At 71.6% G+C, this 56761-nt stretch carries 56 protein-coding genes (2 of these 56 only partly in view); 22 read left to right on the top strand and 34 right to left on the bottom strand.

Going from position 1 to position 56761, the window contains the following annotated elements:
* Both OHA21_RS47890 and OHA21_RS47885 read left to right on the top strand, forming a co-directional pair.
* Positions 1-1024: the 3' portion of a fumarate reductase/succinate dehydrogenase flavoprotein subunit gene (locus tag OHA21_RS47890; protein WP_328467047.1), read on the top strand. It extends 917 nt beyond the left edge of the window; the window shows 1024 of its 1941 coding nt (coding positions 918-1941); the start codon falls outside the window, past its left edge; its stop codon occupies positions 1022-1024.
* Complete coding sequence (locus OHA21_RS47885) at positions 1024-1767, top strand: succinate dehydrogenase/fumarate reductase iron-sulfur subunit (RefSeq protein ID WP_328467045.1); 744 nt, start codon at positions 1024-1026, stop codon at positions 1765-1767. The genes OHA21_RS47890 and OHA21_RS47885 overlap by 1 nt, the downstream gene beginning before the upstream one ends.
* 52 nt (positions 1768-1819) lie before the next feature.
* Here OHA21_RS47885 and OHA21_RS47880 read toward each other — a convergent pair whose 3' ends face one another.
* On the bottom strand, positions 1820-2221 hold the full coding sequence (locus OHA21_RS47880) for a nuclear transport factor 2 family protein (RefSeq protein ID WP_328467043.1): 402 nt from the start codon (positions 2219-2221) through the stop codon (positions 1820-1822).
* A gap of 66 nt (positions 2222-2287) precedes the next feature.
* Between OHA21_RS47880 and OHA21_RS47875 the strand changes: the two genes are divergently transcribed.
* Complete coding sequence (locus OHA21_RS47875) at positions 2288-2851, top strand: TetR/AcrR family transcriptional regulator (protein WP_328467041.1); 564 nt, start codon at positions 2288-2290, stop codon at positions 2849-2851.
* Positions 2852-2931: 80 nt separating this feature from the next.
* Here OHA21_RS47875 and OHA21_RS47870 read toward each other — a convergent pair whose 3' ends face one another.
* The 5 genes from OHA21_RS47870 to metF form a co-directional block, all read right to left on the bottom strand.
* The gene (locus tag OHA21_RS47870; protein ID WP_328467039.1) at positions 2932-4149 is read right to left on the bottom strand and encodes an MFS transporter; all 1218 of its coding nucleotides are present in this window, start codon (positions 4147-4149) and stop codon (positions 2932-2934) included.
* A 122-nt stretch (positions 4150-4271) separates the two neighbouring features.
* A complete protein-coding gene (locus tag OHA21_RS47865; RefSeq protein WP_328467037.1) occupies positions 4272-4769 on the bottom strand; it encodes a hypothetical protein in 498 nt (165 codons plus the stop codon).
* Between the two features lie 88 nt (positions 4770-4857).
* Complete coding sequence (locus OHA21_RS47860) at positions 4858-5295, bottom strand: HNH endonuclease (protein ID WP_328467035.1); 438 nt, start codon at positions 5293-5295, stop codon at positions 4858-4860.
* A 252-nt stretch (positions 5296-5547) separates the two neighbouring features.
* Positions 5548-6213, bottom strand: a complete 666-nt coding sequence (locus OHA21_RS47855; protein ID WP_328467033.1) for a CDP-alcohol phosphatidyltransferase family protein — start codon at positions 6211-6213, stop codon at positions 5548-5550.
* A 7-nt stretch (positions 6214-6220) separates the two neighbouring features.
* On the bottom strand, positions 6221-7144 hold the full coding sequence (gene metF / locus OHA21_RS47850) for a methylenetetrahydrofolate reductase [NAD(P)H] (protein ID WP_328467031.1): 924 nt from the start codon (positions 7142-7144) through the stop codon (positions 6221-6223).
* Between the two features lie 91 nt (positions 7145-7235).
* Between metF and OHA21_RS47845 the strand changes: the two genes are divergently transcribed.
* The gene (locus OHA21_RS47845) at positions 7236-8291 is read left to right on the top strand and encodes a polyprenyl synthetase family protein (protein ID WP_328478976.1); all 1056 of its coding nucleotides are present in this window, start codon (positions 7236-7238) and stop codon (positions 8289-8291) included.
* A 9-nt stretch (positions 8292-8300) separates the two neighbouring features.
* On the opposite strand, the gene OHA21_RS47840 is transcribed toward OHA21_RS47845, so the two are convergent.
* Positions 8301-8651 carry an Rv2175c family DNA-binding protein gene (locus OHA21_RS47840; protein WP_328467029.1) on the bottom strand — a complete coding sequence of 117 codons (351 nt, stop codon included), beginning with the start codon at positions 8649-8651 and terminating at the stop codon, positions 8301-8303.
* Between the two features lie 9 nt (positions 8652-8660).
* Between OHA21_RS47840 and OHA21_RS47835 the strand changes: the two genes are divergently transcribed.
* From OHA21_RS47835 to OHA21_RS47825, 3 genes are all read left to right on the top strand, one after another.
* Positions 8661-9446 (top strand): hypothetical protein, encoded by a 786-nt coding sequence (locus OHA21_RS47835; protein WP_328467027.1) that lies wholly within the window; start codon positions 8661-8663, stop codon positions 9444-9446.
* A 131-nt stretch (positions 9447-9577) separates the two neighbouring features.
* On the top strand, positions 9578-11560 hold the full coding sequence (gene pknB / locus OHA21_RS47830; protein WP_328467025.1) for a Stk1 family PASTA domain-containing Ser/Thr kinase: 1983 nt from the start codon (positions 9578-9580) through the stop codon (positions 11558-11560).
* On the top strand, positions 11551-12414 hold the full coding sequence (locus OHA21_RS47825; RefSeq protein WP_328467023.1) for a deoxyribonuclease IV: 864 nt from the start codon (positions 11551-11553) through the stop codon (positions 12412-12414). The genes pknB and OHA21_RS47825 overlap by 10 nt, the downstream gene beginning before the upstream one ends.
* On the opposite strand, the gene OHA21_RS47820 is transcribed toward OHA21_RS47825, so the two are convergent.
* Positions 12388-13263 carry a LysR family transcriptional regulator gene (locus OHA21_RS47820; protein WP_328467021.1) on the bottom strand — a complete coding sequence of 292 codons (876 nt, stop codon included), beginning with the start codon at positions 13261-13263 and terminating at the stop codon, positions 12388-12390. The two genes, OHA21_RS47825 and OHA21_RS47820, sit on opposite strands and share 27 nt — an antisense overlap.
* Positions 13264-13335: 72 nt before the next feature.
* On the opposite strand from OHA21_RS47820, the gene OHA21_RS47815 reads away from it, so the two are divergent.
* Positions 13336-14016 carry a CTP synthase C-terminal region-related (seleno)protein gene (locus OHA21_RS47815; protein WP_328467019.1) on the top strand — a complete coding sequence of 227 codons (681 nt, stop codon included), beginning with the start codon at positions 13336-13338 and terminating at the stop codon, positions 14014-14016.
* Here the strand turns inward: OHA21_RS47815 and OHA21_RS47810 are convergent.
* The 5 genes from OHA21_RS47810 to OHA21_RS47790 form a co-directional block, all read right to left on the bottom strand.
* On the bottom strand, positions 14004-15248 hold the full coding sequence (locus OHA21_RS47810; RefSeq protein WP_328467017.1) for an IPT/TIG domain-containing protein: 1245 nt from the start codon (positions 15246-15248) through the stop codon (positions 14004-14006). The two genes, OHA21_RS47815 and OHA21_RS47810, sit on opposite strands and share 13 nt — an antisense overlap.
* 8 nt (positions 15249-15256) lie before the next feature.
* Positions 15257-16771: an IPT/TIG domain-containing protein gene (locus OHA21_RS47805; RefSeq protein ID WP_328467015.1), complete on the bottom strand. Its 1515-nt coding sequence runs from the start codon at positions 16769-16771 to the stop codon at positions 15257-15259.
* A 43-nt stretch (positions 16772-16814) separates the two neighbouring features.
* A complete protein-coding gene (locus tag OHA21_RS47800) occupies positions 16815-17834 on the bottom strand; it encodes a threonine aldolase family protein (protein ID WP_328467013.1) in 1020 nt (339 codons plus the stop codon).
* Positions 17827-19233 carry a class II 3-deoxy-7-phosphoheptulonate synthase gene (locus tag OHA21_RS47795; protein WP_328467011.1) on the bottom strand — a complete coding sequence of 469 codons (1407 nt, stop codon included), beginning with the start codon at positions 19231-19233 and terminating at the stop codon, positions 17827-17829. The genes OHA21_RS47800 and OHA21_RS47795 overlap by 8 nt, the downstream gene beginning before the upstream one ends.
* A gap of 65 nt (positions 19234-19298) precedes the next feature.
* Positions 19299-20768, bottom strand: a complete 1470-nt coding sequence (locus OHA21_RS47790; protein WP_328467009.1) for a glycosyl hydrolase family 18 protein — start codon at positions 20766-20768, stop codon at positions 19299-19301.
* Positions 20769-20939: 171 nt separating this feature from the next.
* On the opposite strand from OHA21_RS47790, the gene OHA21_RS47785 reads away from it, so the two are divergent.
* Both OHA21_RS47785 and OHA21_RS47780 read left to right on the top strand, forming a co-directional pair.
* Positions 20940-21410: a glutathione peroxidase gene (locus OHA21_RS47785; RefSeq protein WP_328467007.1), complete on the top strand. Its 471-nt coding sequence runs from the start codon at positions 20940-20942 to the stop codon at positions 21408-21410.
* Positions 21410-22087, top strand: coding sequence for a DUF429 domain-containing protein (locus OHA21_RS47780; RefSeq protein ID WP_328467005.1), 678 nt, complete (start codon positions 21410-21412; stop codon positions 22085-22087). The genes OHA21_RS47785 and OHA21_RS47780 overlap by 1 nt, the downstream gene beginning before the upstream one ends.
* Positions 22088-22429: 342 nt before the next feature.
* On the opposite strand, the gene proC is transcribed toward OHA21_RS47780, so the two are convergent.
* The 4 genes from proC to OHA21_RS47760 all read right to left on the bottom strand — a co-directional run bounded on the left by proC (position 22430) and on the right by OHA21_RS47760 (position 26516).
* Positions 22430-23242: a pyrroline-5-carboxylate reductase gene (gene proC, locus OHA21_RS47775; protein ID WP_328467003.1), complete on the bottom strand. Its 813-nt coding sequence runs from the start codon at positions 23240-23242 to the stop codon at positions 22430-22432.
* A 64-nt stretch (positions 23243-23306) separates the two neighbouring features.
* A complete protein-coding gene (locus OHA21_RS47770) occupies positions 23307-24335 on the bottom strand; it encodes a 6-phosphofructokinase (protein ID WP_328467001.1) in 1029 nt (342 codons plus the stop codon).
* Positions 24336-24479: 144 nt separating this feature from the next.
* The gene (locus OHA21_RS47765; protein WP_328466999.1) at positions 24480-24977 is read right to left on the bottom strand and encodes a pyridoxamine 5'-phosphate oxidase family protein; all 498 of its coding nucleotides are present in this window, start codon (positions 24975-24977) and stop codon (positions 24480-24482) included.
* Between the two features lie 63 nt (positions 24978-25040).
* Positions 25041-26516 carry a DHA2 family efflux MFS transporter permease subunit gene (locus tag OHA21_RS47760; protein ID WP_328466997.1) on the bottom strand — a complete coding sequence of 492 codons (1476 nt, stop codon included), beginning with the start codon at positions 26514-26516 and terminating at the stop codon, positions 25041-25043.
* 93 nt (positions 26517-26609) lie between these two features.
* On the opposite strand from OHA21_RS47760, the gene OHA21_RS47755 reads away from it, so the two are divergent.
* Positions 26610-27269, top strand: a complete 660-nt coding sequence (locus OHA21_RS47755) for a TetR/AcrR family transcriptional regulator (RefSeq protein WP_328466995.1) — start codon at positions 26610-26612, stop codon at positions 27267-27269.
* Here OHA21_RS47755 and OHA21_RS47750 read toward each other — a convergent pair.
* Both OHA21_RS47750 and OHA21_RS47745 read right to left on the bottom strand, forming a co-directional pair.
* Positions 27250-27744: a polyadenylate-specific 3'-exoribonuclease AS gene (locus OHA21_RS47750; protein ID WP_328466993.1), complete on the bottom strand. Its 495-nt coding sequence runs from the start codon at positions 27742-27744 to the stop codon at positions 27250-27252. The genes OHA21_RS47755 and OHA21_RS47750 overlap by 20 nt on opposite strands.
* Positions 27745-27810: 66 nt before the next feature.
* A complete protein-coding gene (locus OHA21_RS47745; RefSeq protein WP_328466991.1) occupies positions 27811-28665 on the bottom strand; it encodes a phosphotransferase enzyme family protein in 855 nt (284 codons plus the stop codon).
* 246 nt (positions 28666-28911) lie between these two features.
* Between OHA21_RS47745 and OHA21_RS47740 the strand changes: the two genes are divergently transcribed.
* Positions 28912-29589 carry a Crp/Fnr family transcriptional regulator gene (locus OHA21_RS47740; RefSeq protein ID WP_230859207.1) on the top strand — a complete coding sequence of 226 codons (678 nt, stop codon included), beginning with the start codon at positions 28912-28914 and terminating at the stop codon, positions 29587-29589.
* Between the two features lie 195 nt (positions 29590-29784).
* On the opposite strand, the gene OHA21_RS47735 is transcribed toward OHA21_RS47740, so the two are convergent.
* Positions 29785-30501 (bottom strand): lysophospholipid acyltransferase family protein, encoded by a 717-nt coding sequence (locus tag OHA21_RS47735; RefSeq protein ID WP_328466988.1) that lies wholly within the window; start codon positions 30499-30501, stop codon positions 29785-29787.
* 129 nt (positions 30502-30630) lie between these two features.
* Between OHA21_RS47735 and OHA21_RS47730 the strand changes: the two genes are divergently transcribed.
* Together OHA21_RS47730 and OHA21_RS47725 are read left to right on the top strand one after the other, a co-directional pair.
* A complete protein-coding gene (locus tag OHA21_RS47730; protein WP_328466986.1) occupies positions 30631-31437 on the top strand; it encodes a DUF308 domain-containing protein in 807 nt (268 codons plus the stop codon).
* Between the two features lie 34 nt (positions 31438-31471).
* Complete coding sequence (locus OHA21_RS47725; RefSeq protein WP_328466984.1) at positions 31472-32884, top strand: alpha,alpha-trehalose-phosphate synthase (UDP-forming); 1413 nt, start codon at positions 31472-31474, stop codon at positions 32882-32884.
* On the opposite strand, the gene OHA21_RS47720 is transcribed toward OHA21_RS47725, so the two are convergent.
* Genes OHA21_RS47720 through OHA21_RS47695 form a run of 6 tightly spaced genes read right to left on the bottom strand, consistent with a single transcriptional unit; the run spans position 32881 to position 38371 of the window.
* Complete coding sequence (locus OHA21_RS47720) at positions 32881-33612, bottom strand: alpha/beta hydrolase (protein WP_328466982.1); 732 nt, start codon at positions 33610-33612, stop codon at positions 32881-32883. The genes OHA21_RS47725 and OHA21_RS47720 overlap by 4 nt on opposite strands.
* A gap of 1 nt (position 33613) precedes the next feature.
* Positions 33614-34939: a flavin-containing monooxygenase gene (locus OHA21_RS47715; RefSeq protein ID WP_328466980.1), complete on the bottom strand. Its 1326-nt coding sequence runs from the start codon at positions 34937-34939 to the stop codon at positions 33614-33616.
* 19 nt (positions 34940-34958) lie between these two features.
* Positions 34959-35642 (bottom strand): endonuclease/exonuclease/phosphatase family protein, encoded by a 684-nt coding sequence (locus OHA21_RS47710; protein ID WP_328466978.1) that lies wholly within the window; start codon positions 35640-35642, stop codon positions 34959-34961.
* 14 nt (positions 35643-35656) lie between these two features.
* Positions 35657-36610: an ROK family glucokinase gene (locus OHA21_RS47705; protein ID WP_328466976.1), complete on the bottom strand. Its 954-nt coding sequence runs from the start codon at positions 36608-36610 to the stop codon at positions 35657-35659.
* Between the two features lie 25 nt (positions 36611-36635).
* Positions 36636-37892: a hypothetical protein gene (locus tag OHA21_RS52880; RefSeq protein ID WP_442875031.1), complete on the bottom strand. Its 1257-nt coding sequence runs from the start codon at positions 37890-37892 to the stop codon at positions 36636-36638.
* Between the two features lie 26 nt (positions 37893-37918).
* On the bottom strand, positions 37919-38371 hold the full coding sequence (locus OHA21_RS47695) for an SRPBCC family protein (RefSeq protein WP_328466974.1): 453 nt from the start codon (positions 38369-38371) through the stop codon (positions 37919-37921).
* Positions 38372-38465: 94 nt separating this feature from the next.
* Here OHA21_RS47695 and OHA21_RS47690 point away from each other — a divergent pair, with 94 nt between their 5' ends.
* Positions 38466-40160, top strand: coding sequence for a GAF domain-containing sensor histidine kinase (locus OHA21_RS47690; protein ID WP_442875030.1), 1695 nt, complete (start codon positions 38466-38468; stop codon positions 40158-40160).
* Positions 40161-40167: 7 nt separating this feature from the next.
* Complete coding sequence (locus OHA21_RS47685; RefSeq protein WP_196415199.1) at positions 40168-40836, top strand: response regulator transcription factor; 669 nt, start codon at positions 40168-40170, stop codon at positions 40834-40836.
* Here OHA21_RS47685 and OHA21_RS47680 read toward each other — a convergent pair.
* Both OHA21_RS47680 and OHA21_RS47675 read right to left on the bottom strand, forming a co-directional pair.
* Positions 40833-41258, bottom strand: coding sequence for a DUF4395 domain-containing protein (locus tag OHA21_RS47680; protein ID WP_328466972.1), 426 nt, complete (start codon positions 41256-41258; stop codon positions 40833-40835). The two genes, OHA21_RS47685 and OHA21_RS47680, sit on opposite strands and share 4 nt — an antisense overlap.
* Positions 41251-41751, bottom strand: coding sequence for a MarR family winged helix-turn-helix transcriptional regulator (locus OHA21_RS47675; RefSeq protein ID WP_328466970.1), 501 nt, complete (start codon positions 41749-41751; stop codon positions 41251-41253). The genes OHA21_RS47680 and OHA21_RS47675 overlap by 8 nt, the downstream gene beginning before the upstream one ends.
* Positions 41752-41819: 68 nt before the next feature.
* Here OHA21_RS47675 and OHA21_RS47670 point away from each other — a divergent pair, with 68 nt between their 5' ends.
* The gene (locus OHA21_RS47670; protein WP_328466968.1) at positions 41820-43040 is read left to right on the top strand and encodes an MFS transporter; all 1221 of its coding nucleotides are present in this window, start codon (positions 41820-41822) and stop codon (positions 43038-43040) included.
* A 150-nt stretch (positions 43041-43190) separates the two neighbouring features.
* On the opposite strand, the gene OHA21_RS47665 is transcribed toward OHA21_RS47670, so the two are convergent.
* From OHA21_RS47665 to OHA21_RS47640, 6 genes are all read right to left on the bottom strand, one after another.
* Positions 43191-43736, bottom strand: a complete 546-nt coding sequence (locus tag OHA21_RS47665; RefSeq protein ID WP_328466966.1) for a TlpA family protein disulfide reductase — start codon at positions 43734-43736, stop codon at positions 43191-43193.
* A gap of 21 nt (positions 43737-43757) precedes the next feature.
* The gene (locus OHA21_RS47660; RefSeq protein ID WP_328466964.1) at positions 43758-45950 is read right to left on the bottom strand and encodes an ABC transporter ATP-binding protein; all 2193 of its coding nucleotides are present in this window, start codon (positions 45948-45950) and stop codon (positions 43758-43760) included.
* Between the two features lie 221 nt (positions 45951-46171).
* The gene (locus OHA21_RS47655) at positions 46172-47299 is read right to left on the bottom strand and encodes a glycosyltransferase family 4 protein (protein WP_328466962.1); all 1128 of its coding nucleotides are present in this window, start codon (positions 47297-47299) and stop codon (positions 46172-46174) included.
* Complete coding sequence (locus OHA21_RS47650; protein WP_328466960.1) at positions 47299-48552, bottom strand: M48 family metallopeptidase; 1254 nt, start codon at positions 48550-48552, stop codon at positions 47299-47301. The genes OHA21_RS47655 and OHA21_RS47650 overlap by 1 nt, the downstream gene beginning before the upstream one ends.
* A gap of 43 nt (positions 48553-48595) precedes the next feature.
* Entirely contained in the window at positions 48596-48817 is a 222-nt protein-coding gene (locus OHA21_RS47645) for a hypothetical protein (protein WP_328466958.1), read from the bottom strand.
* A gap of 78 nt (positions 48818-48895) precedes the next feature.
* The gene (locus tag OHA21_RS47640) at positions 48896-50158 is read right to left on the bottom strand and encodes an NYN domain-containing protein (RefSeq protein ID WP_328478972.1); all 1263 of its coding nucleotides are present in this window, start codon (positions 50156-50158) and stop codon (positions 48896-48898) included.
* 214 nt (positions 50159-50372) lie between these two features.
* On the opposite strand from OHA21_RS47640, the gene OHA21_RS47635 reads away from it, so the two are divergent.
* The 5 genes from OHA21_RS47635 to OHA21_RS47615 all read left to right on the top strand — a co-directional run.
* Positions 50373-52172, top strand: a complete 1800-nt coding sequence (locus OHA21_RS47635; RefSeq protein WP_328466956.1) for a DEDD exonuclease domain-containing protein — start codon at positions 50373-50375, stop codon at positions 52170-52172.
* A 149-nt stretch (positions 52173-52321) separates the two neighbouring features.
* The gene (locus tag OHA21_RS47630) at positions 52322-54106 is read left to right on the top strand and encodes a RelA/SpoT family protein (protein WP_328466954.1); all 1785 of its coding nucleotides are present in this window, start codon (positions 52322-52324) and stop codon (positions 54104-54106) included.
* 83 nt (positions 54107-54189) lie between these two features.
* Complete coding sequence (locus OHA21_RS47625; protein ID WP_328466952.1) at positions 54190-54759, top strand: NUDIX domain-containing protein; 570 nt, start codon at positions 54190-54192, stop codon at positions 54757-54759.
* Positions 54756-55598 carry a sugar phosphate nucleotidyltransferase gene (locus OHA21_RS47620; protein WP_328466950.1) on the top strand — a complete coding sequence of 281 codons (843 nt, stop codon included), beginning with the start codon at positions 54756-54758 and terminating at the stop codon, positions 55596-55598. The genes OHA21_RS47625 and OHA21_RS47620 overlap by 4 nt, the downstream gene beginning before the upstream one ends.
* 1084 nt (positions 55599-56682) lie before the next feature.
* On the top strand, positions 56683-56761 hold the 5' portion of the coding sequence (locus OHA21_RS47615; protein WP_328466948.1) for an Lrp/AsnC family transcriptional regulator. The gene runs 209 nt beyond the window's last position; 79 of the gene's 288 nt are visible here — the first part of the coding sequence; the start codon lies at positions 56683-56685; its stop codon lies off the right edge, out of view.

Raw genomic sequence — 56761 nt, 5'->3', positions numbered from 1 at the left:
GCGCGCTGCGGATTGCCAGAAGCCGGCCGGTGAGATCGCGGAGGAGGACCGCGACTACTACCTGGAGCGGATCTACCCGTCGTTCGGCAACCTGGTGCCCCGTGACATCGCGTCCCGGGCCGCCAAGAACGTCTGCGACGAGGGCCGCGGTGTCGGCCCGGGTGGTCTCGGCGTCTACCTGGACTTCGCTGACGCGATCAAGCGGCTGGGCCGCAAGGCGGTCGAGGCGAAGTACGGCAACCTCTTCGAGATGTACGAGCGGATCACCGGCGAGGACCCGTACGAGACGCCGATGCGCATCTACCCCGCCGTGCACTACACGATGGGCGGCCTCTGGGTCGACTACGACCTGCAGTCGACGATCCCCGGCCTGTTCGTGATCGGCGAGGCGAACTTCTCCGACCACGGCGCCAACCGCCTCGGCGCGTCCGCGCTGATGCAGGGCCTGGCCGACGGCTACTTCGTGCTGCCGAACACGATCAACAACTACCTCGCCGCCGGGCCGTTCCCTGACATTTCTGGCAAACCAGAGGTTGCGGAAGCCCGGGCCGCCGTCGAAGGCCGCATCAAGAAGCTGCTGGAGATCAACGGCGACCGGACCGTCGACTCCTTCCACCGTGAACTCGGCCAGATCATGTGGGAGTACTGCGGCATGGAGCGCACCGAGGAGGGCCTGACCAAGGCGGTCGGCCTGATCCGCGCGCTCAAGGAGGAGTTCTGGACCCGGGTGAAGGTGCCCGGCAAGGGCGAGGAGCTCAACCAGAACCTGGAGAAGGCCGGCCGGGTCGCCGACTTCCTCGAGCTCGGTGAGCTGATGTGCATCGACGCCCTGCACCGGCGCGAGTCCTGCGGCGGGCACTTCCGCGCCGAGTCGCAGACCCCCGACGGTGAGGCGCTGCGCCACGACGACGAGTTCAGCTACGCCGCGGCGTGGGAGTACTTCGGCGCCGACGGCAAGCCGACCCTGCACAAGGAAGACCTGAACTTCGAGTACGTCCACCCGAGCACGCGGAGTTACAAGTAATGGACATCAAGGTACGGGTGTGGCGTCAGTCCGGTCCTTCGGACAACGGGCGGATGGTCACCTACGACGTCAAGGACATCTCCCCCGACGCCTCGTTCCTCGAGATGATCGACGTTCTGAACGAGACGCTGATCCTCAACGGCGACGACCCGATCGCCTTCGACCACGACTGCCGTGAGGGCATCTGCGGCGCGTGCAGCATGGTGATCAACGGGGTGGCGCACGGCCCGGAGAAGGCCACCACCACCTGCCAGCTGCACATGCGGCACTTCAAGGACGGCGACGTGATCGACGTCGAGCCGTGGCGTGCCGCCGCCTTCCCGGTGATCAAGGACCTGGTGGTCGACCGGACCGCCTTCGACAAGATCATTCAGGCGGGTGGCTACATCAGCGCGCCCACCGGCACCGCGCCCGACGCGCACGCCACGCCGGTGCCCAAGAAGGACGCGGACGCCGCGTTCGAGGCGGCCACCTGCATCGGCTGCGGCGCCTGCGTCGCGGCCTGCCCGAACGGCTCGTCGATGCTGTTCACCGCCGCGAAGATCACCCACCTCGGCCTGATGCCGCAGGGCCAGCCGGAACGCGACACCCGGGTGATCGACATGCTGCAGGCGCAGGACGACGCCGGCTTCGGCGGCTGCACCAACATGGGCGAATGCGCCGAGGTCTGCCCGAAGGGCATCCCGCTCAGCCTGATCGGTCGCCTCAACAGCGACTACCGCAAGGCGATCAGCAAGCGCTGAGCAACGGACCCCCGGTGTCCGGCACAACGGCGTGCCGGACACCCGGTTCCGGTCAGGCGGCCAGCGCCTGGGCTATCGCCAGGGTGTGCTGATACTCCCGCCAGTGGGCCAGCCGGCCGTCCCGGGTCCGCAGCACCGCGATGAACGGCGCCGCAGCGGTCGTCCCGGTCCGGTTGTGGGTGCCGACCAGCTCGTACTCCACGATGATGACCTCCGGGTCGGCGGTCTCGTGGATCGTCACGTTGCGGCAGTCGTCGAACCGCACCGGGAACGCCGCCCGGCCCGCCTCGGTGTACTCCAGCACCCGCTGCCGCCCCTCGGTCCTCGCCGGCCGGCCGGGCGCCGCGAACGGCGTCTCGATCACCACGTCCTCGGTGAGCAGCTCGGCGTCGAAGGTGCTCCGCCCGGCCAGCCAGTGACTGCGCATCCGGTCGAAGATCTCTCTCGGTGTCACGCGTGCCTCCTTGATAAAGTGAGTCCGCACTCGACTTATGCCGACGATAGTGAGTGGAGACTCGACTTGCCAGAGGGTCCGCCCCTGCGCGACTTGCCCGAGGGTCCGCCCCTGCGCGCCGACGCCGCCCGCAACCGCGCACGCATCCTGGACGCCGCCGAGACGGTCTTCGCCGAGCAGGGCCCGAGCGGCTCCACCGAGGAGGTGGCCCGCCGCGCCGGCGTGGCCATCGGCACCGTCTTCCGGCACTTCCCCACCAAGAACGACCTGCTGGCCGCCATCATGAAACGCCTGCTGGCCCGCCTGGTGACCGAGGCCGGCGAGCAGGACCTGTTCGCATTCTTCACGCACATGGTGGCGCAGGCCGCCGCCAAGAAGACCGTCGTGGACCTGCTGGCCGGGGCGGGCGTGGACATCCGCCTTCCGGAGGCCGTCGGCCACCTGGAAACCGCCGTGGGAGACCTGCTGACCCGGGCGCAGGCCGCCGGTGAGGTCGCCGAGGACGTTCAGCTACCCGAGGTGATGGCCCTGCTGGTGAGCCTCTGCCAGGGCGCCCTCCACGGCGGCTGGGACGCCACCTTGCAGGCCCGCGCCCTGGCCGTGGTCTTCACCGGCCTGCGCCCTCACTAGTGGCCTCCCGCTAGTGGCCTCCCGCTAGCGGCCCCTCGCTGCCGACCGCCCGCTACCGGTCTCTCGCTACCGGGACCGGGTCAGCCCTGTTCCCGGCCTCCCGCGACCGGGACCGGGTCAGCCCTGTTCCCGGCCTCCCGCGACCGGGACCGGGTCAGCGCGAAGACGGCGACGGCCGCGACGGTGAGCACGCCCAGCAGCAAGGGCAGGCGGTTGTCCAGCAGGACCAGGGCGGAACCGAGCGGGATGGCCACCGCGATCGGGCCGAACATCACCATGCTGCCGCTCGCGGCGACCCGGCCCAGCAGATGCTCGGGCGTGCCGAGCTGAATCGCGGTGAGAGCCGCGACCAGCGTCCACGGCAGCCCGAGCCCGGCCAGTAGGCTGCCCGCGATCATCGCCGCCTGCCAGGGCAGGCACCAGGCCGCGCAGGCCAGGGCGAACAGCACCGCGCCGAGCGCCGCCACCCGGATCGGGCCGAACCGGGACAGCAGCCGGCCGGCCAGGATGCCGCCGGCGATCGAGCCGGCGCCCTGCACGCTGGAGAGAATCCCGAGGTACGTGGCGGGCAGGTGCAACCCGTCGACCACGCGGGACAGCACGGCCGCGTTGGTGACCCCGGAGACAGCGATCGCCACGGCGGCGACCAGAACCGGAACGCGCATCGGCCCCTGCCACAGGCCGAGAATTCCGGCCCGGACGGACTGCCACCCGAGATCGGCGCGCCCGGTGGGGGCCGGGGAGTTGCGGGCCGGCAGGTGGACCAGGGCGTACAGCAGGGCGGTGAGCAGCGGCAGCGCGGCGCACAACAGGACCACCGGGACCGGGCCGCGCCAGGCGTAGAGTGCCGCACCGGCCAGTGGCGCCAGCAGTTTCATGCCCTCCTGGGCGCTGGAGCGCCAGCCGTTCACCGTGCCCAGCGCATGCTGCGGGAGGGCGGCCGGGAGCAGCGCGGTCTCACCGGCGTCGAGCAGGACGTAGCCGATGCCGCGGACGAGCAGCACGAGGTAGATCAACGCGATCTGGTCGGCTGTCCGGACAGTGAGCAGGCTGCACAGCGCGGCGCCGACCGCGAGGTCCGCGACGATCAGCAGCGGGCGGCGCGGGAAGCGGTCGACGAGCGCGCCGAGCCAGGGCGCGGCCAGGCTGGGCGCGTAGAGGCCGAGGGCGGCCAGCGCCGCCAGGGCGGCGGAACCGGTCAGATCGAGGATCCAGATCCCGGCGGCGAGGGTCATCGCGGTGCCACCGAAGCCGGAGAAGAGCGAGATCAGTACGAACAGCGCGGCGTTCCGTCGCATCCGGCGCTCCCGGGGTTGAGTCGTGAGGACTCAAATCCTGGCGGGTTGAGCGGGCAGCTGTCAATCCGGCGTTGCGACGGCTGGGCGCTGCCGATCCGGGGTTGCGATTGCCAAGGCCGCTGTCAATTCGGGGTTGCGACCGCCAGGGCCTCGGTCAGTCGTAGGACGGCGGCCCGCAGCGTTGCCGGGAGAGCCGGAGCCGAAGGGCCGGAGAGGTCCGTCAGCACGGCCGCGGTCAGGTCGAACAGGGCGCCGGCCGGGGCGTCGGGGGCGGCCGCGAGCGTTTCGCGCACCAGCGCGGCCCGGGCGAACCGGCGGTCCCAGCGACGGTCGGCACCGATCCTGCGGTGCAGCTCGACGGCGGCTTCGCGCAGGTGGGGGACGCTTTGCCCGTACCCCGAATCGAGCTGGACCCGAAGCGGCCGCAACTCGCGCTCGGCGGCCCGGGCCAGGCGCAGCCGGCGTTGTTCCGCGGCCTGGCGGCTGGCCAGGCCCAGCGCGGCAGCGATCTCCGGCCAGGTGGCGCCGTCGCGTCGCGCTTGATCGATGAGCTCCAGCTCCTCGGCGTCCAGCCGTGCACGCCGCGCGGGGATCTTCGTCAGGTCACTGAGATCCGGCACGTCGACAGGCTAGCAGGTGTCAACACATCGTTGACATCTGAGGAGGCGACGGCCGGCGGATCCCCGTGTGCATCCGCCGGCCGTCTGATCAGGAGAAGACCGCCCACACCGGCGCGGACGGTGTCACGCGCAGCGGCATGCGGGCCTCGGCGGGCGTCCGGTCGCCCTTGCGGTTGTTGCACCGGCCGCACGCGGCGACGGTGTTGGTCCACTCGTTGCGGCCGCCGCGCGAACGGGGCAGCACGTGGTCGATGGTGGACGCGGCGTCCCCGCAGTAGGCGCACGCGCGGCCGTCACGGGCCAGCACACCGGCCCGCGACCAGGCCGGACCACGGCCCCGCCGCCAGCGGGTCACCACGTAGCTGACCAGCCGCACCACGGTCGGCACCGGGTAGACCCCGATGGTGGCGTCCGGCCGCGCCTCGTGCACCACGGCCACTTGCCTGAACAGCATCCGGATCGCGTGCCGGAGGCTGACCCGGTGCAGCGGTCCGCAGTCGGCGTTCAGCACCAGAACCGCGCTCATTCTTCGTCACCTCCGCACGCATAGAAAGGGAGAATCCGCAGGTCAGATGGCCTGCCTGCTGACAAAGAAAATAGGCGCGGCATCGACGCCCGACAACCGAATAAAGATCGCCGCAAGCCCGGCGGGCGCGGGGTCAGCGCAGCGCGCGGCGCACGGCGGGCGCGGGGCCGGCGCAGCGCACGGCGGGCGCGGGGCCGGCGCAGCGCACGGCGGGCGGGGCCGGCGCAGCGCGCGGCGCACGGCGGGCGCGGGTCAGCGCAGCGCGTGGCGGACGGCGAGGGAGAGCTGGAGCAGGCCGGCGGTCTGCAGCACCGCCCAGACCAGGACGGCCACGACCAGGACCGGGACGGTCCAGTCGGGGAGCACCACGCCGGCCAGCGCCGCCACCAGCAGGCCGCTGACCGTGACGGCCACGCGGGTGGGCCGCTCGCCCACCGTCACCACGCCGATCTCGGGCATCCCGGCCGCGGCGGCGCGCGCCCGCACGTACTCATGCAGCCAGCTCACCGCGCCGACCGCGACCACCAGCCAGCCTGGCACCCCGGCCGACCAGAAGGCCGCCAGCCAGGCCAGCTCGCCCAACCGGTCGGCGACCGAGTCGTAGACGAAGCCTGTCCGGCTGACCCGCCCGCTCACCACCGCGACCGCGCCGTCCAGGCCGTCCGCGGCCGCGGCCAGCAGCGCCAGGGCGGCACCCAGCGCGAGGCCAGGCAATCCACCGAGCGCCGCAAGCGGCACGGCCAGGCAGAGAAGGAGGCCGGTCAGCGTCACCACGATCGGCGTCACGCCGCGACGGCTCAGCCAGGACCCGATTTCGTACGCCCCACGCACCCACCCCCGGACCAGCGGCGAGGCCCGGCGCGGGTCGAATCCGCCGTGCAGCCCGGACCAGGCGGTGGCGTACTCGTCCCAGGTCAACGCCGGCTCAGGCGGCCGCGGCGACCTGGGCCGGGGCCAGCTGCTGCCAGACCTCGCGGGTCGCGGTGGAGCGGTTCAGGGTGATGAAGTGGATGCCCGGCACACCCTCCTCGAGCAGCCGCGCGCACATCCTGCTGCACGTCTCGATGCCGAGCTCGCGGACTGCGGCCTCGTCGCCGGCGACCTGCTCGAAGCGCCGCAGCAGGGCCGGCGGGAACGGCGCGCCGGAGAGCTGCTCGGACCGCTCGATCGTCGCCATCCGGGTGACCGGCATCACGCCGGGCACGATCGGGGTGTCGCAGCCGGCCGCCGCCACCCGGTCGCGCAACCGCAGGTAGTCGTCGGCGTCGAAGAACATCTGGGTGATCGCGTAGTCGGCGCCGGCCCGGCACTTGCGAACGAAGTTGCGGGTGTCCTCGGCCACGTCCGCGGATCGCGGGTGCTTGTACGGGAAGGCAGCCACCCCGACGCTGAAGTCGCCGGCCTCGCGGACGAGCCGGACCAGGTCCTCGGCGTAGTCCACGCCCTCCGGGTGCCGCACCCACTCGCCCATCGGGTCGCCGGGCGGGTCGCCGCGCAGGGCCAGCACGTTGCGGATCCCGGCGCCGGCCAGCCGGCCGATCACGTTGCGCAGCTCGGCGACCGAGTGGTTCACCGCTGTCAGGTGCGCCATCGGCAGCAGGGTGGTCTCGGTCGCCACCCGCTCGGTGACAGCCACCGTGGTGTCCCGGGTGGTACCGCCGGCGCCGTAGGTGATCGAAACGAAGCTGGGCCGCAGCGACTCCAGCTCGCGGATCGCCTGCCAGAGGAGGCGCTCGCCCTCCGCCGTCTTGGGCGGGAAGAACTCGAACGAGAACGTCGGGGCCGCCCCGCGGATCAGCTCACCGACGGATGGCGTGCCGGGCAGGCGGGAGGGAAGACCGAGAGACACACCGGCACTGTACCGGGCAGGCACGGCGTGCGATCTGATCGTGCCACCTCGCGGGACACCAGATAGCGTCGTGCCCGTGACGACTTCTCCCCTGGACCGGGCCGGCCTGCGACCGCGTGTCGACAAGGCGCTCGCCGAGTTCCTCGCCACCCAGCGGTCCCGGCTGCTGGAGATCGATCCGGCGCTCGACGAGGTCGCCGACACGGTGGCGGCGTTCGTCCTCGGCGGCGGGAAGCGGCTGCGGCCCGCGTTCGCCTACTGGGGATTCCGGGGCGCCGGCGGCGTCGACTCGGACGAGGTGGTGGCGGCCGTCGCGGCGCTGGAGTTCGTGCAGGCCAGCGCCCTGATCCACGACGATCTGATGGACCGGTCGGACACCCGGCGCGGGGAGCCCTCGGTGCACCGCAGGTTCGAGGCGCGGCACGTGGCGGCCGGCTGGCGGGGCGGTCCGGCCGGGTTCGGCGACTCGGCGGCGGTGCTGCTCGGCGACCTGTCCCTGGTCTGGTCGGACGAGTTGCTGCACAGCTGCGGGTTGCCGCTGGCCGATCTGGCCCGGGCCCGGACGGTCTTCGACCAGATGCGCACCGAGGTGACCGTCGGGCAGTACCTGGACGTGCTCACCCAGGCGACCGCGGACACGTCGCTGGAGCGGGCCGGCAAGGTGGCCCGCTACAAGTCCGCGAAGTACACCGTCGAACGCCCGCTGCTGCTCGGCGCGGCCCTGGCCGGCGGCGGTCCCGACGTGTTCGCCGCGTACGCCGCCTTCGGCCTCCCGCTCGGCGAGGCTTTCCAGCTCCGCGACGACGTGCTGGGCGTCTTCGGGGATCCGGCGCAGACCGGCAAACCGGCCGGTGATGACTTGCGCGAGGGCAAGCGCACCTACCTGGTCGCGGCCGCGTTCGCCGCGCTGGACGGGGCCGCCCGGGCCGAACTGGACACGGCTCTGGGCGACCAGGCTCTCGACGACGCCGGGGTCGAACGGCTCCGGGCGATCATCCGGGACTCCGGGGCGCTGGCCGCCACCGAGAAGCGGATCGACATCCTCAACGGCGAGGCCCTCGAGGCGCTGCGGCAGGCCCCGATCGAGGACGAGGCCCGCAGCGTGCTGTCCGCCCTGGCCGAGGCCGCCACCCGCCGCTCGGTCTGACGAAGACGGCTAGAAGCCGAGCGCCTGGGCGCGGCGCTTCACCTCGCGTGCCTGCGGGCCGCCGAGGCCGGTCGCCGCGTTGCCGCCGAGCGCCTCATCCGGTTCGTACAGCCACCGGAGCGCCTCTTCGTCGTTGTACCCGGCGTCATGCAGCAAGTTCAGGACGCCGGGCAGGTGCTTGAGCACGGTCGCGTTGGCGACGAGTTCGGCCGGTACGAGCCGGACGCCGTCACGCCGGACGGCGAGCAGCGCACCTTCCCGGATCATCTGATGCACCTTGCTGATCGACAGACCGAGCTTCTCGGCGACGTCCGGCAGGTTGATCCATCCGGCCGGGCCGGCGGTTACGGGTTCGCTCACTCGTACAGCGTGCCAGACCAGATCGGAGAGCAGTTGATGAGCCTGTGGCGCAGGATCCGCGACGAGTCCGCCGGTGCGTGGCGGTCGTTGGGCTACGACCTGGGCCGGCGGCCGGTGGAGCCGGCCGGCGGTCCGGACGTCACGTCGACCGGGATGAGCACGTTCCCGGGGTCCTTGGTGGACATCCCGGTTTCGCAGCCGGAGATCGACGCCCGGCCCCCGCGGCGATTTGTCGCGGTTACGACGTTCTGCCTGCTTGCCGCGCTCGGCGCCGGCGGCTCGTACCTCGCCGCGACCAGCGTGTTCGCCGAGCAGCCGTCCGCCACGGCAGACTCTCCGGCCGCCGCCCCGGCGCCCGGGTCCGGCGCTGACGAGGACGAGGCCGGCATGGGGAGCGGGCCGGTGACTGCCCGCCGGGCACAAACCGTCCCGCCCGTCGAGCCGGCAGCCGGTACAGCCGCGGGAGTGGCCGGCGATCAGGCGGTAGCCGGCGCCACGGCCCCTCGGGCCGCCGCGGCCACCCAGCCGGGCCGCACCGCGCCGAAGCCCGCCACCGGCCCGGCCGGTCCGGCGGACTGCGACTGCGTCACCCCGCCGGTGCCGACTCCGACGGCGCCGTCCGTCACTCCCTCGGCCGGCGTCTCGCCGTCACCCTCGGAGACCGCGGTCGATCCGTCCGCCGACCCCGGCACTTCGGGCGAACCGCACCCGTCCGCGGATCCCAGCGAGTCGACGACACCCGCCCCGGACAGCAGCACGAGTGACCGGCGCCACCACCGCAGGCACCGGCATTAGCGTGGAAGATCCGTTTTGCGAAGTGGGCTGCGCGTGAATCAGTGCAGGTCACAGCCGTTGAGGTACCCGTTTGGACTCAGCTGTGACATCCTGGCGTACCCCCACCAGAAAGACACATACACTTCACGCCGATGGACACCACAGTCGCCGATACGTTGATCGGCACAACGATTGACGGGCGCTACCGGATCACCGGTCGCGTCGCCCGTGGTGGCATGGCGACCGTCTACCGGGCCACCGACGAGCGGCTCGAGCGCACCGTCGCTCTGAAGATCATTCACCCCTCGCAGGCCACGAACGTTCACTTCGTCGACCGGTTCACCGACGAAGCGAAGACGATCGCCCGGCTCACCCACCCCAACGTCGTGGCCGTCTACGACCAGGGCCGCCACCAGGGTCTCCCCTACCTGGTGATGGAGTTCGTGCAGGGTAAGACGCTGCGCGACCTGCTGAGCCAGCGGCACAAGCTGAGCCCGGTCGAGGCGCTCGCGATCCTCGAGCAGATGCTCGCCGCGATCGCCGCCGCACACCGCGCCGGCCTGGTCCACCGCGACGTCAAGCCGGAGAACGTGCTGGTCGCCGAGGCGCCCAGCGGTGGCACCGCCGACCTGGTCGACGCGGTGGTCAAGGTGGCCGACTTCGGTCTGGCCCGGGCCATTGAGGCGAGCACCGTCGACGAGTCCGGCCAGCTGATGGCGACTGTGGCGTACGTCGCTCCCGAACTCGTGCAGACCGGCCAGGCCGACGCCCGGACCGACGTCTACTCGGCCGGCATCGTGCTCTTCGAGATGCTCACCGGCCGGGTGCCGTACGACGGGGCCGAGCCGGTCGAGGTGGCCTGGCAGCACGTCGACAACGACGTGCCCGCGCCCTCGACCGTCACCCCCGGCCTGCCCTCGGTCCTGGACCGGCTGGTCGCCCGGGCCACCCGCCGTGACCCCGGCGCCCGGCCCACCGACGCCGGCGCGCTGCTCAGCGAGGTGCAGGCGGTCCGCGACGGACTCGGCACGGCGAACGTGCCGACCGCGCTGCTGCAGCAGGTCCCGTCCCGGGCCGCGGACGCCACCAGCCTGGTGCCGACCGTGCCGTCCGCCGACGCGACCGCGCTGGTGCCCCCGGTCCCGGCCAACACCTATCAGGCCTCCCACCGGCCCTCCTGGGCCCGGCTGCCCGAGCAGGGCGGCGGCCGCACCACCCCGCACCGCCGGGCGGCGGCGGCCGGCCCGGTCGGCGGGTTCTTCGACGACCGGCGCCGGGTCGTGCTGGTGTCCCTGATCGCCCTGATGGCCGTGGTCATCCTGGGCAGCACCTGGTGGGTGACGCTGGGCCGGTACACCGAGGCGCCCACGCTGGTGAACATGACCAACGCGCAGGCCGCCGCGCATGCGGACGCCAACGGCTTCAAGATCTTGGCGGGTGACGGGGTCTACAGCGACACCGTCCCCAAGGATTCCGTGGTGACCCAGAACCCGGGCCCGCAAGAGAAGATCGTCAAGGGCGACACGATCACCGTGAACCTGTCGCTCGGCCCGGAGGTCCATCCGGTGCCGGACGTGGTCGGTATCGAGCTGGCGAACGCCAAGGCCGAGCTGGAGGGTCTCCGGTTCAAGGTCAAGGAGGGCAAGAGCCAGTTCAGCGACACCGCCCCCGAGGGCGTGGTCATCGCCACCCAGCCGAAGGCCGGCGAGCAGCTCAAGCCCGGCGAGACGGTCACCGTCGTGCTGAGCAAGGGCCGCGCGCCGATCACCGTGCCCAACCTGGTCGGCAAGAACATCAACGAGGCCCGTGGCGAGCTGGGGCGGCTCGGGCTGAACGTGCTGGAGCGCCCGAAGGACAGTGACAAGCCGGCCGACGAGATCCTCGCCCAGTCGATCAAGCCGGGCACCGGCGTGGCCAAGAACACCGAGATCACTCTCGACGTGAGCAAGGGCCCGCCGCTGGTCACCGTCCCGGACCTGACCAACCAGCCGTGCCAGCAGGCCGGGGCCACGCTGCAGGGGATGAACCTGCGGGCCCGGCTGGACATCAACCCGAACGGGTTCGTCCGGGCGCAGAGCGTGGCACCCAACAGCCAGGTCCCGCCGCAGACCGAGGTCGCCCTGACGTGCCTCTAGACCGCCGGATCGGGTCACACACGAAGACGTCGGGTGGGCTGGCCAAGGCCGCCCTCCCGTACGTCGACGCGGCCGGCTCGGAAACTTTGCAGGTGTACGTCTCCAACTCGCGCGGCTGGGCGCTGCCGGCCGGCGACCCGAAGCAGGACGTCCTGTTCCGCGACGGGATCGGCGAGCGCGAGCTGCCGGCGTACATTCACGCGTCGCTGCTGGTGAACCTCGGCTCCCCCACCGAGCTGACCGTCGAACGCTCGGTGGCCACGCTGGCCCACGCCCTGGACCGGGGAAAGGCGATCGGCGCGACAGCCGTCGTCTACCACGCCGGCAGCTCGGTCGACGAGGCGCACGCCGACAAGGCGATGCACCAGCTGCGCGAGTCGCTGCTGCCGCTGCTCGACCGGGCCGCCGCGGAGGGACTGCCGCGACTGCTCGTCGAGCCGAGCGCGGGCGGTGGGCGCAGTCTGGCCTCGAAGGTGCAGGACCTGGAGGCGTACCTGGACGCGGCCGAAGGTCACCCGTGGATGGGGGTCTGCTTCGACACCTGCCACGCCTGGGCGGCCGGGCACGACCTGGCCACCCCCGGCGGCATGACCGCGACGCTGGACGCTCTGGTCGCCGCGGCCGGACCGGGCCGGCTCCAGCTGATCCACGCCAACGACTCGAAGGACGACTGCGGCTCCACCCGCGACCGGCACGAGACGATCGGCAAGGGCCGGATCGGCACGGCGCCGTTCGCCGAGCTGTTCGCCCACCCGGCCACCGCCGGCGTCCCGATCATCGTGGAGACCCCGACCGTGGAACACGAGGGCCACGCCGCCGACATCGCGCTACTGAAGAGCCTGCGCTCCCAGTAACCCGGCGAGACGGGCGGCCGGCTCCTCGCTGCCCGGGGCCCGGAGCAACTCCACCCGGTGGACCAGCCGGGGCGCGGCGATCGGGACCCCGGCCAGGCCGGGACGGTTCGCGACGACGGGTGCCGGGAGCACGATCAGGCCGTGGCCGGCGGCGACCAGGCCGGTGAGCACCGTGACGTCGGCGCCGTCGTAGTGCAGCCCGGCCCGCAGGCCGTCGACCGGCAGCCGGGCGAACGGGGCCAGCACGGGCGCGTCGATCCAGTACGCGTCGGCCAGGTCGCCCAGATCCACCGAGGCCCGACGGGCGAGCGGATGCCCCTCCGGGACCGCCACCACGGCCGGGCTCCCGGCCACCCCGACGGCGTCGTGGGCGCCGGGTTCGGGCAGCCGCAGCGGATCGCTGGGGGCGGCGAAACCGTCGACCAGGCCGAGATCGATCTCACCGGTGGCGGCGGCAGCGACGATCCGGTCCCGGTCGGCGACGAGGATCCGGGTGTGCAGGCGGGCCGACTCGGCGCGCAGGCGGGCCAGCGCGGCGGGCACCGGGGCGCTCCAGGCCAGCGGGGTGAGACCGAGGACCAGCCGGCCCGGCGGGGCGATCGAGCGGGTCACGTCGGCTCGGGCCGCTTCCAGGCGTACCAGAATCAGGTTGGCATGTCGCTGCAGGCGCTCGCCGGCCGTGGTGAGCGCAACCGGCCGCCTGGTCAGCAGAGGCGTGCCGAGGTCCGCCTCGAGGGCGGCGATCTGCTGGGAGACGGCCGACTGGGTGTAGCGCAGGCGCTGCGCGGCGGCCGAGAAGGAGCCGGTCTCGGCGACCGCGACGAAGGTACGCAGCAGATGCGGATCCACATCAGCGATGCTAATACCGATGTCAGTATCGATCGTTGGACGTTATGCCAGGGCCCGGTCGAGGATGGTGGCATGATTTCGATTGCCCTGGTCGGCGACCGATCGCCGGCCGTCCGCGCGCACGCCCGCATCCCCGCGCTCCTGGATGTGCTGCGGGACAGCGAAGATCTCGACGTCTACTGGATCCCCACGCCGGACGCCGAGGACACGGAGGCGCTGCGGGGTTTCGCCGGCATCTGGCTGGTGCCGGGTAGCCCGTACCGAAGCCTCGACGGCGCCATCAACGCAGCGCGGCTGGCGCGCACCTCGGGGGTGCCGTTCCTCGGCACCTGCGGCGGCTTCCAGCACGCCATGCTGGAGTTCGCGCGCAACGTCTGCGGGTTCGGCGACGCCAGGCACGCCGAGTACGGCCCGGCCGGCGACGACGAGCTGATCGTCGAGCTGGCCTGCTCGCTTGCCGGGCACGAGGCCGCCATCGACCTCACACCCGGCTCACTCGTCGAACGCCTGCTCGGCGCCTCTCGCACGGTCGAGCGCTACCACTGCAGTTACGGCCTGTCCGCCGCCCACCTGGACCTGCTCGGGGCGCACGGCCTGCGCTTCACCGGCCACGACGACGCCGGGGAGGTGCGGGTGGCCGAGCTTCCCGGCCACCCGTTCTACCTGGCCACGCTGTTCCAGCCGGAACTCACCGGAGAGGAGCCCCACCCGGTGATCCGAGGCTTCGTCCGGGCCGCCGCTCAGTTGGTGTAGCTGAACATCGCCGCCGCGGTGAAGCGGCTCGGCGTCCCGGCCGCGGACGTGAAGCTCACCCAGACCGGGCCCACCCCGGACACCGGCGGAGCGGTGCAGACGAACGTCACCGCAGTGCCGGTGCCCTGCCGGACGCAGGTGGCCGGGTCGTCGCCGAACTTGAAGTCGGTCGCCCCGGCGATGTTCGCGCCGGCCACCTTGACGACGACCTTGGCGCCGCCGAGAGTGGTGTCGCTCTTCACCGAGAGGCTGGACACGACCGGGGCCAGCGCGATCTCGGCGGGTTCGCCGACGATCCCGTCGTGGACCAGGGTGAGCTCGGCCGACTCGGCCGCGATCGCCGGCAGGGTGACCTTCACGTGGGTGTCGTCCACGTAGGTGGCGGCCAGAGTCTTCACGCCCAGCCGGGCGCTGACCCGCTCCGCGGCGAACTCGGTGGCGTTGTCGCCCAACGGGGCGCCGGTGACGGTGAGCACGACCGGGCCACCGCTCGCCTTGACCACCGGTTCGCCGGAGACGTCGATCCCCAGCGCGGCCCGATAGGTGACCCGTGCCCCGTTCGCGGCGGCGCTCTCGCCACCCGCCGTGGTCACGGTCACGGCTGCGACACCGTTGTCCCCGGCCGGCGCCACCGCGGTGATCCTGGTGGCCGAGACGACCTCGAACGACGTGGCCTCGGCATCGCCGAACTTGACCGCGGCCGAGTCATCCGGGTCCACCCCGAGGAAGCCCTGCCCGGTGATCGTCACGGTCTCGCCGCCGGCTGCATTGATCTTGGCCGGGGTGACTGTGATGACGGTCGGGCTGTATCCCACCTTCGCGGTCGACTCCGGGCCGGCCACTCCGTTGACCAGCAGTTGCATCGTCACCGCGGTGGCCTTCGGCGTCACCGGAGCGGTGACCCGGAGGTGGGTCGCGTCGACCCAGGCGACCTTGGCCAGCAGGCCGCCGATCTTCGCGGTGACCTTCAGGGCCGTGAACTCCTTCGCGGTGGCGCCGACTGTGCCGCCGGAGACGGTCACCGGGATGACCGTGCCACCACTCGTCCTGGCCGCGATGCCGTCCTCGAACTCCGCGACCAGCGCAGCAGCCTCCTCGGTGAGCACCGAGACGGACCCGGCCTGTCCCGGCGCGGCGAGCGCGCCGGACTGTGCGGAGATGCCGGTCGCCGCGATGACGACCGTGGCCGCGGCAAGGCCGGCCATCGTGCGGGTCTTCTTCGTTTGCGCCATGGCTTCTCTCAGTCGATGTCGGTGTAGCTGAACGCGGCGGCAGAGGTGAATCGGCTTTCCACGCCGTTGCCCGAGGTGAACTGCACCCAGACCGGGCCGGCCTCGGACGCCGGCGGAACTGTGCAGACGAAGACCAGCGACTTGCCGGCGCCGCTCGCCGCACAGGTGGCGTCGTTCTCACCGAACTTGAAGTCCGTCGACTCGGCCGTGTCCGTGCCGGCCACCTTGACGGTGACCCGGGCGCCGCCGGCAACCGAGCCGCTCACCGCCGAGAGGGCGGTGACGACCGGGACCACGGGCAGGGTGGCGGCGTCGCCGGCCACCGTGCCGTTCACCACGGTCAAGGCGGCCGACTCGGTGGTCAGTGCGGGGAGGGTGACCTTGACGTGGGTCGAATCCACCCAGACCGCCGGCAACTTGGTGGCGCCGAGCCGCACGCTGATCCCCGAGGCGGCGAACTCCTTGGCGCTCTCGCCGATCGTGCCGCCGGTGACGGTCAGCAGGTGCTGGCCTCCGGTGGCCCGGAGGAACTGTTCGTCGGAGTCGTCGATCGCGAGCTCGCCCTGGTACGTGATCCGCGGCGCGCCGTCCGCCGGGCTGGCGGCGTCCGGGGTCGTCACGATTACCGCGGCGGGCCCGGCCGAGCCGGCGGGAACACCGGCGTTGATCTGGTTCCCGGAGACCACGTCGATGTAGGTCGCGGGGACACCACCGAAGGTCACCGAGTCCAGGTCCTCCGGGTCGACGCTGAGGAAGCCCGCTCCAGTGATCTTGAGATCCTCGCCGCCCTCCACGGGCACCCAGGCGGGAGAGACCCCGGAGACCACCGGGTAGTAGTCGATCGTCGAGGTGGACTTCGGTCCGGCGTACCCGTCCTGAACGAGTTCGAGGGTGGTGGAGCCAGTCTTGGCGCTCGCCGGGATCGTGACCTTCAGGTGCTCGTCGTCCACGTAGGTGACCTTGGCGACCACCCCGCCGACCTTGGCTCCGATCTTCAGAGCGGTGAACGCCGCCGACGTGGCGCCCAGGCTTCCGCCGGTGACCGCGACGGTGAGCAGCTCACCGCCGGAGGCCTTCGCGTCGACGCTCACGAACTCGGCGGCCAGCCCCATCCGGTATCCGAACTTGGCCTTGCCGGTGGTGGAACCCGTGGGGTTGGTCACCGTGACCGAAACCGCGCCGACCGCGCCGGGCGGGCTGACCGCCACCAGTTTGGTGTCCGACAGGACCGCGACTCGGGCAGCCGGAACGCCACCGAACGTGACCGCGTCCTCGTCGTCGAGGTCGAGGCTCTTGAAGTTCGATCCCAGCACGACGACAGGCGTGCCGCCGTCGATGCTTCCCACCGACGGCGAGATGCTCGTGACGATCGGGACCGATGACACGGCGGACAGGATGGTCCGCCCCGCCTGCGCCGCGGAGAAGGCGACGCCCGGCTGTACGACAGTGACCGCGACGGTGCCGGCAACGACGGCAGCGGCGGTGAGTGCGGTGGCCCTGCGGGCTCGAGATGTGTTCGCCATAGCGGCAACGCATATCGGCTGTTCCGGGCCGGGGTTGCAGGGATCAGGCGAGCAATTCGGAGAGGACTGCTATCGCGTGATCGACTGCGGCGTCGGTCAGGTCGAGGTGGGTGACCAGGCGGGCTGTGCGCGGCAGCATCGCGGCGATCAGCACGTCGCGTTTGGCGGCCTCGGCGGCCAGGGTCGGGGCGTCCAGCGCCGACTTCGACAGGTCCAGCGGCACCAGGTTGGTGCGGACCTGGTCGGGGTCGACCACGCCGTACGGTGCGAGGGCCGCCGCGATCCGGTACGCCCGGTCGTGGTCCTCGGTCAGCCGGTGCAGGTGGTGGTCGAGGGCGTACCGGCCGGCGGCGGCGAGGATGCCGGCCTGCCGCATGCCGCCGCCCATCCGCTTGCGGAGGAGCCGGGCCCGGGCGATCTTCTCGCGGCTGCCGATCACCAGCGAGCCGACCGGCGCGCCGAGGCCCTTGGAGAGGCAGACCGACAGGGTGTCGAAGAGCGCGCCGTACTCGGCCAGCGGCACCCCGTCGGCGACGTGAGCGTGCCAGATGCGGGCGCCGTCGCAGTGCAGGGCGACCGCGTGGGCGTCGGCGACCGCGCGCAGGTCACGCAGCACCGACAGGGAGACCACGCCGCCGCCGCCGAGGTTGTGGGTCTGCTCGACGGCGATCGCGGCGGTCGGCACCGACGGGAAGCCGGCCGGGCGGATCATGCCGGCGATCCGGTCGGCGTCCAGGGCCGCGCCGTCGGACGGCCAGGTGCGGGTGGAGATGCCGCCGAGCACGGCGGCGGCGCCCAGCTCGTACGTGACCACGTGCGCATCAGCCCCCGCGAGCAGCTCACCCCCCGGCGGGACGACGAGTTGCAGGGCGATCTGGTTGGCCATCGTCCCGGACGGGGCGAACAGCGCCGCCTCGTGCCCGAACAGCGCGGCGACGTGGTTCTCCAGCGCGTTGACGGTCGGGTCGTCCCCGAAGACGTCGTCGCCGACGGCCGCGGTCGCCATCGCCTCGCGCATGCCGGGGGTGGGCCGCGTGACAGTGTCCGATCGCAGGTCAGCCACGGAGCATCTCCGCGACCAGGAAGGCGAGCTCCAGACTCTGCTGCGTGTTGAGCCGCGGGTCGCAGGCCGTCTCGTACCGGTCCGGCAGGTCGAGGTCCTCGATGCCCTGGGCGCCGCCGAGGCACTCGGTGACGTCCTCGCCGGTCAGCTCGATGTGGATGCCGCCCGGGTGGGTGCCGAGACCGCGGTGCACCTCGAAGTAGCCGAGCACCTCGTCGACCACCCGGTCGAAGTGGCGGGTCTTGTAGCCGTTCGACGACTCGTGGGTGTTGCCGTGCATCGGGTCGCACTGCCAGACGACCTTGGCGCCGGCCGCGGTCACCTTCTCCACGATCGGGGGCAGGGTGTCGCGTACCTTGCCGTTGCCCATCCGGCTGATCAGCGTGAGCCGGCCCGGGATGTTGTTCGGGTTGAGCTTCTCGCACAGCTCGATCGCGGTCTCCGGCGAGGTGCCGGGGCCCAGCTTCACGCCGATCGGGTTGGCGATCCGGCTGATGAAGTCGATGTGCGCGTGGTCCAGCTGCCGGGTCCGTTCGCCGATCCACAGGAAGTGGCCGCTCAACCCGTACGCCCGGCCGTCGGAGACGCGGGTGAGCGCCCGGTCGTACTCCAGGGCCAGCGCCTCGTGGGAGCAGTACAGGCTGACCGTACGCAGGGCTTCGCTGTCGGTCATGCCGCAGGCGCGGATGAAATCGAGTGCCCGGTCGATCTCGCGGGCGATCGCCTCGTAGCGCTCGCCGGCCGGCGAGGCGCGGACGAAGTCCTTGTTCCAGTCGTGCAGGCCGTGCAGGTCGGCCAGGCCCCCGGAGAGGTACGCCCGGAGCATGTTCATCGCCGCGGCCGAGTTTGCGTAGGCCCGGATCATCCGCTGCGGATCGGCCACCCGGGCCGCCTCGTCCGCGTCCAGCGAGTTGATCAGGTCACCCCGGTACGCCGGGAGCCCCAGCGAATCGGTCAGCGACGACCGCGGCTTCGTGTACTGCCCGGCCACCCGGGCCACCTTGACCACCGGCATCGACGCCCCGTACGTCAGCACCACCGCCATCTGCAGCAGAGTCCGCGCGTTCGCGAGCAGGTGACTCTCGGTGTTGTCGGCGAACGTCTCCGCGCAGTCGCCGCCCTGGAGCAGGAAGGCCCGCCCCTCGCAGACCTCGGCGAGCCGCGACCGGAGCTGGTCCACCTCGTAGGGCGCCACGATCGACGGGACGTTGTCGAGAACCTTGCAGACCTCGGCGACCTCGCCCATGTCCGGCCAGGGCGGCATCTGCACCCGCGGCAGGGACCGCCAGTGGTCGAGGCCGAGAGCCTCGTCCTCGGCGGAGTTCGTGGAGGGGCGGGAGGTCTGCAGGGCCGGGTTGCCCACTCCCGGGTGACTGAGCTGATGCCACTCTCGGCGCATACCGGAAAGCCTACGAAAGAGGGGCACCGGGCCTGCGCCCGGTGCCCCTGTTCCCAACTACTGACTTACAGGTTGCTCTTGATGGCGGTGATCAGCTCGCCGTTGGTGGTGTCACCGGAGAGCTCCCAGAAGAATGCGCCGCCGAGACCCTGGTTCTTCGCGTAGGTCATCTTGCCGGCGATGGTCGACGGGGTGTCGTAGCTCCACCAGTTGTTGCCGCAGAAGGCGTACGCCGTACCCGCGACCGTGCCGGTGGCCGGGCACTTCGTCTTGAGGACCTTGTAGTCCTCGATACCGGTCTCGTAGGTGCCCGCCGCACCGCCGGTCGCCGAGCCGCCCGGGGCGGCCTGGGTGACGCCGGTCCAGCCGCGGCCGTAGAAGCCGATGCCGAGCAGGATCTTGGAGGCCGGGATGCCCTTCGACTTCAGCTTCTGGACAGCCGCGTCCGAGTTGAAGCCGGCCTGCGGGATTCCGGTGTACGAGGTGAGCGGCGAGTGCGGAGCCGTCGGGCCCTGCGCCGCGAACGCGCCGAAGTAGTCGTACGTCATCGGGAAGATCTTGTCCATCTTCGTCGCCGCGGTGGCGTAGTCGGTGGCGTCGATCTTGCCGCCGTTGCTGCCGTCAGCGGTGATGGCCGCGGTGATCAGGGCGCTCGAGCCGAACTTGGTGCGCAGCGCGGTGATCACGTTGTTGAACGCGTTCGGGCCGCTGGCGTCGCAGCTGAGGCCACAGGCGTTCGGGTACTCCCAGTCGATGTCGATGCCGTCGAACACGTCCGCCCAGCGGGGGTCCTCGACCAGCTTGTGGCAGGAGTCGGCGAACGCGGCCGGGTTCTTGGCCGCCTCGGTGAAGCCGCCGGACCAGGTCCAGCCGCCGACCGAGTAGATCACCTTGAGGTGCGGGTACTTCTTCTTCAGCTTGCGGAGCTGGTTGAACGAACCGCGCAGCGGCTGGTCCCAGGTGTCCGCGACGCCGTCGACGCTCTCGCCCGCGGTGTAGGCCCGCTCGTAGTCGGCGTACGAGTCACCGATGGTGCACTTGCCGCCGGTGGTGTTGGCGAACGCGTACAGGATGTGGGTCAGCTTCGACGCCGAGCCGGAGGTGTCGATGTTCTTGACGTGGTAGCCCCGGCCGTAGACGCCCCACTCGGCGAAGTAGCCGACGACCCACTTGTTACCGGTCGGCGGGTTCGTGGTGGGCGGCGTCGTCGGCGGTGTGGTCGGCGGCGTCGTGGGTGGCGTGGTGGGCGGAGTCGTCGGCGGGGTGGTGGGTGGCGTGGTGCCACCGCAGACCCCGTTGTCGATCCACACGGCCCACTGGGTGCTGTTGGTGGCCGGGGACTCGCCCTGGGTCCACCACTTGGCGGTGTAGTTGTGGCCGTTCTGCGAGGCGACGTTGTCCTTCACATAGACGGCGGAGGCGCTCCATGCAGGGGCACAGGCAGCGGCGGCGGACGCCGAGACGGCGGGCACCGCGATGCCGGCCGCGAGGACGACCGCACCGGCGAAGATCGCCCGGCGGGTGGTTTTAGACACGGGGATGTCTCCTCAACAGTTAGGAAACTTTCCAGAGAGAGGGATGAAGAGACCGTAGTCACATCGATTAACAACAGTCAAGCCTGGTGAACAGCTTTAAGGTCCCTTTAACACCGGGCAGTCAGCGGCGACGAGATGCATTCAGATGGACACAGCGCGTAGTCTTCCGTCATGACCATCTTTGACGTCGACATTGACGCTCTCACCGGTGGCCCGACCGAATTGGACCGTTACCGCGGCTCGGTCGTGCTGGTGGTCAATGTGGCCTCTCGCTGCGGCCTGACCCCGCAGTACGCCGGACTCCAATCCCTCTACGAGACCTACCGCGACCGCGGCCTGGTGCTGGTCGGCGTGCCGTGCGACCAGTTCGGCGGCCAGGAGCCCGGGACCGCCGACCAGATCGCCGAGTTCTGCTCGGTGAACTACGGCGTGACCTTCCCGGTGACCGAGAAGGTCGAGGTCAACGGGCCCGGCCGGCACCCGCTCTACCGCGAGCTGGTCGGCGACGGCGAAGACATCCAGTGGAACTTCGAAAAGTTCATCGTTGCCCCGGACGGCACGGTCGCCGCCCGCTTCGCGCCCGGCACGACACCGGACGACAGCGAACTGGTCGCAGCGGTCGAGAAGCTCCTCCCCCACTGATGAGCATCCATGTGATCGGAGTCGACGCGTACGCGCTCGGCTGGGTCGGCGTCGAGCTCCGCGACGGCGCCTTCGGGCGCGCGGTCCTGGCGTCCACGCTCTACGAGATCGTCGCCGGCAGCTCCGGAGCGGCCGTGATCGGCGTGGACATCCCCCTCGGCATGCTCCCGGACCGCTGGCGGGCCGCCGACACCCTCGCCGCCGACCAGCTCGGCCCGCGCCGCGGCAGCGTCTTCCGGGTCCCGCCGCGCGCGGTCTGGGAGGAGGCCGACTTCGCCTCCGCCAACCGCGTCTGCCGCGAACTCACCGGCGCCGGCCTGAGCCGGCAGTCGTGGGCGCTGCGCCCCAAGCTGCTCGAGGCCAACGCGATCTGGGAACGCCATCCCGGTCTGCTCTTCGAGGCACACCCCGAGGTCTCGTTCCGGACCATGGCCGGTGAGCCGCTGCCGTACGCGAAGAAGACCTGGAGCGGCCAGGCCCGCCGCCGCGAGCTGCTGGCCCGCAACGGCATCGTGCTGCCGGACCGCCTGGGCCCGGCGGGCCAGGCCCCACCCGACGACATCCTGGACGCCGCCGCGGTCGCCTGGACCGCCCACCGCGTCGCGACCGGCACGGCCCTCAGCCATCCCAGCCCGCCCGAGGAGAGTAACGGCAGCAGGATCGCGATCTGGTATTAAAAGCTTTCATCGGTACGAGCTACGAAAAAGTACCGCCGCACCACGCGACCAAGTGCCGCTCAAGGCCGAAGCGCGGCCGCCGGGCTGATGCGGTGGCCCTGGCTGACGCCCAATGCTGCCTCCCACGCCGCGACACGACGCTGAGCGTCAGCCCGACCGACCAGCTGACGCTCAATGCTGCCTGCCACGCCGCGACACGACGCTGAGCGTCAGCCCGACCGACCAGCTGACGCTCAATGCTGCCTCCCGCGCCACGAGGCGACGCTGAGCGTCAGCCCGACCGACCAGCTGACGCTCAATGCTGCTTCCCGCGCCGCGAGGCGACGCTGAGCGTCAGCCGGATTACCGGGACTGGTCGGCGATCTCGCGGGCGCGGTCGCGGGCCGCTTCCAGGGCGGCCAGGAGCGCGGCGCGGACGCCGTGCTTCTCCAGCTCGCGGATCGCCGAGATGGTCGTGCCGGCCGGGGACGTGACCGCCTCGCGCAGCTTCACCGGGTGCTCACCGGAGTCGCGCAGCATCACGGCCGAGCCGATCGCGGTCTGGACCATCAGCTCGTGCGCCACCTGCCGGGGCAGACCGAGCAGGATGCCCGCGTCGATCATCGCCTCGACCAGCAGGTAGAAGTACGCCGGGCCGGAACCGGAGAGCGCCGTGACCGCGTCCTGCTGCGACTCCGGGACCCGCAGCGTCGCGCCGAGCGGCTTGAACATCTCCTCGGCGATGGCCAGGTGCTCGTCGTTGGCGTGCGGGCCCGCCGAGATCGCGGTCATCGCCTGGTCCACCAGCGCCGGCGTGTTGGTCATGACTCGCACGACCGGGGTGTCCTCCGGCAGCCGCGCGGCGAAGAAGCTGGTCGGCAGCCCGGCGCAGAGCGACACCACCAGCTTGCCGGCGGGGACCTTCGCCCCGATCTCGTCGAACAGCGCCGCGGCGTCCTGCGGCTTCACCGCGATCGCGAGGATGTCCGCCCGCGTCACCGCCTCGGCGTTCTCGACCACCGTCACGCCATACTTCTCGGCCAGCTCGGCGCCGCGCGCGGGACGCCGGGCGGTGATCAGCAGCCGGGAGGCGGGCCAGCCGGAACGCAGCAGGCCGGAGATGACGAGTTCACCGATCTTGCCGGCCCCGATGACCGCGACGGTGTGCTTGGGCAACGCTTCCTCCGAACGAGAGAAACGAGAAAAGGGGCCGGGATACCCCGGCCCCTTCCTGACGACCTCAGTTGCCGAAGAAAACCTCGGCCTCTTCGTACCGCTCGATCGGAACGGTCTTCAGCTCGCCGGTGCCCTCGATCAGCGGGACCCGGACGATGTCGGTGCCGCGCAGCGCCATCATCTTGCCGAAGTCGCCCTCGTGCACCGCGTCGATCGCCTGCAGGCCGAAGCGGGTGGAGAGGACCCGGTCGAACGCGGTCGGCGTGCCACCGCGCTGGATGTGACCGAGGACGACCGTACGGGCCTCCTTGCCGGTCTTCTCCTCGAGCTGCTCGGCGAGCCACTGGCCGATGCCGCCGAGGCGGACGTGACCGAAGCTGTCCAGCTCCTGGTTGTGCAGCACCATCTGGCCGTCGAGCGGCTGGGCGCCCTCGGCGACGACCACGATCGGCGCGTACTCGACCTGGAAGCGCTTGGTCACGTAGGTCGCGACCTGGTCGACGTCGAACTTGCGCTCCGGCAGCAGGATCACGTTCGCGCCACCGGCGAGACCGGCGTGCAGCGCGATCCAGCCGGCGTGCCGGCCCATGACCTCGACGACCAGGGTGCGGTGGTGCGACTCGGCGGTGGTGTGCAGCCGGTCGATGGCCTCCATCGCGATGTTGACCGCGGTGTCGAAGCCGAAGGTGTAGTCGGTGGCGTTCAGGTCGTTGTCGATCGTCTTCGGCACGCCGACCACGTTGACGCCCAGGTCGTGCAGCTTGGTCGCGACGCCGAGGGTGTCCTCGCCGCCGATCGCGACCAGCGCGTCCACGCCCTGCTCGGCGAGGTTGGCCTTGATCTTCTCGACGCCACCCTCGATCTTGAACGGGTTGGTCCGGGAAGAGCCCAGGATGGTGCCGCCGCGCGGCAGGATGCCACGGACCTCCGCGATGCCCAGCGGCTTCGTCAGACCCTCCAGCGGGCCCTTCCAGCCGTCGCGGAACCCGACGAACTCGTGGCCGTACGCCGTGACGCCCTTCCGGACCACGGCACGGATGACCGCGTTGAGACCGGGGCAGTCGCCGCCACCGGTGAGCACGCCGATACGCATTTTTCTTCCCCCTGGATCGGGTAGCGAGATGCGGATAGCCCGTCGAGGCCCCAGGGACGATTCCGTTCGGCAGCGTTGCCGGGCCCGGGGCGGGCCGCAACCGGAACTCTAGTCGCCGCCCGGAGCCCGGTTGAAGCCGCCCCGCTAAAGCCTGACGGTTTCGTTCTCGCCCGCGTCCGGGGTCTTTCCGGTGACGGCGGCCTTGGCGTACCCGAACAGAGTGAGGACCTTCGAACTGTGCGCGGCCTCCCAGTACTCGGCGGTCTGCGCGGTCACCTTCACCAGGGTGAGGTTCGGCGTCTCCAGGCCGTCCGGGAACCAGGCCTTGAGCAGCGGGTTCCACAGCTCCTCGGCCTTGGCCCGGTTCTCGACCTGGGACGCCGCACCGGCGATGGAGATCCAGTTCTGCTGTTTCGGGTCGCTGAACGACACGTTCACCTGCGGGAAGTGGTTGATCTGCTGGACCAGATCGGAGTCCGCGTAGGTGAAGAACCACAGGTCGCCGTCGAACTCCACCTCCTGCAGCGCCATCGGGCGGCTGACGTGCCGGTGGTCCTCGGTCATCGTGGTCAGCATGCAGATCCGCGCGTCGGCCACCATCTTCTTGACCTTCTCGCGCTGCTCCTGCTCGGTCGCAGTCATCGCTCGTCACCTCCGGTAGGGGTTGTCACCCCCTTCACTTCCCCGGCTCGGCCCCGCGAACCATCAGTGGGCCATGGCGGGCGGCGCGTCCGGGTCGACGTCGAGCGGGCCGGTCCGGAACAGCACGGCAGCGACCACGGCGGCCAGGACGAAGAAGCCGGCCGACCACCAGAAGACGGTGTGGTACCCGTCGAGCTGGGCCTGGAGCGCGAGCTGCTGGGTCGGGGCCTGGCCGGCCAGGTGATCCTCGACCGTGGTGGCGAAGAACGAGCTGAGCAGCGCGGTGCCTATCGAACCGCCGATCTGCTGGACCGTGTTGATCATTGCGGACGCGACGCCGGCGTCCCAGTGCTCGACGCCCGAGGTGGCGGCGTTCTGCGTGGGCGCGAAGACCAGACCGAGGCCGAGACCGATGACGATCAGGCCGGGCAGGACTCCGCCGGCGTACGTCGAGTCGAGGTCGAGCCGGGTCAGGAAGACCATGCCGGCCGCGGCGACCAGGGCGCCGACCGGGACCAGCGGGCGCGGGCCGATCTTGGGCGCGAGCATCGAGCCGGCCGTCGTGGCGGTGAGCATGACCGAGCCGAGCATCGGCAGGAACGCCAGACCGGTCTTGATCGGGGTGAACGCCAGCACCGTGGTCAGGTAGTAGGTGAGGAACAGGAAGATGCCGAACATGCCGGCGCCGGCGATCGCGATCGAGGCGTATGAGCCGCCGCGGTTGCGGTCCAGCACCACGCGCATCGGCAGCAGCGGGTGGGCGACCCGGCGCTCGATACCGATGAACAGGCCGAGCAGGGCCAGACCGGCCACGATCGGGCCGAGCGTCATGGCGTCGGTCCAGCCGTCGGTCTCGGCGTTGGCCAGGCCGTAGACCAGGGCGACGAGGCCCGAGACGGCGGTGACCGTACCCGGAATGTCGATCTTGCCGTGCGCCGCGACCGGCTCGTCACGCAGCTTGGTGAGCGCGCCGATCACGGCCAGCGCGGCGATCACCAGGTTGACGTAGAGGCACCAGCGCCAGGAGACGTACTCGGTGAGCACGCCGCCGAGCAGCAGGCCGATGCCGCCGCCGGCACCGGAGATGGCGCCGAAGATGCCGAACGCCTTGCCGCGCTCGGCCGGCTCGGTGAAGGTCGTGGAGAGCAGCGAGAGCGCGGCCGGGGCCAGGGCGGCACCGAAGGCGCCCTGCAGCGCCCGCGCGACGATCAACAGCTCGAGGCTGTTCGCGGCGCCGCCGAGCGCGGAGGCCAGCGCGAAGCCGACCAGGCCGATGAGGAACATCCGCTTGCGGCCGAAGAAGTCGGAGAGCCGGCCGCCGAGCAGCAGCAGGCTGCCGAACGCGAGGGCGTAACCGGTGACCACCCACTGCCGGCCGGCGTCGTCGAACGCCAGGTCGGCCTGCGCGGTGGGCAGCGCGATGTTCACGATCGTGGCGTCCAGCACCACCATGAGCTGGGCCAGCGCCAGCACCACGAGGGCCCACCAGCGTCCGGTCTTCAGTTCGGCGGGTAGTGGTCGATCAGTAAGGGTGCTCATGCCGGCCTTCCGAAGTTGAGGTTCGTCCTCCACTTCGGCAGGCTAGCAGCGGAAGTTGAGGATTGACCTCCGCTTAGTTGTAGGCTTGACCACATGACAGGCACCGAGGTCCGCCCGTTGCGGCGGGACGCCCAGCGCAACCGGGAGCGGATTCTCGAGGCGGCCCGGGAGGTCTTCGCGGCCCGCGGCTTCGCCGCCACGCTGGACGACGTGGCCCACCACGCCGGCGTCGGGGTGGGTACGGTCTATCGCCGCTTCCCCACCAAGGAGGCCCTGGTCGAAGCGGTCTTCACGGACCGCCTGGAGGATCTGGTCACGCTCGCCGAGGAAGCCCTCGCGGCACCGTCCGCGTGGGACGGCCTGACCGACTTCCTGCGCCGCTCGGCCCGGATGCACGCCTCCGACCGCGGCCTGCGCGACGCCGCGCTGAGCATGGACGAGCACCACTTCGTGACGGCCGGCGAGCATCTCGTGCCCCTGCTGGAGCAGCTGATGGACCGGGCGCACGCCGAGGGCACCCTGCGGCCGGACGCCGGGTTCCGGGACTTCCCGATCATCATGGCGATGGTCACCGACCTGGCGCAGCACAGCGCCGAGTGCCGGCCCGGCCTCTACGAGCGGTATCTGGAGCTGGTCCTCGACGGCCTGCGCGCCCGCCCGGACAACGGCGACCTCGGCCCGGAGCCGACCGAGACGGACATCCGGGCCGTCATGCGCGAGTGCGTGCCCCCGCTCAGGCCTTCGAGGTCATGACCTGCCAGCGCGCCAGATTGTGCCGGGCGTCGACCAGCGCGTCGTGCCGTCCGGCCATCTCCGGCAGGGCCGGCCGGTTCAGGTCGTCCCAGCGCTGGCGCAGATCCTTGGTGAACCGGGGGATCTCCCGGGGCAGCGCCGGCATCGCACCCCACAGCTGTGCGAGCGCGACGTGGTCGTACGCGGCGTACCAGGCCCAGAGCTCCATCTGCTCGTTGCGCCCGCGGATCGGCTCGACGAGGAACTCGTAGAGATCGGCACGGATCCGCTCCCGGCTGCGCCACGCCTTGTCGGACGGGGACGGCAGCTTGTCGAGCACGTTGCGGCGCACCCAGGGCACGGCGCGGGAGTCGTCGAACTCGGTGCTGACCGCGTAGAACTCGCGGCCGAACTCGTCGACGACGCCGATCGACACGAGGTCGACGATGCGGCCGTCCTCGATGAATTCACAGTCGTAGAAATAGCGATAGACCACCGTCCGACCTCCCCACCCGCCGCCCTAGAAAGGACTGAAGACTGTCTTGAGCATCCTTGCCCATCGTCATCCGGGCATGGACTCCAGGGCCCGCTTCGCCTCGCCCAGCGCCTTGCCGCACCCCCGCCAGGCGGCCCGCTCCGCCTGGACCGCCCAGCGCAGCCGCAGCAGGACCGGCAGCGCGGCGTCCAGTTCGTCGGCGCTGACCGGCCCGGCCGCCCGGTATCCGTCGAGCAGTTCGACAGCGTGTTCCGGGCCTCCGGCGTACGCCACCGCGGCGGCCACGTCGTAGACGAGCGGGCCGGTGCCGCTCGCCCCGCAGTGCAGCAGCCCGGATCGGCCGGTGTCGGCGTCCAGCACGAACGTGCCGGGCGCCGGATCCCCGTGCAGCACGCCGTAGGTGAGCTGGTCGGTGACGGTCAGCCGAGTGGTCGCGGTGACCGCGCCGGTGACCGCCACGCGCAGCCACGGCTCCGCGTCCAGATGCGGCGCGTCGGGGTCGAGCAGCTGCCACGGGCGCAGGCCCGGGTGGCGGAAGCCCTGCAGGGCCCGGTGTACGGCGCCGAGCCGCTCACCCCACCACTGCTGGTCAACGGGGTCGCGGCCGTCCAGGTGCCGCCCGGGGACCCGGCGCAGGACGGCCAGCGCGCCCTGCGGTGTGTCCGCGGTCAGGCCGCCGCCGAGCGTACGAATCGGCTCGCCCGCGTCTATGCGAACCGTGCGCAGATGCTCGGCTGCCATCAGGCCGGCCTCGATCTGCTGCCGGGCAGCGCTCTCGGCCAGCCGGGCCACATAGCGCCCGTCCCCCGCGGCGATCTCCCAGCCGCGCGACATCACGGTCCTCGGTTGCTCGATGATCTCGGTAGGGACGAGGTGCCACTGGTCGCGCAACGTCGATCGAAGAAGCTCATCATCCGGCACCGCGGGATTATCTCGGCACATGCCGCCAAAGCGACGGACAGGGTGGGTGACAATCACAGAAGGCGATGGGTGGTTTACAGAACGCTACCGAAGGGACATGATCGTACAGGGCGAGCTTCGATGTCCGGGCAGGAATGGCGCTCGAGGCACGCTTCGTGCTAATAGTGATCGTTCGCGTCGTGGGGCCGACGCCGGCCGGGTCGACGTGGTCCCCATCGGGGGAGGGAAACCGCCGTGGACCATCGCATGCCGGACAACGGCGACGCGCTAACCGGTGTCGACATGTTCGCCGGGCTCGAGCCGGACGTCCGGCAGCGCGTCATCGCGGCTGCCGTCCCACGTCACTACCGCAAGGGGCAGATCCTCTTCGTGGAGCACGACCCCGGCGACTCGCTGATCATCATGAAGCGGGGCGCCGTCGCCGTCTTCCGGACAGCGCCGACCGGCGAGCGCGCTGTGCTGACCGTGGTCCGCCCGCCCGACGTGCTCGGCGAGGTCTCGCTGCTGGACGCCTCCACCCGCAGCGCCTCCGCCGAAGCGATCGAGGACTCCCAGGCCCTGTCGCTCTCCCGGGCCGCCTTCATGGACCTGGTCCACTCCAACCCCCGCATCCTGGACGCGGTGATGCGCTCCGTCGGCGGCCTGATCCGCCGCCTCACCGAGCAGAACGCCGACCACGTCTTCCTCGACCTCCCCGGCCGGGTCGCCAAGACCCTGGTCCGCCTCTCCGGCGAGAGCCAGGCCCCGATGATCACCATCGAGCTCAACCAGAGCCAGCTCGCCGAGATGGCCGGCGGCTCCCGCCAGAGCGTCAACCAGGCCATCGGCTCCTTCGCCAGCCGCGGCTGGCTCCGCACCGAGGGCCGTCGCATCGTGGTCACCGACGTCCAGGCCCTCCGCCGCCGCGCCGGCATGGGCAGCTGACCCCTGCCACTCACGGCCGCAACGCCCGGCTGACGCTGAAGGCTGCCTCCCGCGCTGCGGAGCAGCGCGCGGCCGACCACGTGCATAAGCCCGGCGGCCGCGCTGAGGGCCGGGAGCGGGCACCCGGGTCGCGTCGTGCGGCGGGACGGGGTAGCTGGGGTTGGGGACGGGCTCGCCCGTACCGGGAAGGGGTTTTCAGGAGACCTTGCGCGGAGCTGCCTGCTTGACCCCCGGCGCCTCGACGGTCGTTTTGAGGGTGGATGCGTAGATGTCCACGTATTCGCGGCCGGAGAGCGCCATCAGCTCATACATGATCTCGTCGGTGATCGCGCGCTCGACGAAGCGGTCGCCGCGCTGGTCGGCGTAGCGGGAGAAGTCGAGCGGCTTGCCGATCCGGATGCGGACGCGCTTGACCGACGGGATCAGCGTGCCGGTGGGCTGGATCTCGTCGGTGTTGAGCAGGGCGACCGGGACGACCGGCGCGCCGCTCTCCAGGGCGAGCCGGGCCACGCCGGTCTTGCCGCGGTAGAGACGGCCGTCGGGCGAGCGGGTGCCCTCCGGGTAGATGCCCGCGATGTTGCCCTCGCGCAGCACCCGCAGCAGGGTGTCGAGGGCCGCCTGGGCGGCCTGCCCACCCGAACGGTCCACCGGGATCGTCCCGGCGCCGATGAAGAACATCCGCGAGAACCAGCCCTTGATCCCCTTGCCGGTGAAGTATTCGGCCTTGGCGACGAAGGTCACTTTCCGCTTCATGATCAGCGGGGTGAAGATCGAGTCAGAGAAGGAGAGGTGGTTGCAGGCGAGGATCACCGGACCGGTCCGGGGTACGTTCTTCAGGCCCTCCACCTTGGGGCGGAAGACGAGTTTCAGCAGCGGTCCGAGGACCACCAACTTCAGCAGCCAGTAGAACACTGACGTCCTTTCAGACGAGTCCGGGCGCAGTGAAGCGTACGAAGCGGGAGCGGCGCGCCACAATCGCACTCCCGCAACAGGTGCCTGCCGTGTCACCATTCAAGGCACGGTCGGCAAGGGGGTGCATCGGTGACAACGGGTGGCGCCCGTCGTGGGCGGCGCGACAACGGGCTCGACGCGGCCGACTACGCGGCAGCGGGAGACGTGGATCCACGGGTGGGCGAGCATCTGCTCGACGTGCTCGCAGCCGGGGGCATCGCGGCATATCTGCAGCCCACGGCCGATCAGAATCCGATTCTGCGGGCCACCACGCTGCCCGCGCTGCCGATCGACCGGCTGTTCGTGGACCGCACTCGGCTGGAGACCGCCCGCGAGCACCTGCAGAAGGTGACCGGCGGCGCCTCCCCCACTCCGCCTCCGGCAACCGCGACGGATCCGAAGCCGCAGGCCGAGGTGGACGCCGAGTGGGACAAGATCATCGCCGGGTTCCACACCACCGTCGACGATGACGGCCAGCGCTGGCCGGCCGTCGAGGGTGTCGACCCGCAGGAGCAGCCGCCCCGGCCGCCGGCCCGCCCGGTGACCGAGGAGGGCACCCCGCTCAACCGGCGGCGCACCGACCCGCAGGAGCCGTCGATCCTCTACGGGCTCGACACGTTCGGCGCCGACCTGCCGGACAGCGACGATGACGACGACGAGCGGTATGTTCCGCCACCGCCGCCACCCCTGCCGAGCATCTCGAAGTACGCGGTGGCCGGCCTGCTCGGTGTCGTGGTGGGCTTCGTGCTCTTCCTGTTCCCCCGCCTGATCCCGATCGACGAGCAGTTCGTGATGCTGATCGGCTTCGCCGCGATCGTCGGCGGCGCGGTCACCCTGGTCTGGCGGCTGCGGTCCGGCAACGACGACGACGAGTTCGACGACGGCGCTGTCGTATAGACCGATGTTGGTGTTCGGCCAGTAACCTACGGTGATGCGTCAGAGCTCACTGGTCGTCGTCGCCAACCGTCTGCCCCTCGATGACAACGCCGCACCGGACGGCGCCTGCGAATGGCGCCGCAACCCAGGTGGCCTGGCCAGCGCCCTGCACGCGATCCTCGCGCCGACCCCGGCGACCTGGGTGGGCTGGTCCGGCAAGGTCGGTCCGGCGCCCGCCCTGCCGGACGTCGGCAGCCTCCGGTTGCGGCCGGTGTCGCTGACCGCGGACGAGTTGCGCGGCTACTACGAGGGGTTCGCCAACTCGACGCTCTGGCCGCTCTACCACGACGCGGTGCAGCAGCCGGTCTTCCATCGCGACTGGTGGGAGACGTACCGGGCGGTCAACCAGCGGTTCGCCGAGGCGGCGGCCGAGGTCGCCGAGGAGGGCGCCGCCGTCTGGGTGCAGGACTACCACCTGCAGCTGGTCCCGCAGCTGCTCCGGGAGTTGCGGCCGGACCTGCTGATCGGGTTCTTCATGCACGTGCCGTTCCCGCCGCCCGAGCTGTTCATGCAGCTCCCCCGCCGGATCGAGCTGCTGTGCGGGATGCTCGGCGCGGATCTGGTCGGCTTCCAGCGGGAGCAGGCCGCGCACAATTTCGCCCAGCTCGCCCGCAAACTGCTCGGCGTGGCGGCCACCGACGACGCCATCAGCGTGTCCGGGCGGACGGTACGGACCGGCGCGTTCCCGGTCTCCATCGACGTCGCCGAGATGCGGGCGCTGGTCACCCGGCCGGACGTGGTCACTCAGGCCCGGCAGCTGCGGCACGACCTGGGGCAGCCGAAGCGCGTGCTGCTGAGCGTCGACCGGCTGGACTACACCAAGGGCATCGAGCACCGGCTCACGGCGTACAGCGAGCTGCTGCGGGACGGGTACGTGAAGGTCCGGGACACGGTGATGGTCCAGGTGGCCGTCCCGAGCCGGGAGCGGGTGGAGAGCTACCGGGACCTGCGCGACCGGATCGAGAGCGAGGTCGGCCGGATCAACGGCGAGTACGGCCGGGTCGGCGAGCCGGCCATCCACTACCTGAACCAGCCGTTCGCCCGGGCCCAGCTGGCCGCCCTCTACCAGACCGCGGACGTGATGGTGGTGACCCCGCTGCGGGACGGGATGAACCTGGTCGCCAAGGAGTACGTGGCGGCCCGCGAGGACAACTCGGGCGCCCTGGTGCTCAGCGAGTTCGCCGGGTCGGCCGCCGAACTGGAGCAGGCGTTCCTGGTGAACCCGCACGACCTGGACGGGCTGAAGGAGACCCTGCTGCGCGCCCTGGAGGCCGATCCGGCCGACCTGGCGGCCCGGATGAGCGCGATGCGCCGGCATCTGGCCGGACACGACATCCTGGCCTGGGCACGGGCTTACCTGAAGGCGCTGGACCAGACCGGGCGGCTCGCCGAGCAGGTGGCTCGCTAGAGCTCTTTTGCAAGCCAGTCGAGGATGGCGTCGATCGGCTCGGCCCAGCCGGACTCGAGCATCAGGTTGTGGCCCATGCCGGGGAAGAGCAGCGGCGCACCGCCGTAGCGGGCGGCCGCCCGGTCCAGCGCGGTCCGGCGTACGACCCGGTCGTCCGGGCTGCCGACGACGAGCGTGGGCGGCCTGCCGACCGGCTCCGGCAGCGGCTTGCGGCTGAGCAGCTCGGCGCGCGGGCGGACGTCGATCCGGCCCGCGTGTTCCCCGGCCTGCTTCTCGTTCAGCCGTAGCCGTCCACCGAAGAACGCCGGCAGGGTGCCGAAGGGGTTGCTCCGCAGTGCGGCCCCGAGCGCGGCCCAGCCGTCCAGCACGGGCGCCACCAGCACCGCCGCCCGGGCCGGATAGCGGCCCAGGGCACGGGCCACCACGAGCGCGCCGACGCCGTGGCCGACCAGCACGGTCTGCCGCGGCAGCGACGCCGCGACCTGCACCACGTCGTGCACCTGGGCGCGCAGATCGCCGCCGGGACGCGGGGTGACCGCGTGCGCCGGGAAACCCCGGCCGGCGGTGTGCCCGAGCCAGTGCTCGCCGAAGGCCCGGGCGCCGTGTCCCAGTCCCGGCACGAAGAGCACCGGAGGCTGATCGTCGTGCTCCTCCTGGTCCGGGAGGACGGTGATCACTTCCCGCGAGGCGGGTGGCACCGGGTCGGTCCAGTCCTCGAAACGCAGCACCTCAGGACTCCATCTGCTTCAGCAGGCCCGACAGAGCACGCAGGTAGTCGACGTGATCCACCTCGAACCAGTGCCGCGAACCGGGCACCACCCGGCGGCGGGACCAGCTCGCCAGCGGTCGGGCGGACTCCTTCTGCTGCACCGCGGCGGCCCGCTCCGGGTCGGTCATCCGCAGCCGCAGCCACCGGGCGACCGCGACGCTCTGCCAGTGCGCGAGCGGCAGCACCCCGGAATCCGGCTGCAGCAGGCCGATCACGGCGAGCGTCGGATTCTTCCGGGCGAACGCGTGCAGGTGCAGGTCGGGCCGGCCGTCCTCGCCGGCGTCCAGCAGCTCCGGGGCGAGGAAGTCGAACCGCGGACGGTAGCCGGTCGCGGTGATCACCAGGTCCGGCTCGACCCGGCGGCCGTCGGCCAGCTCCACCGCCGCGCCGTCGAACCGGACCACGTCCGGCACCGGGCGGATCCGGCCGTGGCCCAGGTAGTAGGGCAGCAGGCTGTTGACGACCGGATGACTCTCGTACGGGCGGTGGTCCGGCTCGGGCAGACCGTGGCGGGTCAGGTCGGGGACGAACCGCCGGTACAGCCGCTGCCGCAGCCACAGCGGCAGCCGCCACTTCAGCAGGCGGTCGCTGACCTGGTCGGCGGGGCGGCCGAACACGTACTTCGGCGCGTACCAGTAGCCGCGTCGGGTGGAGTGCCACACCTCGGCGGCCTGCTGGGCGGCCTCGACGGCGATGTCGCAGCCGGTGTTGCCGCCACCGACCACCAGCACCTTGCGGCCGCGCAACTTCGCCGGATCCTTGTACGCCCCCGCGTGCATCACCTGACCGCGGAACTCCCCCGGGATCTCCGGCTTCAGCGGGGACCAGTTGTGCCCGTTGGCGACCACGACAGCCGCGTACTGCTGCGTGCGGGACGAGCCGCCGCCGGTCGACCGGGTGGTCACGTCCCACCGGCCGCCCTCGACCGGCACCGCGGAGACCACCTCCATGCCGAACCAGATGTGCTCGGTCAGGCCGAAATGCTTCGCATACCGTTCCAGATAGCTGAGCACCTGGCTGTGGTGCGGGTAGTCGGGCCAGCTGTCCGGCATCGGGAAGTCGGGGAACTCGGTCAGCGGCCGGGACGAGATGAGATGGGTGCTCGCGTACACCGGGCTGCGGTCGTGACGCCAGTTCCAAGCGCCGCCGACACCGGTCTCGCGCTCGTAGCAGTCGACCGCGAAACCCAGCTCGCGCAGATTCTTGATCGCGGTGAGCCCGCTGGCGCCGGCGCCGACGACACAGACGGCGTCGCGCCGGTCGCCCGGGGAGGGGGTGTCGTGCACCCGGCGATCCTTGCAGACCTCAGGGCTGGTCGGAAGGGAGCAGAAGGTCCGCGACGACCGGCAGATGATCACTAGCAGCGCGGGCCCGGTCGGTCGATATGATCTCGTAACCTTCGATGGTTACGTCCGGGCTGACGAACAGACCGTCGATCCTGCGCTGCGGCACCGCGGCCGGGAACGTGGGCACGTCCTCGGCGGACGAAAGCAGGCCGTCCTCCACCATCCGCCAGGCGCTGCCGCCCGGCCCCTCGTTCAGGTCGGCGGCGGCGATCAGCGGGCCCTCGACTGCGGACAGCCGTGTCTTCCAGTGCGCGGCCTGGGCGGGGCGCTCGGTGGGGTCAGTGGCCAGATGCGAGCCGGAGACGGTGAACGTGGCGCCGCGTACCGCGCCCTCGGCAAAGACCGCGCCGCGCAGATGCCGGCCCGGGGTCAGCGGATAGCGCAGGCACCAGGTCCGGCGGATCGCCACCCGCAGGCTGACCAGCAGCAGATTGCCCAGCGACGGCAGACCGCCGGCGGCCACCACGAGGCCGGTCTCGGCGGCCAGCAAGGCGCACTTCTGCCGCCACCGGAACCGGCGCGGCGCCTCCTGGACCACGAGGACGTCCGGCGCCAGGTCGCGGATCAGGCCGACCAGCGCGGCCCGGTCGTCCCGCAGCCCGTGGACGTTGTAGCTGACCACGCGCAGCGGGACACCGGACATCCTCGTACCGTGCCCTATACGGAGTACCGGGCGAGGTCTGCCGCGCCGACCACGCCGGCCACGTTGCCCATCCGGGCGGCATGCACCTCGGCCACCGGGAACCGGTTGCGCTGGGACAGCTGATCCCGGTACGTCCGCTCGGCCGGGCCCATCAGCAGCGGTCCGGCGTCGATCACGCCGCCGCCGATCACCAGGATCTCCGGGTCCAGGCTCTGCGCCAGGTCCGCCAGGGCCACCCCCAGCCAGTAGCCGACCTGGGCGAACGCGTCCATCGCCACCCCGTCGCCGGCCCGCGCCGCCTCGGTGATCTGCCGGCCGGTGATCGCCAGCGGGTCGCCACCGGCCAGCTCCAGCAGGGTCGCGGCGCGATCCGGCTCCTGCCGCGCGCCGGCCCGGCCGAACCGGACCAGGGCGTTGCCGCTCGCGTACTGCTCCAGGCAGCCGAGCCGGCCGCAGCCGCACGGATGCCCGTCCGGAACCGACTGGATGTGGCCCAGCTCGGCGGCGATGCCGTTGGCGCCGCGCCACAGCTTGCCGTTGAGCACGATGCCGCCACCGATCCCGGTACCCACGGTGATCATCACCATCGAATCGGTCGCGTGCTGGGCCACGCCGAACCGGAACTCCGCCCAGGCGGCCACGTTGGCGTCGTTGTCCAGCACGGTGGGCAGGCCGACCGCCTTGCTGACGTACGCCTGCAGCGGCTCGTCGCGCCAGGCCAGGTTCGGCGCGAACAACACGGTCGAACCGGCGGCGTCGATCCACGCGGCGGCGCCGATCCCGATGGCGGTGGCGGCCGGGTACTGCGCCGCCAGCTCGGCGGCCACCTCGACGATGGTGTCCCGGGTGCCGGCCGGGTCCTCCGCCGGCGTCGGCCGCCGGTTCGACGCGAGCACGTTGCCCAGCTCGTCGACCACGCCACCGGCGACCTTGGTACCGCCGACGTCGATTCCGATGGTCAGCGTCACGCTGCCCGTCCCCTCTGCAACAGGATCACACCGCGCCGCCGGCGCGGGCGTCGTCGCCCGGCGCCGCGTCGCGGTCCTCGGGCGCCGAGGCACCCAGGTCATGATCCACGCTACGGGGCGCGGCCGCGTCGTTTGCGGCGGCCTCCGCGGTGGCCATGGCCCAGACATCAGAACCCGATGGCGTACGGGTCTGCGCGACCCCGCCGCTCCCGGCCGTCTCCCGCGTCTTCCGGCCGGGGTCGGCGCTGCGCCGCGCGGCCTCGGCGGCGGCCTGGCGGGCCTGCTCGACCGCTTTCGCCACGGCCTCCTCGGCGGCTGCGGCCCGGGCCCGCGCTGCTGCGGCGGCCTCGCGGGCGCTGGCCGCACTCGCGGCTGCCCACGGATCGCTCGGCTCGCCCTGCACACCCGCGCCCAGGTCTGCGTCGGCTGGGCCCGGCGTGGCCAGTCCCGATACCGCCTGGCCGGACGCGGCCTGGCCCGAAGCTGTCTGGCCTGACGCGGCCTGGCCCGATGCGGCCTGGCCCGGCGCGGCCTGGCCCGATGCGGCCTGGCCGGACGCGGCCTGGCCGGACGCGGCCTGGCCGGACGCGGCCTGGCCCGACGCGGCCTGGCCCGACGCGGCCTGGCCCGACGCGGCCTGGCCCGACGCGGCCTGGCCCGACGCGGCCTGGCCCGACGCGGCCTGGCCCGACGCGGTCGCCGCAGACCAGACGCCGTCCGGGTTCTGCTGGCGGGCGGCGGGCGCTGGGCGCGGTGCAGGCGGGCGTGGTCGCTCAGCAGCCAGGCCGGAGAACGCGCGCAGCAGCCCGGCCACGCCGTTCGCAATGTCGCCTGCGCTGCTGGCGAGCCGCTCGGCCGTTTCCGGAGTCGGATCACGCATCGCCGCGATCGCCTTACAAACCGGACAGACGCAGCACTCAGCGCTGCCGGTGGCCCAATGTCCCCCACCGGCCGAGCCGCTGGGCACGCTGCCGCCGGCAGAGCCGCCCGATGCGCCGCCGGCAGTGCTGCCCGATGCGCCGCCGGCAGTGCTGCCCGCGCCGCCGGCCGAGCTTTCCGATGCGCCGCTGGCCGCCGAGCCGCCGGACGCGGCGCTGGAGACCATGTTGATCAGGCCCGCCACGGAATCACCGAGTAGTCCGAGGACGTCCGCGCCACCCGTACCAGAGCCGGGTTTTGCGGAACTGCCGCCGCCGGCCGCGGCACCCACGCCGCTCGCTGCCGCGCGCGCGAGAATCGTCGCGACCAGCCGCTCGGCCTCCTCACGCGCTGACCCGGCCATCTCGCTCCCCTCGTCGCCGCGGCCGGTCAGGCCGCCGGCAGGCTTTCGACGCGGCGCTTGAGCTCCTTCAGCGCCGTGTCCATGATCATCTTCTCGGCCTTGCGGCGGAACATGCCGAGCATGCCGATGGCGAGATCCACAGCCAGTGTGTACGTCACCGTCGTGCTGCCGTCAGCGTTCTCCACCAGGTCGTAGGAGCCATCCTGGGAGCGCTGCGTCTTCGACGGCTCGACCAGGTGCCACTCGATCCGGGAGAGATCGTCGGCATACGCGTACTCCAACGTGTACTCGTCGACGAGCACGGTCGCGTCGATCTGGAAGCGGACCTGTGCCGCATATCCGTCCTCGTACTCCTCGAGGACCTCCACCTTTTTGATCGACTCGGCCCACTCCGGGTACCGCGAGAAATCGCAGATCACCGCGGCCACCCGGGCAAGGGGCGCATGGACCTGGATCGACTGCGTCGAGGTGTCCGCCATGCACGGGAGGCTACTCGCTGGGTACGACAAAGCGCGTCACCGGGGCGACGGAGCGGACGAGCCGATGTCGGTGGGTGCGGCTAACATCCGTCACGTGCCAGCCCAAGCCAGTGGTTCCACGCGTCTGCGCCCCGTCGAGGCCGTGGCTCGCGTCGTCATGCTCGCACTGGTCGCCGTCCTCACCCTGATCGCCACCGAGGATCCGAAGCAGCTGATCTGGATCGGCCTGCTGGCGATCGCCGCGCTTCCGGCGTTCGTGGCCCGCGAGCACTATTTCCTCGCGCCGGCCGGCCGGTTCGCCGAGGTCGTGGTGACCGGGCTGGCGGCCGGTTCGGTCGCCGCCTCCGCCGAGGCCATCGGCCGGGTGAACGCGGGCTTCGGCGCCGAGGCCGTCCTGCCCTATCTGGCGGTTCCGCTGCTCACCGCGGCCCTGCACCGCCGCGCGGCCGAGGGGGCGACGCTGCTCGGGGTGGCCGCCGGGGCGATGGTGCTCGGCGGCGTGCTGACCGGCCCACCCGGCGACCGCACACTCCTTCAACCGGGCTATCTCGCGGCCTGCGGGCAGTGGCTGGTGCTCGGCGTCATCGTCACGTTCGCCGCCGAGACGATGCGCCAGCTGCTCCAGCCACCCGAGCCCACTCCGCAGCCATATGCGGAGGCGACCCGCCTCCTGACCCAGCTCCGCAGCGTGGCCCGCTCCCTGCCGGGCGCGACTCTGGACCCGGGCGGCATCTCCGAGCACCTGCTCGAGGAGCTGCGGGCGGTCGCCCCCGGGCACCGGGCCGCCGTGCTCTCGGCGAGCGGCGGCGGGCGCCTCGTGGTGCTCGCGCAGACCGGCGCCGAGCGGGTGGACTGGGAGACCACGCTCGACGCCGACTCCGCCATCGCGGACGCCTGGGCCACCCAGCAGCCACAGGTGGCGAGCCGGTCGCAGGCGCGCACGCACCAGACCGGCGAGGTCTCCTCGCTGGTGGTCCCGCTGGTCGCCGGCGTCCGGACGATCGGGTTGGTCATCCTGGAGACGGACGGCTCGGGGGCGTACCCGACGGCTGTCGTGCAGAGCGTCACCGAGGTGACCGGCCCGGCCGCTCTGCGGCTGGAGGCCGCCCTGCTCTTCGACGACGTGCGCTCGCTGGCCACCAACGAGGAGCGCCAGCGCCTGGCCCGGGAGATCCACGACGGGGTCGCGCAGGAGCTGGTGATGGTGGGTTATGGCATCGACAACGCCCAGGCCACCCTGCCGGAGGGCGCCGAGGAGACCGCCGAGGAGCTGCGCACGCTGCGCGCCGAGGTGACCCGGGTGATCACCGAGCTGCGGCTGAGCCTGTTCGAGCTGCGTTCCGAGGTCGACCGCAACGGCGGTCTGGCGGCGGCGATCGCGGAATATGCGCGGACGCTCGGCACCAGCGCCGGCCTGCGGGTGCACTTCACGTTCGACGAGTCCACCGCCCGGCTCCCGGCCGCGACCGAGGCGGAGTTGTTGCGCATCGCGCAGGAGGCCATCACCAACGCCCGCAAGCACGCGGGCGCATCCAATCTCTGGGTCACCTGCACGGTCGACCCACCATATGCGGAAATCGAAGTGTCCGATGATGGCAAGGGCTTCGCGGACGAGCGCCCGGACGGCCGTTACGGCCTTACCATCATGGCCGAGCGCGCCGAACGCATCCGAGGACGTCTCAAGATCACGCCGCGACACCCCAGCGGGACAACCGTGGCCGTAGTACTCGGAACTCCGCCTCGGCGCGATAGCGTGCGGGATAGCGTTTCCGCTCCAGAAGGGGAGTAACCCGAGCATGTCGACCAGTCCTGCGCCGACGGGGCGCACCAAGGTCCTCCTAGTCGACGATCACGACCTGATCCGTAAGGGGCTGCGACACGCATTCGAGCGCGACCGGCAGTTCGAGGTCGTGGGCGAGGCCGCCACTGCGGCCGAGGCGGTGCGCCAGGCCGGCGCCCTCCAGCCGGACGTCGTGATCATGGACCTCCGGCTGCCCGACGGCAGCGGCCTGGAGGCCACCCGCGCCCTGCGCAAGAACAACTCCAACATGGGCATCGTGGTCCTGACCATGTATGCCGGCGATGACCAGCTCTTCGGCGCTCTCGAGGCCGGGGCCAGCGCTTTCGTGCCCAAGACCGCCCCGGCGGACGAGGTCGTGGCGGCCGCCCGGCACGCCGCGTCGGCGCCCAGCGCGTTCACCGCCGCCGACCTGGCCGAGGCCATGAAGCGCCGCCTGGCTCCGTCCGGCCCGCAGCTCTCCCCGCGCGAGGGGCAGGTCCTGCGCCTGCTCGCCGACGGCATGAGCGTGGCCGGGATCGCCAAGCAGCTCTTCGTCTCCGAGTCCACGGCGAAGACCCACATCTCGAAGCTCTACGAGAAGCTGGGCGCGGCGAACCGGGCTCAGGCGCTCATGACCGCTCTGCGGCTGGGCCTGCTGGAAGCCCCCGACGCACCGAAGTTCTAGACATTACGGACATCATCGGCGTTTCCGCCGCTTAGGCGGCGAAACGCCAGGTACGCCTCGCACCCCAGGCAGAGTCCGAATGCCGCGTTGAGGAACGCCGCGAGCAATCCGAACGCGGCGGCGACCATCCCCAGCGCCTCCGCACCGGAGAGGTATCCCACCGCGGAGACGCTCAGGAACGTGCCCCCGACCAGCTGGGCGAAACGCACCGGCGCGGCCGGCTCCCGCTCCTCCGACGGGCGCCCGACGGCCCGGAAGATCAGTGCGTAAGGGCCACGCCTGGGGTCGTAGGCGGTGACGGCGAAGACCACGGCCTGCGCGAGCGCCAGCCATCCGGATCCGGTGATCAGCACGAGGGCGACCACGACACTGGTGATGGTGGCGGCGAAGCGCTGGCCGCGGGGATCGAGCTCGTTATTCACCTAGGGATAGTAGGACTTTCCGCAGCAGTCCGTTCAACTGGACGAGCTCTTCCCTGGTGAGGGCGCTCATCACCTGCTTGTCCCGCTCGATGCCCTCGAAGATGTACCGATTCCACATCTCCCGGCCCTTCTGCGTGGGCCGGATGATCATGCGCCGACGGTCGGCCGCGTCCATCTCCCGGGTCACCAGCCCGGCCTCGACCAACCGGTCCAGCCGGCTGGTCATCGCCGCCCGGGTCACACTGGCCGCCTCGGCGAGCTGGGCCGGAGTGGCCTCGGTCGGCCACGGCTGCACCATCAGCACGTGCAGGGTCTTGTAGTCCTGCAACGTGAAGTCCTCGCTGCCCGCGAACGCCGCCGCATCCTCACGCCGCAACCGCCGCTGAATGTGGATCATCCGGATCAGTGCCCCCTCGACGTCGGGGTCGAACGCCGGCTCGTCCTTCCAGAACGCCGACCACCGCGCGACGTGCTGATCCACGCTGTCTTCCATCCCGTCATTCTGCCACGCTTCTGACTATTAGCTTGCTGATAGTTAGACGTTGAACTAACGTCGCGGACATGACTCGCGACCTCCGCCTGCTCGCCACCGGTCAGGCCCTCTCCTGGCTGGGCAACGGCTTCCAGACCGTGGCCCTCGCCGTCGCCGTGGTCACCAGCGGTGGCGGCGCCCGCGACCTCGGCACGGTGATGGCCGCCTCGGTGATCACCCTGCTGGCGGGCACACTGTTCGGCGGCGTCTGGGCCGACCGCCTCCAGCCTCAGCGCGTCATGGTCATCTCCGACGTGGTCCGCTTCCTCGCCACCGCCGGCATCGCCGCGATGTTCGCCGGCGGCGGCTACCACCTGGCGTTCCTCTGCGCCCTCACGGTCGTCTCAGCGGGCGCCGGCAGCTTCTTCGGCCCGGCGATGAGCGCGCTCAAGCCGCTGCTCGTGCCGGCGTCCCGGCTGCAATCGGCGAACGCGACGCTCAGCATGGTCCAGACCGCCTGCGGCATCGCCGGTCCGGCGGCCGGCGGCATCACCGTCGCCGCCTTCGGCGCGCCGGCCGGCTTCGCGGTCAACGCGGTCAGCTTCCTGTTGTCGATGGTCGCGGCGGCACTGATTCGGGTACGCGTGAAGCGCGGCCCCCGCAAGCCGATGCTGAACGAGCTGCGCGCCGGCTGGCAGGAGATCCGCCGCCGCGACTGGCTGGTCAGCGGCCTCTTCGGCGCCACCGTCTACCACATCGCCAACGGCATGATCCTCGTGCTGGTTCAGGTCGTCGCGGTCGAACGGCTCGGCGGCGCACACGCGGTCGGCCTGATCGCGGCGGCCGAGGGCATGGGCGGCTTCATCGGCGCCGCCGTCGGGATGCGCTACCGGCCCCGCCGGCTGTTGCGCGCCGGATGGCTCGCACTGCTGTTGATGCCGGTGTGGGCGTTCGCGTACGTCTGGCCCGGCGCGCTCACCGCCGTCCTGGCCGGCGCCGTCATCGGGTATGCCGGGCTGCTCTTCTTCGACGTGGCCTGGGAGACGGCCATCCAGGAGAACGTCCCGCAGCAGATGCTGGGGCGGGTCGCCTCGTGGGACTACGTGACGTCGTTCGTCGCCATGCCGGTCGGCAACGCCCTGGCCGGGCCGATGTCGGAACGCTTCGGCATCGACCGGGTGCTGACCTGCTGCGCGCTGGTCCTCTTCGCCGCGGCCGCGTCCCAGTTGCTCGTCCGGGGCTCGCGCAACCTGACCCGCGCCGAGCCCGAGGCCGCGCCGGCAGCGCTCGCCCCTACCGCCGCCGGCTAGCAGGACCGCGGACGCCCTGGCCGCGCTCGCACCTACCGCCGCCGGTGAGCAGGACCGCGCCCGCGGACGCCCGACCGCGCTTGCCCTGCCGCCGCCGGCTCGCAGGACCGCGCCGGCGGACGCCCCGGCAGTGCCGCAAGACAGGCCGCCTCAGCCGGCCAGGATCTCGGCGAGCGCGGCGATGAGGTGCGGCTTCGTGGGCACCCCGGTCGCGCGGCGGGTCACCCGGCCGTCGGCGTCGAGCACCAGCAGGGTCGGGGTACGCCAGATGTCCAGCGCCCGGACCTCGTCGAGGTGGCTCTCGGCATCGACCTCGACGTGCCGCACGCCGGGCAGCAGCGCCGCGACCTCAGCGCTGACCCGCCGCATTGCGCGGCACGGCGCGCAGAACGCGGTGGAGAACTGCAGCAGCGTGGCAGCCGCTGGCTCCACCCCGAGCCGTTTCAGCAGGGCGGGGTCGAGGGGTGCTCCGGTCGTACCCATGCCTTGATCTTGAACTGAACCGTCTGCCTCGGCCAGCGCCGCCCCATCGGCCGCGCTCTTCGCATCGGCCGCGAATGGGGCCGCGGCCATGGGCGACGTCGCACCCTCAGGACCGACGGCTCGCAGCCGGCCGTCGGTGCGGCGCCGCCAGAGGCCGGCCGCCACCCCGGCCACCAGCACCAACCCGACCACGCCCAATCCCACCGGATCCATAGGGCAACTCTGACACGCGCCTCACGCGGACTGGTAGGCGCTGGCCTGCAATGTGAAGAGCTGCGCATAGAGCCCGTCCGCCGCCATCAGCTCCTCGTGATCACCCTCCTCCACCACCGAGCCGTGATCCAGCACGTAGATCCGGTCCGCTTCCCGGACGCTCGCCATCCGGTGGGTGATCAGAACGACGGTCCGGCCGGCGGCGAGATCACGTAACCGCTGGTAGACGTCATGCTCGGCACGGGCGTCGAGGTTCGCGGTCGGTTCGTCGCAGATCAGCAGCGGTGCGTCCCGATGGAACGCGCGGCTCACCGCGAGACGCTGCCACTGCCCACCGGACAGATCGGCGCCGTCGGTGAAATGCCGGGAGAGCAAGGTCTCGTACCGGCGGGGCAGCTCCATCACGAACTCGTGCGCGTCACCCGAGCGTGCCGACTGCTGCACCTCCTCCAGCGAGACCCGCCGGTCATGCCGGCCGATCACGATGTTGAGACGGGCGGAGAGCGGCCACCGCGTCGGCTCCTGCATCACCACCGCGACCCGGTCCCGCAGCGACTCCGGATGCAGCCGGGTCACGTCGACGCCGTCCCAGGTGACCGTTCCCTGCTGCGGCCGGTAGAGCCCGGCCAGCACCGCGGCCAGCGTGGACTTGCCGGAGCCGTTCTCACCGACCAGCGCGACGATCTGGCCGCGGCGCACCGTCAGGCTGACCCCGTCGACCGCCGGGCGCTCGGCATCCGGGTAACTGAACGTCACGTCGTCCAGCTTGATCTCGGTGAACCGCGCCGGGGCACTCCGGTCCGCCGGGGCTTCGGCACGCTGCCCCGACAGCTCGCAGAACCCCTGAAAGTCCGAGAAATAGAGGCCCTGCTCGTAGACCCGGTTCACCGAGAAGGCCAGCTCACGAAGTTTGCCGATGCCGATGTTGATCGCGTACGCCGCCGCGCCACCGGCCGCCAGTTCCATCCGGCCGGTCCAGAGCAGCCAGAGCAGCACCGCGTACGTGATGCCGGTGACCAGACCGCTGAGCGCCTGCCCGTACAGGTTGCCGCGCACCGACCGGGTCACCACCCGGATCTCCTCCACCGTGGAGATCCGCAACAGCCGGGCGACCTCGGCGAGCAGGAACCGCCGTACCGTGAATGCCCGCAACTCCCCAGCCGGCTCGCGCGCCGCCAAGAGGTAGGCGAGCATGCGCTGGCGCCGCCAGACCGCGATGAGCTTCAGCTGGCTGCGGTAGCCGAGCCGGGCCGCGCGCACCGCCGCCCATCCGGTGGGCAGCGCCGCCAGCACCAGCAACGGCAGCAGCACCGGGTGCAGCACGGCCAGCACACCGGCCACCGCGGCCAGACCGACCAGGTTCGTGAGCACCTCGATGCCGAAGTCGACCACCTGCTGCGCGGCGGGAATCCCCCGGTCCCGGGCGCGCTCCATGGCATCACGCCACTTCGGGTCGTCGAACGTCGCCAGATCCACGCGCGTGGTCAGATCGAGCAGGCGCATCTCCGCGGCCTCGTACACCATCGGGGAGAGGCGGCCGTGGGCCGCCGTCGCAGCCGACGTGAGCAGGCCACGCACCGCCAGAGCAACAACAAGAAGCACCAGCGACGGTACGGCGGCGCGCACTCGCTCCGGCGTCGGACCGGCCTGCAACAGCCCGTCGAACACACCCACCACACTGATCAGCCCGACCGCCGCCGCGACGCCGGCCGCCAGTTGCAGGACGAGCACCGCCGCAGTCGTACGCCGGCTGGCCCGCCAGGCGAGCAGCCATGCTTCCCGCAGCAGCCTCGGCAGCCGGCGAACCATCTGCAGGAAGGTGGTGTTGGCCGCTTCCTCGGTGCTGGTCAGCCAGTAGGGCAATTCCAGCTCGCCGTCATCCTCCGCCTCGAGCAGACTCTCCGCATCTGCCGCCGGCGCCTCGACCCGCTGCTCGTCCCCGGCCCGGCGACCGCTTCCGGATTCGCGCCCGCCCTCGATCCGGTTCCCGACGTCGACCTGGCGCCCAGCCTGCTGCCCAGGCTGGTGCCCGGCCTCGTGCTCGGCCCGCTGCCGGGCGTCGGCCTCGTGATCGGCCTGCTGCCGGGCGTCGGCCTCGTGATCGGCCTGCTGCCCGGCGTCGGCCTCATACTCGGCCTGCTGCCCGGCGACGACCTCGTGCTCGGCCGCGGACCGGCTCGGGTCAGGAGTGGAATCAGGCGTAGGGTCCGGCATTGGCGGCCTCCTCCCCGAGGGGTCCGTCAGCGGAGCTCCACGGGGCGCGGCAGGGCGCGCGACGCACGGACGGCACGCCACACGGGCGTGCCGGAAGCCCTGCTCCGTTCCTACGCCGCCAGCCCGGACCATGTCCACCAGCTTTCCGCCCATCGGCGTACTCATTCACGTCCCGGCAGAACGCAGCAAGCCGAGCCGAGCCAGGCCAGGCCCAGCCGCGATCAGGGTCCGTCGAGGAGGGCGGTGAGGCGAGCCGCCTGGGTCTCCCAGCGCCACTCGCTCTCCACCCAAGCGCGGCCGGCCTTGCCCATCTCCCGCGCGCGGGCCGGGTCAGCCAGCAGGTCAGCGACCCGCCCCGCGATGGCAGCAACATCCTTGCCGCCGACCACGTGGCCGGTCTCGCCCTCCCGGACCGCATCCGGGGCGCCGCCGGAGTCCCCGCCGATCACCGGGAGGCCGGTGGCCGAGGCCTCCAGGTAGACGATGCCGAGGCCTTCCACATCGAGCCCGGCCGCACGCGTGCGGCAGGGCATGGCGTAGACGTCGCCGGCCGCGTAGTGCTCGGGCAGCTCGGCCCACGGCACCGAGCCGGTGAACACCACGTCGGACTCGACGTCGTGTTCGCGGGCCAGTCTTTCCAGCGTCTTCCGGTACGGCCCGCCGCTGACCAGCAGCAACGCCGCGCCGGGCACCCGACGGCGGATCACCGGCATCGCCCGGATCAGCATGTCCTGACCTTTGCGGGGCACCAGCCGGGAGATGCAGACGACGACCGGCCGGCCGTCCAGGCCGTGCCGTTTGCGGACCGCGCTGCCGTCCACACCGGGATGGAACGTGTCCACGTCGACCCCGGGCGCCAGCCGGCGCAGGTCGGTCAGCCCGTGCAAGGCCCGATCGAGCCGGGTGCGCTGATACTCCCCCAGGTAGGTGATCACGTCGTTGCCGCGGGCGATGCGGCGCAGCAGTGAGCGGGCGCCGGGCAGCGCGGCCCAGCCGATCTCGTGCCCGTGGGTGATCCCGACGGCGCGCTCCACCCCCGCGTCGCGGCGCAGACCGTGAGCGAGCAGGCCGAGCGGCGCGGCCGCCCCGAACAGCACCGTGTCGCACTGGTGCGCGCGGGCGATCTCGGCGGCGCGGCGGGCGACGGCCGGGGTGGGCAGCAGCACCCCGGTGTCCTCGCGGACGACCTCGAACGGCTGCGCGGCGTCGAACTCTGCGGCGCCCCGCCATGTGGAGGCGTAGACCACGATCGACCCGGCGGGCTGGCGCACGGCGAGGTTGTGGACGAACTGCTGGATGCCACCGGGCCGGGGCGGAAAGTCGTTTGTGACGAGCAGGGTCCGCGCCATCAGCGGGTTCCCCGGGCGTAGGCACGGGCCGCGGCCATCCGCTGCACGGTGGACGGATGTGAGGCGAACATGGCGTGCTCCCAGTGCGGCGGGTCGGGGTCGGCGAGGTTGATGCTGCCGAGGCGGCGCTGCATCGCCTCGAAGGTCTCCGGGTCCCCGGTCAGCATGAGGGCGTGCTGATCGGCCCGGGCCTCGACGCGCCGCGACACGAACGCCTGGGCCGGGCCGGCCACCAGCCCGGCGACCGTGGTCACGGCCAGCAGCAGGCCGATCGCCCGTGGTTCGCTGATCGAATCCACCCCGGCCAGCCGGAGCAGCCAGCCCCACGAGCCGAGCAGGTAGAGGGTGATCACCGCCAGGGCCGCGCCGAGGGCGCCCATGATCGTGCCGGTCAGCACGTCGTTCTCCTTGGCGTGGCCCAGCTCGTGGGCGGTCACCGACACCACCTCGGCCGGGGTCGCCTCGGTCAGCATGGTGTCGTAGACGACGATCCGCCGGGTCGGGCCGAGGCCCGACACATACGCATTCACCGCCCGGGTACGCCGGGACGCGTCAGCAACCAGCACATCACGCACCGGAACGCCGTCCCGCTCGGCGAGCGCCAGCAACTCGGCCCGCAACGGGCCGTCGGGCATCGGGGTGAACCTGTTGAAGATCGGCTCGACCAGCACGGGCAGCACGAACGAGAGCAGCACCACCAGCCCGGCCGCCCCCGCCGCCCCGATCGCCCACCACCAGCGCGGAGCGAAATGGGTGACGGTGAAGAAGCCGGCCAGGGTGAGACCGCCGATCACCGCGCCCACCGCATACGACTTCAGCAGGTCGGCGCTCCAGCCGGACCACGTCTGGGTGGAGATCCCGTACCGGACCACGATGGTGTGCCGCCAGATCGCGAGCGGCAGGGTGACCAGCTCGGCCACCAGGACGACGACCAGCCCACCGAGCACCGCCCGGGCCAGCCAGTGGTCGCCGAACGGCCGGCCGGCCAGCTCGACCAGCCGGGCGCCGGCCGGGGTGAGACCTAGCGCGAGCGCCACGAGCAGGCCGAGCGCGAGGCCCAGGTAGTTGCCCGGGCGCAGCTCGCCGTGGAACGCCCGGCCCTTGGCCACCTGGTCAGCGGGCAGCTGGTCGAGGGCGGCGAGCTGGTCGGCGCGGGGCGCGGGCGCCCGCTGCCACGGCACGGCCAGTGCGGCGAAGACCGCCAGGACGGCGAGCAGCACGACGAAAGCACCGATCGCCCAACCCCGCGTCATCGACCACTCCCCTCACCCACCGACATAGTAGAGACGACGATGATCACGCCACGTCACGGCGGGCCGGGAACATCGGCACCACGACCGGTGGCTCGGGTGTCTCCAGCAGCTCCACCTCGAACCCGGCGAGCTCGAACGTCTCGATCGCCCGCAGCTCGGCGGGAGTCAGGTCGGCGATCCCGTCGGGCGTTTCGTTCAGCACACTGATCAGGCAACCGGTGCACTCGTCGGTGCGATCCACACACCGTCCGCAGTCGATGATCATTACCCCTCCTCCGGAGACGGTCACCATCGGTAACAGTCACGCTATGCGAGGGGTACGACAGTTTCGTGGCCGTCGAACCTAGGAGCGGCTGAGGCGGCGCAGCAACGAATCGGCTCCCATCGGATACGCCCCGTGCCGGCGAACCCCGTCGGCCACCTCACGGTCGGACGAGACCACCACGATCGGGCGACCGGGCGGCTCCGCCCGGACCAGCTGCCGGATCAGCTCGTCGGCAGTGGTGCCCTTGCGGGAGAAGAGCACCCGCACCCCGCGCGGCGCCGGCGGCAGGCCGTGCACCCGCTCGGCGCCGTCGAAGACCACCGTGACCTCGTCACCGGTCTGCGCCGCGATCCCGCCGAGCCCGGTGATCAGCCGCTTGCGCTGCTGCTCCAGGGACATGTCGGCGAAGCCGCGCTTGGTCACGTTGTACCCGTCGACGACCAGGTGGGCCCGGGGCAGAGCGAGCAGCTGGTCGAGGCGGCCGGGGTCGTCGGTGTCCTGCGCCCGGGCCTGGGAGCGCTCCGGCGCGCCGGGCCGCTCGGCGGACGCGTCGGCCACGAAGTCGGCAGGCAGCTTGTCGGCCGGCCCGAGAGCCAGCTCCCGCCGCAGACCGGTGGCGGCCTGGCCGATGGTTTCGAGCAGCAGCCAGAGACGGGCGTCGTCGACCGCCCGGGCGTCCTTGGCCGACTGTTTGCCGGTGGCCGCGGCCGCTTCCGCGTCGGACAGGCGGCCGCGCAGTCGCCGTACCTCCGCCTCATGGTCGAGGGCGGCACGCGCCGCCCTCCCTTTCTCCGTGGCCAGCAGGTCGCTGGCCCGCTTCTGCGCGGCCTGCGCCTCGCGGAGCGCCTTCGCGGTCGTCCGGGCCTCCTCGCGCAACTGGCCGAGCTCCTCGCGGACCCGGGCGAGCTCGTCGCGGAGCTTGTCGGCCTCGACCCGGGCCACCGCCCGGTCGTGTTCGGCGCGGGCGGCACGCTGCTCGGCGGCCCGGATCTGCCCGGCCACCGCGGCGGTGTCGGCCTCGGCCCGGACCGCGTCGCCGGCCGCGTCGATGAGCTCCCGCCAGCCGTCCGGCCGCGCCAGGTAGGCCAGCGCCGCGACCTCGACCGGGTCGGCGGCCGCCGGGGCGACACCGCTGGTCACCGCTGTGCCGAGATCACCCGCTTCGGTGACGATCCGGGACCCGATGCGCTGCCGGAACAGCGGGTCGGCGACCAACTGGGCGGCGATGTCCCGGCCACCGAGCCGGGCCCGACGATTCGGTGCGAACCGGGCGACCCGGCGCAACGGGACCGGGATCTCGTCGGCCGGCAGACCGGGCAGCGCGGCGGCAGCCAGCGTCATGATCCGCTGGCGGACGGTTTCGGGAAGGACCGGCTCGGGCGTGAAGTCGGCATCCGCGAGCGCCGCCTCCTCAACGGGGCGGTCATCGGGGCTCAGCGGCGCGGACACCTACCCATTCTCACACCGGGCACGACCGAATAGCTTGCTGAGGCAAGTGATCTTTTCTCGGCCCGGCGCGAGTTTCTGTCGTACCCCCTCTCTAATGTTCCCGCTCGTGACGCATCCGGCCTACGTGCAGGGCACTCTGGACACGCTGCTGACCGCTGACGGGTCGGTGGATCCCGCGGCGCTGTCCCTCGCGGACAGCACGTTCGTGGTGCTCGACCTGGAGACCACCGGCGGCGCGCCGGACGGCGCCGGCATCACCGAGATCGGCGCGGTCAAGGTGCGCGGGGGCGAGCGGCTCGGCGAGTTCGCCACCCTGGTCAACCCCGGTGCGCCGCTGCCACCGTTCATCACCGTGCTGACCGGCATCACCGAGGCGATGCTGCGGCCCGCCCCACCGATCGAGACGGTGCTGCCTGCGCTGCTGGAGTTCCTGCGCGGCGCCGTGCTGGTCGCCCACAACGCGCCCTACGACGTCGGGTTCCTCAAGGCCGCCTGCGCCCGGCACGGCTATCCCTGGCCGCAGATCCGGGTGCTGGACACCGCGGCGCTGGCCCGCCGGGCGCTGACCCGCGACGAGGTGCCCAATCGCAAGCTGGGCACGCTGGCGCACTTCTTCCGGTCCACGGTCACGCCGACCCACCGGGCGCTCGACGACGCCAAGGCCACCGTCGACGTGCTGCACGGCCTGATCGAGCGGCTGGGCAGCTTCCGGGTGCACACGCTGGGTGACGCGATCGAGTTCGCCAAGGCGGTCACCCCGGCACAGCGCCGCCAGCGCCACCTGGCCGACGGCCTGCCACACGTGCCCGGGGTCTACCTGTTCCGCGCCGCCGACGACCGGCCGCTCTACGTCGGCACGTCGAAGGACATCGCCACCCGCGTCCGCAGCTATTTCACCGCCGGCGAGAAACGCGCGCGGATCTCCGAGATGCTCACCGCCGCGGTCCGGGTGGAGGCGGTGGAGTGTGCCCATTCGCTGGAGGCCGAGGTCCGCGAGTTGCGGCTGATCGCGGCGCATGCCCCGCCTTACAACCGGCGGTCGAAATATCCCGAGCGGGTGGTCTGGCTGAAACTGACCGCGGAGGCGTATCCGCGGTTGTCCGTGGTGCGCCGGTTCGCCGACGACGGCGCGACGTATCTCGGTCCGTTCTCCTCCCGGCGGACGGCCGAGTTGGCTGCCGCCGGCGTCTACGACGCCGTTCCGCTGCGGCAGTGCAACCACAAGCTCTCGCTGCGCTCGAAGACGCCGGCCTGCGCGCTGGCCGAGCTGGGCCGGTGCCCGGCGCCCTGCGAGCACGAGATCACCCCCGAGGAGTACGACGTACGCGCCGCCCTGCCCTTCCGGACGGCCACCACGAGCGACCCGGGTCCGGTCATCGCCGCGATCCTGGCCCGCATCGAGACGCTCTCCGACAGGCAGCGTTACGAGGAGGCGGCGGTCGTCCGCTCCCGCCTGATCGCCCTGCTCCGCGCGCTGATCCGGATGCAGCGGCTGGACGCGCTGACCCGCCTGAGCGAGATCGTCGCCGCCCGCCGCGACGACAAGGGCGGCTGGGAGATCATCGTGGTCCGGCACGGCCGGCTGGCCGCCGCGGCGACCTCCCCACCGCGTGAGCATCCCCGCCCAACCCTGGACGCCGCCCGGCTGACCGCCGAGACGGTCCTTCCCGGAGCGGGGCCGGTGCCCGCCGCGACAGCCGAGGAGACCGAGCGGATCCTGGCGTGGCTCGAGCGGCCGGACACCCGCTTGGTGGAAACTGTCGGCGACTGGGTGTCACCGGTTCGTGGCGCGGCGCGCTTCTCCGGCCTCCTCAGCAGGGCGGAGTCCGCCGCACTGGACCAAGACTCGACCGTTCGCCTATCGGTAACTGACCGTTCGTATGACGCTCGCTCGCTTAGGCTGTAAGGCACGCGCGGCGCTCGCGGTGATTCACCTCATTTGGTGGCTTGATGCCTTTGGCGAATAGGCCCCTCAGGTGCTTCGCTTGCGAGGAGAACGCGGGGGCGACTCCACTCCTCGGATGAGGTGTGGACGATCGGTGAGGGGGTGTCCGGGTGGACGTCGACGCCGGCCACGGCGCCGCTCTCGGTCGTGCGCTGCCGACCCCATCCCGAGACATGACCTTCACCCGCCGGTTGCGGTCGTTGCTCAACTTTCAGAACAATGACGACGACCCGGTCGCCACGCTGACGCGGACGCACCGCAGCATCCATCCCTCCGCCGACGTGGCCGTGGTCCGCCGCAGCTATGCGATCGCCGAGAGCATGCACCGCGGGCAGTTCCGCAAGTCCGGCGATCCGTACATCACGCATCCCCTGGCCGTCGCCCAGATCTGCGCCGAGCTCGGCATGGACACCACGACCATCGTGGCCGCTCTGCTGCACGACACGGTCGAGGACACCAGCTACACGCTGGAGGCGCTGCACGGCGACTTCGGGCCCGAGGTGACCCACCTCGTCGACGGGGTGACCAAGTTCGACAAGGCGTATTACGGGAAGGCCGCCGAGGGCGAGACGATCCGCAAGATGATCGTCGCCGCCGGCAAGGACGTCCGGGTTCTCGTGATCAAGCTGGCCGACCGGCTGCACAACATGCGCACGCTCGACGCGCGTTCGCCGGCGAGTCGGGCCCGGATCGCCACCGCCACGCTCGACGTGCTCGTCCCGCTCTGCGACCGGCTCGGCATCCAGGCCCTGAAGCGTGACCTCGACGACGTGGTGCTCTTCCACCTCGAGCCCGATGCCTATGCGCGGATCGAGGAGCACGTCAAGAACCGCCCCGGGTGGAATGAGTATCTGGCCGACGTCTCCGCCAAGGCGCGGACGGCGTTGCGCCGTTCCCGGGTGGACGCCGCGGTGACCCCGCGCCCCCGGCACTACTACTCGATCTGGAAAGACACCGTCGCCGGCGGCCACAACGTGCCGCTCGACCTGCCGCGCATCGCCGTCGTGGTGGACGGCCCGGACACCGACTGTTACGCGGCGCTCGGCGCGATCCACGGCCGGTGGCGCCCGGTGGCCGGCCGGTTCAAGGACTTCATCGCCTCGCCGAAGAACAACCTCTACCGCTCTCTGCACACCACGGTGCTGGGGCCGGAGGGGCGGCTGGTCGAAGTGCTGATCCGCACCGAGACGATGCACCGCTACTCGGAGTACGGCGTTGCCACGAGCTATCGATATCCCAAGGTGGCCGACGAGCCACCGGGCGCCGACCAGCTCACCTGGCTGAAACGGGTTCTCGACTGGCAGCAGGACGCCACGGACGCGGGCCAGTTCCTCGACTCGCTGCGATGTGACCTCGCCGAGGGCCAGATCACCGTTTTCGCCCACGGAAATGCGTACGAGTTACCCAGCGGCTGCACCCCGGTCGATTTGGCGTACGAATTGGGCCCTCAACAGGGTGACCAGTGCCTCGCCGCCACGATCAACGGACGTCTCGCCCCGCTCAGCTCGCCGTTGCGCGACGGCGACGTCGTGGAGATCTTCTCCGAGACCGACGGCCACGTCGAGGTCGAGCCCAATGCTCCCCGCGGGCCCCGCAAGGAATGGCTCGGGTTCGTCAAGTCGAGCCAGGCGCAGATGCAGATCAACCGGTATTTCGATGAGAAGAACGAGCCGGGCATCAGCATCGCCGACAAGGTCCGGCTCGGGCGCGCCACCATCGGTCTCTGTCTCCGCAAGCACGACCGCGGCCTGGCCAGCGAGGTCCCGTTGCGCCGCCTCGCCGAGGAACTCGGCTACCCCGACCTGGAAACCCTGCTCGTGGCCGTCTGCGAGCGCAACCTCGAGCCGGATGCCGTGGTCGAGCAGCTCATCGCCCTCGTCGACCACCCCGACTAACCCTTGAGACCCTCGCCCTGGTCGCCCGCCGCCCGGGTGGGCTGTGCGGCGTCAAGCCGCCCGGCCACGTTAGCCTTACCGGCGTGAACATTCCTCGGCAGTTTCGCGGCCTCGCCTATCAGGCCTTCTACGGGCTGCCGCTGCCGGTGCGCCGCCAGCTGGCCCGGATGATCTCCCCGAAGTACCTGGTCGGCGCGGTCACGATCATCCGCGATGCCGAAGCCGCGGCGCCGGGCCGCATCCTGCTGCTGCGCCAGCCGCCGGGACGCGGCTGGGGCCTTCCGGCCGGCCTGCTCAAGCGCCGCGAGCTGCCCGCGGTCGGTGCGGCACGCGAGCTTTTCGAAGAAGCGGGGGTACGCGTGGAGCCCGGCGATCTGACCCCCGGCAACCCGAACGCGATCATCCATCCGAACGGCGGCGTAGTCGACACGATCTGGTTCGGCTCGGTGCCCGCGTCCAGCACTCCCTTGGTCGTCGACGGCGGTGAGGTTCTGGAGGCCGCCTGGTTCCCAATCGACGACCTGCCCGCGCTGACCTTCCCGACCGAGCGGCTGCTCGGCATCTACGGTCTGGGCCCACGCGCCGGGGAACTTCCCCCGTCGGTCACGGCCGGCGGCACGGCCCCGGGCACCACCGCCGAGGGCCCGCGGTGATCCCGGTCTGCGGTGTGGTGCTGGCCGCAGGGGAAGGGCAGCGGCTGCGACCGCTCACCGAGTCGGTGCCGAAGGCTCTCTGCCCGGTCGGCAACCTCCCGCTGCTCGACCACGCGCTGCGCCGGCTGGCCGGAGTCGGGCTCAGCGGTCCGGAGCAGGTGGCGGTGAACGCGGCCTACCTTGCCGAACAGGTTGTCGCGCACGTCGGTGACCGCGCCCACCTCTCGGTCGAGCCGGACGGGCCGCTGGGGACGTCCGGCGGCGTCGGCCGGATGAAAGACTGGATCGGCGGGCGGGGCGCTCTGGTCGGCAACGCGGACGCCTACCTGACGGATCCGGCGCGCGAGCCCGGCAAGGACATCGCCGCGCTGCTGGACGGCTGGTCCGGCGAGACGGTACGGATGCTCACCATGCCCTGCCGCCCTGGTGAGGACGGCGGTTTCAGCGGCCACCGGTTCGCGGGTTTCTCCTTGATGCCGTGGCGCTACCTGCGGGATCTGACCGACGAGGACAGCAACCTGGTCCGCACCGTGTGGCGTCCCGCGGAGGCGGCGGGCGAGCTCGAGCTGATCGGCTATCAGGGCTTCTACCTGGACACCGGCACCCCCGGCGACTACATGGCCGCCAACCTGCACGCCGCCGCCGGCACAAACCTGATCGACCCGTCCGCCGCCGTAACCGGCCCGGTCACCGAGTCAGTGGTGGGCGCGGGCGCAAAGGTCGCCGGCACAGTCACCCGATGCGTCATCTTGCCCGGCGCCGTCGTGGCTCCAGGCGAGTCCCTGACCGCCGCGATCCGCGCCACCAACGGCCTGACCGTCACCACCACCCCCAGCTGACCACCAGCGCCGTTTCGCGCCGCGAAGCAGCACCCACCGTCAGCCCGGCCAACCAGCTGACCACCAGCGCCGTTTCGCGCCGCGAAGCAGCACCCACCGTCAGCCCGGCCAACCAGCTGACCACCAACGCTGCTTCGCACGCCACGAAACAGCACCCACCGTCAGCCCGGCCAACCAGCTGACCACCAGCGCTGCTTCGCACGCCACGAAACAGCACCCACCGTCAGCCCGGCCAACCAGCTGACCAGCAACGCTGCTTCGCACGCCACGAAACAGCACCCACCGTCAGCCCGGCCAACCAGCTGACCACCAACGCTGCTTCGCGCGCCGCGAAACAGCACCCACCGTCAGCCCGGCCAACCAGCTGACCACCAACGCTGCTTCGCGCGCCGCGAAACAGCACCCACCGTCAGCCCGGCCAACCAGCTGACCACCAACGCTGCTTCACGCGCCGCGAACAGCACCCACCGTCAGCCCGGCCAACCAGCTGACCAGCAACGCTGCTTCACGCGCCGCGAAACAGCACCCACCGTCAGCCCGGCCAACCAGCTGACCAGCAACGCTGCTTCACGCGCCGCGAAACAGCACCCACCGTCAGCCCGGCCAACCAGCTGACCAGCAACGCTGCTTCACGCGCCGCGAAACAGCACCCACCGTCAGCTGAGGAGGGGCGGGGGAAGCGGCGCTCGCGGTTGGGCGCGAAGGAGGCGGGAAGCGGCGCTCGCGGTTGGCTGGGGAGCGGGGGGAAGCGGCGCTCGCGATTGGGCGCGAAGGAGGCGGGAAGGCGGCGCTCGCGGTTGGCTGGGGAGCGGGCGGAAGCGGCGCTCGCGGGATTGGCTAGGGAGGTACCGGGCGGCGCCGAGCAGGACGGTGAGCGGGCGGAAAGCGGCGCTCGCGGGTGGCTGCGAGACGGCGCTCGCGGGTGGCTGCGAGACGGCGCTCGCGGGTGGCTGGGAGTGGGCGGGGAGGCGGCGCTTGCGGTGGGCTGGGGGCGGCTGTGGTGGTGGCCGTGGAATGGGGTGGGTGGCGCGGATAGCATGGTCCGCGACCCCAAGTTCCGCCCTCACAGCCGAGGAGCACGCTGGTGAACACCGCGATCGTCCACATCGACTGCGCCACTGATTCGATTCCTGAGGTCGCCGAGGCGCTTGCGGCCCTGGACG

Source organism: Actinoplanes sp. NBC_00393, from assembly GCF_036053395.1.
Taxonomy (GTDB): domain Bacteria; phylum Actinomycetota; class Actinomycetes; order Mycobacteriales; family Micromonosporaceae; genus Actinoplanes.
Note: the sequence above shows the minus strand (reverse complement) of the source record. Positions and strands in the feature narration are given on the sequence as shown.

Bases quoted from the DNA above. Each gene is read 5' to 3' on its own strand.
- OHA21_RS47885 (WP_328467045.1), top strand. From the start codon at position 1,024: ATGGACATCAAGGTACGGGTGTGGCGTCAGTCCGGTCCTTCGGACAAC.
- OHA21_RS47870 (WP_328467039.1), bottom strand. From the start codon at position 4,149: ATGCGACGGAACGCCGCGCTGTTCGTACTGATCTCGCTCTTCTCCGGC.
- OHA21_RS47860 (WP_328467035.1), bottom strand. From the start codon at position 5,295: ATGAGCGCGGTTCTGGTGCTGAACGCCGACTGCGGACCGCTGCACCGG.
- pknB (WP_328467025.1), top strand. From the start codon at position 9,578: ATGGACACCACAGTCGCCGATACGTTGATCGGCACAACGATTGACGGG.
- OHA21_RS47815 (WP_328467019.1), top strand. From the start codon at position 13,336: ATGATTTCGATTGCCCTGGTCGGCGACCGATCGCCGGCCGTCCGCGCG.
- OHA21_RS47810 (WP_328467017.1), bottom strand. From the start codon at position 15,248: ATGGCGCAAACGAAGAAGACCCGCACGATGGCCGGCCTTGCCGCGGCC.
- OHA21_RS47805 (WP_328467015.1), bottom strand. From the start codon at position 16,771: ATGGCGAACACATCTCGAGCCCGCAGGGCCACCGCACTCACCGCCGCT.
- OHA21_RS47795 (WP_328467011.1), bottom strand. From the start codon at position 19,233: ATGCGCCGAGAGTGGCATCAGCTCAGTCACCCGGGAGTGGGCAACCCG.
- OHA21_RS47785 (WP_328467007.1), top strand. From the start codon at position 20,940: ATGACCATCTTTGACGTCGACATTGACGCTCTCACCGGTGGCCCGACC.
- OHA21_RS47780 (WP_328467005.1), top strand. From the start codon at position 21,410: ATGAGCATCCATGTGATCGGAGTCGACGCGTACGCGCTCGGCTGGGTC.
- OHA21_RS47770 (WP_328467001.1), bottom strand. From the start codon at position 24,335: ATGCGTATCGGCGTGCTCACCGGTGGCGGCGACTGCCCCGGTCTCAAC.
- OHA21_RS47765 (WP_328466999.1), bottom strand. From the start codon at position 24,977: ATGACTGCGACCGAGCAGGAGCAGCGCGAGAAGGTCAAGAAGATGGTG.
- OHA21_RS47760 (WP_328466997.1), bottom strand. From the start codon at position 26,516: ATGAGCACCCTTACTGATCGACCACTACCCGCCGAACTGAAGACCGGA.
- OHA21_RS47755 (WP_328466995.1), top strand. From the start codon at position 26,610: ATGACAGGCACCGAGGTCCGCCCGTTGCGGCGGGACGCCCAGCGCAAC.
- OHA21_RS47740 (WP_230859207.1), top strand. From the start codon at position 28,912: ATGCCGGACAACGGCGACGCGCTAACCGGTGTCGACATGTTCGCCGGG.
- OHA21_RS47725 (WP_328466984.1), top strand. From the start codon at position 31,472: ATGCGTCAGAGCTCACTGGTCGTCGTCGCCAACCGTCTGCCCCTCGAT.
- OHA21_RS47710 (WP_328466978.1), bottom strand. From the start codon at position 35,642: ATGTCCGGTGTCCCGCTGCGCGTGGTCAGCTACAACGTCCACGGGCTG.
- OHA21_RS52880 (WP_442875031.1), bottom strand. From the start codon at position 37,892: ATGGCCGGGTCAGCGCGTGAGGAGGCCGAGCGGCTGGTCGCGACGATT.
- OHA21_RS47695 (WP_328466974.1), bottom strand. From the start codon at position 38,371: ATGGCGGACACCTCGACGCAGTCGATCCAGGTCCATGCGCCCCTTGCC.
- OHA21_RS47685 (WP_196415199.1), top strand. From the start codon at position 40,168: ATGTCGACCAGTCCTGCGCCGACGGGGCGCACCAAGGTCCTCCTAGTC.
- OHA21_RS47675 (WP_328466970.1), bottom strand. From the start codon at position 41,751: ATGGAAGACAGCGTGGATCAGCACGTCGCGCGGTGGTCGGCGTTCTGG.
- OHA21_RS47670 (WP_328466968.1), top strand. From the start codon at position 41,820: ATGACTCGCGACCTCCGCCTGCTCGCCACCGGTCAGGCCCTCTCCTGG.
- OHA21_RS47665 (WP_328466966.1), bottom strand. From the start codon at position 43,736: ATGGATCCGGTGGGATTGGGCGTGGTCGGGTTGGTGCTGGTGGCCGGG.
- OHA21_RS47660 (WP_328466964.1), bottom strand. From the start codon at position 45,950: ATGCCGGACCCTACGCCTGATTCCACTCCTGACCCGAGCCGGTCCGCG.
- OHA21_RS47655 (WP_328466962.1), bottom strand. From the start codon at position 47,299: ATGGCGCGGACCCTGCTCGTCACAAACGACTTTCCGCCCCGGCCCGGT.
- OHA21_RS47650 (WP_328466960.1), bottom strand. From the start codon at position 48,552: ATGACGCGGGGTTGGGCGATCGGTGCTTTCGTCGTGCTGCTCGCCGTC.
- OHA21_RS47645 (WP_328466958.1), bottom strand. From the start codon at position 48,817: ATGATCATCGACTGCGGACGGTGTGTGGATCGCACCGACGAGTGCACC.
- OHA21_RS47640 (WP_328478972.1), bottom strand. From the start codon at position 50,158: ATGACGCTGGCTGCCGCCGCGCTGCCCGGTCTGCCGGCCGACGAGATC.